The 56,431-nt window shown below is 71.9% G+C and carries 45 protein-coding genes, 1 pseudogene and 1 riboswitch (2 of these 47 cut by a window edge); of the genes and pseudogenes, 23 read left to right on the forward strand and 23 right to left on the reverse strand.

Features of this window, described 5'->3' with window-relative positions; genetic code table 11:
* Positions 1-79, reverse strand: the 5' portion of a protein-coding gene (gene cysN, locus EIM48_RS02720) for a sulfate adenylyltransferase subunit CysN (protein ID WP_050992141.1). It extends 1,892 nt beyond the left edge of the window; only the first 79 of its 1,971 coding nucleotides appear in the window; it begins with the start codon at positions 77-79; its stop codon lies beyond the left edge, outside the window.
* The gene (gene cysD / locus EIM48_RS02725; protein WP_028914575.1) at positions 79-990 is read right to left on the reverse strand and encodes a sulfate adenylyltransferase subunit CysD; all 912 of its coding nucleotides are present in this window, start codon (positions 988-990) and stop codon (positions 79-81) included. The genes cysN and cysD overlap by 1 nt, the downstream gene beginning before the upstream one ends.
* Before the next feature lie 230 nt (positions 991-1,220).
* Between cysD and EIM48_RS02730 the strand changes: the two genes are divergently transcribed.
* The 3 genes from EIM48_RS02730 (at position 1,221) to EIM48_RS02740 (ending at position 5,642) form a co-directional block, all read left to right on the forward strand.
* Positions 1,221-3,077, forward strand: coding sequence for an assimilatory sulfite reductase (NADPH) flavoprotein subunit (locus EIM48_RS02730; protein ID WP_019397948.1), 1,857 nt, complete (start codon positions 1,221-1,223; stop codon positions 3,075-3,077).
* 70 nt (positions 3,078-3,147) lie between these two features.
* Positions 3,148-4,869, forward strand: a complete 1,722-nt coding sequence (cysI, locus tag EIM48_RS02735) for an assimilatory sulfite reductase (NADPH) hemoprotein subunit (RefSeq protein ID WP_125111028.1) — start codon at positions 3,148-3,150, stop codon at positions 4,867-4,869.
* 32 nt (positions 4,870-4,901) lie between these two features.
* Complete coding sequence (locus EIM48_RS02740) at positions 4,902-5,642, forward strand: phosphoadenylyl-sulfate reductase (protein WP_019397950.1); 741 nt, start codon at positions 4,902-4,904, stop codon at positions 5,640-5,642.
* A 25-nt stretch (positions 5,643-5,667) separates the two neighbouring features.
* Here the strand turns inward: EIM48_RS02740 and EIM48_RS02745 are convergent, their stop codons facing one another.
* On the reverse strand, positions 5,668-6,051 hold the full coding sequence (locus EIM48_RS02745; protein ID WP_125111029.1) for a DUF6165 family protein: 384 nt from the start codon (positions 6,049-6,051) through the stop codon (positions 5,668-5,670).
* Positions 6,052-6,213: 162 nt separating this feature from the next.
* Here EIM48_RS02745 and EIM48_RS02750 point away from each other — a divergent pair, with 162 nt between their 5' ends.
* Positions 6,214-6,435 (forward strand): hypothetical protein, encoded by a 222-nt coding sequence (locus EIM48_RS02750; protein WP_125111030.1) that lies wholly within the window; start codon positions 6,214-6,216, stop codon positions 6,433-6,435.
* A 59-nt stretch (positions 6,436-6,494) separates the two neighbouring features.
* Here EIM48_RS02750 and EIM48_RS02755 read toward each other — a convergent pair whose 3' ends face one another.
* Entirely contained in the window at positions 6,495-7,478 is a 984-nt protein-coding gene (locus EIM48_RS02755) for a LysR family transcriptional regulator (protein WP_019397953.1), read from the reverse strand.
* A gap of 206 nt (positions 7,479-7,684) precedes the next feature.
* On the opposite strand from EIM48_RS02755, the pseudogene cobA reads away from it, so the two are divergent.
* Both cobA and cysK read left to right on the forward strand, forming a co-directional pair.
* Positions 7,685-8,467 (forward strand): annotated as a pseudogene (gene cobA, locus EIM48_RS02760) (uroporphyrinogen-III C-methyltransferase); the annotation flags it as partial.
* 31 nt (positions 8,468-8,498) lie between these two features.
* Entirely contained in the window at positions 8,499-9,458 is a 960-nt protein-coding gene (cysK, locus tag EIM48_RS02765) for a cysteine synthase A (RefSeq protein WP_019397955.1), read from the forward strand.
* Positions 9,459-9,530: 72 nt separating this feature from the next.
* Here the strand turns inward: cysK and EIM48_RS02770 are convergent, their stop codons facing one another.
* The gene (locus tag EIM48_RS02770; protein WP_125111032.1) at positions 9,531-11,042 is read right to left on the reverse strand and encodes an acetyl-CoA hydrolase/transferase family protein; all 1,512 of its coding nucleotides are present in this window, start codon (positions 11,040-11,042) and stop codon (positions 9,531-9,533) included.
* A gap of 314 nt (positions 11,043-11,356) precedes the next feature.
* Here EIM48_RS02770 and ppa point away from each other — a divergent pair, with 314 nt between their 5' ends.
* Positions 11,357-11,896, forward strand: coding sequence for an inorganic diphosphatase (gene ppa / locus EIM48_RS02775; RefSeq protein WP_125075870.1), 540 nt, complete (start codon positions 11,357-11,359; stop codon positions 11,894-11,896).
* A 199-nt stretch (positions 11,897-12,095) separates the two neighbouring features.
* The gene (locus EIM48_RS02780) at positions 12,096-13,205 is read left to right on the forward strand and encodes an HDOD domain-containing protein (protein WP_026010381.1); all 1,110 of its coding nucleotides are present in this window, start codon (positions 12,096-12,098) and stop codon (positions 13,203-13,205) included.
* A gap of 55 nt (positions 13,206-13,260) precedes the next feature.
* Here EIM48_RS02780 and EIM48_RS02785 read toward each other — a convergent pair whose 3' ends face one another.
* From EIM48_RS02785 to thiC, 5 genes are all read right to left on the reverse strand, one after another.
* Positions 13,261-13,851 (reverse strand): DUF4136 domain-containing protein, encoded by a 591-nt coding sequence (locus tag EIM48_RS02785; protein WP_037034283.1) that lies wholly within the window; start codon positions 13,849-13,851, stop codon positions 13,261-13,263.
* A 135-nt stretch (positions 13,852-13,986) separates the two neighbouring features.
* Positions 13,987-16,602 carry a TonB-dependent receptor gene (locus tag EIM48_RS02790; RefSeq protein WP_158675191.1) on the reverse strand — a complete coding sequence of 872 codons (2,616 nt, stop codon included), beginning with the start codon at positions 16,600-16,602 and terminating at the stop codon, positions 13,987-13,989.
* A 62-nt stretch (positions 16,603-16,664) separates the two neighbouring features.
* On the reverse strand, positions 16,665-17,567 hold the full coding sequence (locus tag EIM48_RS02795; protein WP_051403622.1) for an AraC family transcriptional regulator: 903 nt from the start codon (positions 17,565-17,567) through the stop codon (positions 16,665-16,667).
* A gap of 118 nt (positions 17,568-17,685) precedes the next feature.
* Complete coding sequence (locus EIM48_RS02800; protein WP_158675192.1) at positions 17,686-19,974, reverse strand: winged helix-turn-helix domain-containing protein; 2,289 nt, start codon at positions 19,972-19,974, stop codon at positions 17,686-17,688.
* 384 nt (positions 19,975-20,358) lie between these two features.
* Positions 20,359-22,236 carry a phosphomethylpyrimidine synthase ThiC gene (thiC, locus tag EIM48_RS02805; protein ID WP_019398180.1) on the reverse strand — a complete coding sequence of 626 codons (1,878 nt, stop codon included), beginning with the start codon at positions 22,234-22,236 and terminating at the stop codon, positions 20,359-20,361.
* 109 nt (positions 22,237-22,345) lie between these two features.
* A riboswitch (TPP riboswitch) is annotated at positions 22,346-22,453 on the reverse strand.
* 100 nt (positions 22,454-22,553) lie between these two features.
* Between thiC and EIM48_RS02810 the strand changes: the two genes are divergently transcribed.
* On the forward strand, positions 22,554-24,116 hold the full coding sequence (locus EIM48_RS02810; protein WP_125111035.1) for a BCCT family transporter: 1,563 nt from the start codon (positions 22,554-22,556) through the stop codon (positions 24,114-24,116).
* Here EIM48_RS02810 and EIM48_RS02815 read toward each other — a convergent pair.
* The 3 genes from EIM48_RS02815 to ilvD form a co-directional block, all read right to left on the reverse strand.
* Positions 24,101-25,933, reverse strand: a complete 1,833-nt coding sequence (locus EIM48_RS02815) for a methyl-accepting chemotaxis protein (RefSeq protein ID WP_019398178.1) — start codon at positions 25,931-25,933, stop codon at positions 24,101-24,103. The two genes, EIM48_RS02810 and EIM48_RS02815, sit on opposite strands and share 16 nt — an antisense overlap.
* Before the next feature lie 92 nt (positions 25,934-26,025).
* Positions 26,026-27,363 (reverse strand): cellulase family glycosylhydrolase, encoded by a 1,338-nt coding sequence (locus EIM48_RS02820; protein WP_026010431.1) that lies wholly within the window; start codon positions 27,361-27,363, stop codon positions 26,026-26,028.
* Positions 27,364-27,478: 115 nt separating this feature from the next.
* Positions 27,479-29,317: a dihydroxy-acid dehydratase gene (ilvD, locus tag EIM48_RS02825; RefSeq protein ID WP_125075864.1), complete on the reverse strand. Its 1,839-nt coding sequence runs from the start codon at positions 29,315-29,317 to the stop codon at positions 27,479-27,481.
* A gap of 463 nt (positions 29,318-29,780) precedes the next feature.
* Between ilvD and ilvC the strand changes: the two genes are divergently transcribed.
* The 9 genes from ilvC to EIM48_RS02875 all read left to right on the forward strand — a co-directional run bounded on the left by ilvC (position 29,781) and on the right by EIM48_RS02875 (position 39,684).
* The gene (gene ilvC / locus EIM48_RS02835) at positions 29,781-30,788 is read left to right on the forward strand and encodes a ketol-acid reductoisomerase (RefSeq protein WP_028914565.1); all 1,008 of its coding nucleotides are present in this window, start codon (positions 29,781-29,783) and stop codon (positions 30,786-30,788) included.
* Entirely contained in the window at positions 30,785-32,515 is a 1,731-nt protein-coding gene (gene ilvG, locus EIM48_RS02840) for an acetolactate synthase 2 catalytic subunit (protein WP_028914564.1), read from the forward strand. Before ilvC ends, ilvG begins: the two co-directional genes overlap by 4 nt.
* Positions 32,499-32,783, forward strand: coding sequence for an ACT domain-containing protein (locus tag EIM48_RS02845; RefSeq protein ID WP_028914563.1), 285 nt, complete (start codon positions 32,499-32,501; stop codon positions 32,781-32,783). Before ilvG ends, EIM48_RS02845 begins: the two co-directional genes overlap by 17 nt.
* Positions 32,784-32,873: 90 nt before the next feature.
* Entirely contained in the window at positions 32,874-34,025 is a 1,152-nt protein-coding gene (locus tag EIM48_RS02850) for a threonine dehydratase (RefSeq protein ID WP_028914562.1), read from the forward strand.
* Entirely contained in the window at positions 34,022-35,596 is a 1,575-nt protein-coding gene (locus tag EIM48_RS02855) for a 2-isopropylmalate synthase (protein WP_125075861.1), read from the forward strand. The genes EIM48_RS02850 and EIM48_RS02855 overlap by 4 nt, the downstream gene beginning before the upstream one ends.
* 103 nt (positions 35,597-35,699) lie before the next feature.
* On the forward strand, positions 35,700-35,912 hold the full coding sequence (locus tag EIM48_RS02860) for a hypothetical protein (RefSeq protein ID WP_125075860.1): 213 nt from the start codon (positions 35,700-35,702) through the stop codon (positions 35,910-35,912).
* A 49-nt stretch (positions 35,913-35,961) separates the two neighbouring features.
* Positions 35,962-37,020: a 3-isopropylmalate dehydrogenase gene (gene leuB / locus EIM48_RS02865; RefSeq protein ID WP_125075859.1), complete on the forward strand. Its 1,059-nt coding sequence runs from the start codon at positions 35,962-35,964 to the stop codon at positions 37,018-37,020.
* A 29-nt stretch (positions 37,021-37,049) separates the two neighbouring features.
* The gene (gene gdhA, locus EIM48_RS02870; RefSeq protein WP_125111036.1) at positions 37,050-38,390 is read left to right on the forward strand and encodes an NADP-specific glutamate dehydrogenase; all 1,341 of its coding nucleotides are present in this window, start codon (positions 37,050-37,052) and stop codon (positions 38,388-38,390) included.
* 208 nt (positions 38,391-38,598) lie between these two features.
* A complete protein-coding gene (locus EIM48_RS02875) occupies positions 38,599-39,684 on the forward strand; it encodes a serine hydrolase (protein ID WP_125111037.1) in 1,086 nt (361 codons plus the stop codon).
* A 51-nt stretch (positions 39,685-39,735) separates the two neighbouring features.
* Here EIM48_RS02875 and leuD read toward each other — a convergent pair whose 3' ends face one another.
* Together leuD and leuC are read right to left on the reverse strand one after the other, a co-directional pair.
* Complete coding sequence (gene leuD / locus EIM48_RS02880; protein ID WP_125111038.1) at positions 39,736-40,380, reverse strand: 3-isopropylmalate dehydratase small subunit; 645 nt, start codon at positions 40,378-40,380, stop codon at positions 39,736-39,738.
* 11 nt (positions 40,381-40,391) lie between these two features.
* Complete coding sequence (leuC, locus tag EIM48_RS02885; RefSeq protein WP_019399658.1) at positions 40,392-41,819, reverse strand: 3-isopropylmalate dehydratase large subunit; 1,428 nt, start codon at positions 41,817-41,819, stop codon at positions 40,392-40,394.
* 133 nt (positions 41,820-41,952) lie between these two features.
* Here leuC and EIM48_RS02890 point away from each other — a divergent pair, with 133 nt between their 5' ends.
* Positions 41,953-42,819, forward strand: a complete 867-nt coding sequence (locus tag EIM48_RS02890) for a LysR family transcriptional regulator (RefSeq protein ID WP_019399657.1) — start codon at positions 41,953-41,955, stop codon at positions 42,817-42,819.
* Positions 42,820-42,980: 161 nt separating this feature from the next.
* On the opposite strand, the gene EIM48_RS02895 is transcribed toward EIM48_RS02890, so the two are convergent.
* Both EIM48_RS02895 and EIM48_RS02900 read right to left on the reverse strand, forming a co-directional pair.
* Positions 42,981-46,145 (reverse strand): efflux RND transporter permease subunit, encoded by a 3,165-nt coding sequence (locus EIM48_RS02895; RefSeq protein WP_125111039.1) that lies wholly within the window; start codon positions 46,143-46,145, stop codon positions 42,981-42,983.
* 3 nt (positions 46,146-46,148) lie between these two features.
* Positions 46,149-47,267 (reverse strand): efflux RND transporter periplasmic adaptor subunit, encoded by a 1,119-nt coding sequence (locus EIM48_RS02900; RefSeq protein ID WP_037034279.1) that lies wholly within the window; start codon positions 47,265-47,267, stop codon positions 46,149-46,151.
* A gap of 85 nt (positions 47,268-47,352) precedes the next feature.
* On the opposite strand from EIM48_RS02900, the gene EIM48_RS02905 reads away from it, so the two are divergent.
* The 3 genes from EIM48_RS02905 (at position 47,353) to EIM48_RS02915 (ending at position 50,272) form a co-directional block, all read left to right on the forward strand.
* Complete coding sequence (locus EIM48_RS02905; RefSeq protein WP_019399654.1) at positions 47,353-48,009, forward strand: TetR/AcrR family transcriptional regulator; 657 nt, start codon at positions 47,353-47,355, stop codon at positions 48,007-48,009.
* Between the two features lie 138 nt (positions 48,010-48,147).
* Positions 48,148-48,810 (forward strand): protein-L-isoaspartate O-methyltransferase, encoded by a 663-nt coding sequence (locus tag EIM48_RS02910; RefSeq protein WP_019399653.1) that lies wholly within the window; start codon positions 48,148-48,150, stop codon positions 48,808-48,810.
* A 94-nt stretch (positions 48,811-48,904) separates the two neighbouring features.
* Entirely contained in the window at positions 48,905-50,272 is a 1,368-nt protein-coding gene (locus tag EIM48_RS02915) for a TolC family outer membrane protein (RefSeq protein WP_125111040.1), read from the forward strand.
* A gap of 68 nt (positions 50,273-50,340) precedes the next feature.
* Here the strand turns inward: EIM48_RS02915 and waaA are convergent, their stop codons facing one another.
* Positions 50,341-51,666, reverse strand: a complete 1,326-nt coding sequence (waaA, locus tag EIM48_RS02920) for a lipid IV(A) 3-deoxy-D-manno-octulosonic acid transferase (protein ID WP_028914553.1) — start codon at positions 51,664-51,666, stop codon at positions 50,341-50,343.
* Positions 51,667-51,725: 59 nt separating this feature from the next.
* Between waaA and EIM48_RS02925 the strand changes: the two genes are divergently transcribed.
* The gene (locus EIM48_RS02925) at positions 51,726-52,679 is read left to right on the forward strand and encodes an LpxL/LpxP family Kdo(2)-lipid IV(A) lauroyl/palmitoleoyl acyltransferase (RefSeq protein ID WP_125075855.1); all 954 of its coding nucleotides are present in this window, start codon (positions 51,726-51,728) and stop codon (positions 52,677-52,679) included.
* Positions 52,680-52,693: 14 nt separating this feature from the next.
* Here the strand turns inward: EIM48_RS02925 and EIM48_RS02930 are convergent, their stop codons facing one another.
* The 5 genes from EIM48_RS02930 to EIM48_RS02950 all read right to left on the reverse strand — a co-directional run.
* On the reverse strand, positions 52,694-54,019 hold the full coding sequence (locus EIM48_RS02930; RefSeq protein WP_028914551.1) for an O-antigen ligase family protein: 1,326 nt from the start codon (positions 54,017-54,019) through the stop codon (positions 52,694-52,696).
* Positions 54,000-55,112, reverse strand: coding sequence for a glycosyltransferase (locus EIM48_RS02935; protein WP_028914550.1), 1,113 nt, complete (start codon positions 55,110-55,112; stop codon positions 54,000-54,002). The genes EIM48_RS02930 and EIM48_RS02935 overlap by 20 nt, the downstream gene beginning before the upstream one ends.
* Positions 55,113-55,140: 28 nt before the next feature.
* The gene (locus EIM48_RS02940) at positions 55,141-55,338 is read right to left on the reverse strand and encodes a zinc-finger domain-containing protein (RefSeq protein ID WP_019399647.1); all 198 of its coding nucleotides are present in this window, start codon (positions 55,336-55,338) and stop codon (positions 55,141-55,143) included.
* Positions 55,339-55,446: 108 nt separating this feature from the next.
* A complete protein-coding gene (locus EIM48_RS02945) occupies positions 55,447-56,136 on the reverse strand; it encodes a YceI family protein (RefSeq protein WP_232207938.1) in 690 nt (229 codons plus the stop codon).
* Positions 56,069-56,431, reverse strand: partial view of a malonic semialdehyde reductase gene (locus tag EIM48_RS02950; RefSeq protein WP_026010733.1) — the 3' portion only. Its footprint extends 225 nt past the window's final position; 363 of the gene's 588 nt are visible here — the last part of the coding sequence; its start codon lies off the right edge, out of view; it ends in the stop codon at positions 56,069-56,071. The genes EIM48_RS02945 and EIM48_RS02950 overlap by 68 nt, the downstream gene beginning before the upstream one ends.

Genomic DNA, 56,431 nt, shown 5'->3' on the forward strand with positions numbered 1-56,431 from the left:
ATTCGTGATTGGAAGAAGCAACGGCGGTGGCCTGCGCCTTCGAATCACCAATCACGAATGACGAATCACTGCTGCCCATCAAAAATACCCCTCGAGCTTCTTCTTCTCCATCGACGAGGACGGGTCGTGGTCGATCACCCGGCCCTGGCGCTCGGAGGTGGTGGCCACCAGCATCTCGGCGATGATCGCCTCCAGGCTGTCGGCTTCCGATTCGATCGCGCCGGTCAGCGGGTAGCAGCCGAGGGTGCGGAAGCGGACCTTGCGCATCCGCGGCACCTCGCCCGGCCGCAGCGGCAGGCGCTCGTCGTCGACCATGATCAGCGCGCCGTCGCGCTCGACCACCGGGCGCTCGGCGGCGAAGTACAGCGGCACCACCGGGATCTTCTCGCGGTAGATGTAGAGCCACACGTCCAGCTCGGTCCAGTTGGACAGCGGGAACACGCGCACGCTCTCGCCGCTGCGCACGCGCGCGTTGTACAGGTTCCACAGCTCCGGGCGCTGGCGCTTGGGGTCCCAGCGGTGGTGCTCGTTGCGGAACGAGAACACCCGTTCCTTGGCCCGCGACTTCTCCTCGTCGCGGCGCGCTCCGCCGATGGCAGCGTCGAACTTCCACTTCTCCAGCGCCTGCTTCAGGCCCTGGGTCTTCATCACTTCGGTGTGCACGCTGGCGCCGTGGCTGACCGGGCCGATGTCCTGGGCGATGCCCTCGGGATTGACGTGCACCCGCAGTTCCACGCCGGTCTCGGCCGCGCGGCGGTCGCGGAAGGCGATCATCTCGCGGAACTTCCAGCGCGTGTCCACGTGCAGCAGCGGGATCGGCGGGATCGCCGGGGCGAACGCCTTCAGCAGCAGGTGCAGCAGCACCGAACTGTCCTTGCCCACCGAGTACAGCAGCACCGGGTTGCGGAACTCGGCCGCCACCTCGCGCAGGATGTGGATGCTCTCCGCCTCCAGGCGGTCGAGGTGGGACAGGCGGTGGGAAAGGCTCATCTGCGACCTGGGGAATGGGGCCGCGGCAGGCGTTGCCGGGGCGCTTCGCAGTACCGGCCCGCATGGAACGGGGGGCGTGCGATGGAGCCGCAGTATCCGCACGCGGGCCCGCGCAGATGAAATAAGCGGCGAGCATAAGCCAATAACCACAAGCCGTTTCAATAGCGGGACCGGGCTTCCTACCATCGGACTCCCGTCGAGTTGCGACTGCGTCCACAAGGCCCCTGCCAATGACCGCTGCGTCCCCCGCCTTTCCGCCCGGTCCGCTCGACGAGGACCGCAAGGTCCTGCTGGCGCGGCTGGTGGAAGGCCTGGATGCGCCCGCGCTGTGGTGGCTGTCCGGCTACACCGCCGGCCTGGCCCAGGGCCACGGCGCGCCGCAACTGGCGGTGCTGCCCGGCGGCGGCGCGGCCGCGGCCCCGCAGTCCGGCCAGCGCCTGACCGTGCTCTACGGCAGCCAGACCGGCAATGCCCGGCGCGAGGCGGAGAAGCTGGCCACCGCCGCGGAAGCGGCCGGCCTGGCGGTGCGCCTGGTGCGCGCCGACGCCTACCCCACCCGCGAGCTGGCCAGCGAGCGCCTGCTGTACATCGTCATCAGCACCCAGGGCGAGGGCGATCCGCCGGACGACGCGATTGGTTTCACCGAGTTCCTTTCCGGCAAGCGCGCGCCGAAGCTGCCGGAGCTGAAGTACGCGGTGCTGGGCCTGGGCGATACCAGCTACGCCGATTTCTGCGGCATCGCGCGCAAGCTGGACGCGCGCCTGGCCGAACTGGGCGCGCAGCGCATCCACGACCTGGGCCAGGCCGACCTGGACATCGACAGCGTCGCCGCGCCCTGGCGTGAAGCGGCCCTGGCCAAGGCCGGCGAACTGCTGCGGGCCGCCGCGCCTGCGTCCGGCGCGCACCTGGCTACGGTCACCCCGCTGCGGCCGGCCGCGGCCGGCTGGTCGCACGAGCGCCCGTTCCCGGCCGAGGTGCTGGCCAACCAGCGCATCACCGGGCGCGAGTTCCGCGCGGTCGGTTTCCGCAAGTACGGGCCGGTGGAGAAGGACGTCCGCCACATCGAGCTGTCGCTGGAAGGCTCCGGCCTGGCCTACGAACCCGGCGATGCGCTGGGCATCCGCCACCGCAATCCCGAACCCCTGGTGGCCTCCGTGCTGGAGGCCGCCCGCCTGGACGGTAACGCTGCCGTCACCATCGAAGGGGAGACTCTGCCCCTGCACGAGTGGCTGGCCACCCGGCGCGAGCTGACCCGGCTGTCGCGACCGTTCCTGGCCGCGCATGCCGAGCGCTCCGGCTCCGCGTCGCTGCGACAGCTACTCGACCCGACCCAGCCTGCCGGCCTGGCGGCGCTGCTTGCGGACCACCAGCTGGTGGACGTGCTGCGTCGCTGGCCGGCGGATTGGGACCACCAGGCCCTGGTGGCCGCGCTGCGGCCACAGGCCCAACGCCTGTACTCCATCGCCTCCAGCCGCAAGCGCGTCGGCGAGGAAGCGCACCTGACCGTGGACGCGCTGCGCTACCACGCCCACGGCCACGACCACCTCGGCGCCGCCAGCGCCTTCCTGGCTGCGCTGGAGGAAGGCGCGCAGGTACCGGTGTACGTGGAGCCGAACGAGCGCTTCCGGGTCCCGGCCGATGCCAGCCGCGACATCATCATGATCGGCCCGGGCACCGGCGTGGCCCCGTTCCGCGGCTTCGTCCAGGAGCGCGCCGAGACCGGCGCCAGCGGCCGCAACTGGCTGTTCTTCGGCGCCCAGCACTTCAACACCGGTTTCCTTTACCAGGTCGAGTGGCAGGAAGCCCTGCAGCGCAAGGAACTGCATCGCCTCGACCTGGCCTTCTCCCGCGACCAGCCCGCCAAGGTCTACGTGCAGGACCGGCTCCGCGAGCGCGGCGCCGAGCTGTACGCCTGGCTGCAGGACGGCGCGCACCTGTACGTTTGCGGCGCGATCGCCATGGGCAAGGACGTGCATGCGGCGCTGCTGGACGTGGTTGCCGCGCACAACGGCGGCGACCGCGAAGCGGCGGCCGAATACCTCACCACGCTGCAAGCCGAAGGGCGCTACGCCCGCGACGTCTACTGACCCGATCCGGTTCAACGGAAACACGTCCCCCAATCCCGAATCACCAATCACCAATCACCAATCACTTTCCATGAGCCACCCCTCCGTCGAAGACATCAAGATCAACAGCCGCGGCCTGCGGGGCACGCTGCTGGAGGGACTGGCCGACCCGGTCAGCGGCTCGCTGTCGTTCGAGGACCAGCGCCTGGTCAAGTTCCACGGCACCTACCAGCAGGACGACCGCGACATCCGCGACGAGCGCCGCCGCCAGAAGCTGGAACCGGCGCACCAGTTCATGATCCGGATCCGCGCCCCGGGCGGGGTCTTCACCCCGGAGCAGTGGCTCAAGCTCGACGCCATCGCCACCCGCTTCGCCAACCACTCGCTGCGCATCACCACCCGCCAGACCTTCCAGTTCCACGGCGTGGTCAAGCGCGAGCTGAAGGCGACCATGCAGGCCATCAACGCCGCCGCGCTGGACACCATCTCCGCCTGCGGCGACGTCAACCGCAACGTGCTCGGCTGCAGCAACCCGCTGCTGTCCGGCCTGCACGCGCAGGTGCACGAGTGGGCGCAGAAGCTGTCGCTGGAGTTCCTGCCGAAGACCCGCGCCTACTACGAGATCTGGCTGGACCAGGAGAAGCTGGCCGACAGCGGGCAGGAGGAAGAGCCCCTGTACGGCAAGGCCTTCCTGCCGCGCAAGTTCAAGATGGCCGTGGCGGTGCCGCCGGTGAACGACGTGGACGTGTTCGCCAACGACTTCGGCCTGATCGCCATCGACGACGGCGCCGGCGGCCTGGCCGGCTTCAACGTCACCATCGGTGGCGGCATGGGCGCCAGCCACGGCGATCCGAAGACCTATCCGCGCCTGGGCAACGTGATCGGCTTCGTCGCCCCGGAGCAGGCGATCGACATCGCCCGCGCCGCGCTGGTGGTGCAGCGCGACCTGGGCGACCGCGTGGAGCGCAAGCACGCGCGCTTCAAGTACACCATCGACGACCACGGCCTGGACGCGATCGTCGCGCGCATGCAGGAACTTGCCGGGTTCCGCCTGCAGCCGGCGCGGCCGTTCCGCTTCGAGCACAACGGCGACCGCTTCGGCTGGATCGAGGGCGAGGACGGGCGTTGGCACCTGACCCTGTCGGTCCCGTCGGGGCGCATCGCCGACCGCCCCGGCGCGCCGCACCTGACCGGCCTGCGCGAGATCGCCAACGTGCACCGCGGCCAGTTCCGCCTGACCGCCAACCAGAACCTGATCATCGCCAACGTGCCGGCCAGCGAGCGCAAGCGGATCGACGCCCTGGTGCGCGACCACGGCCTGGACCTGGAGAACCGCGCCCCGACCGCACTGCAGCGCACGGCCATGGCCTGCGTCGCCCTGCCCACTTGCGCCCTGGCCATGGCCGAGGCCGAACGCTACCTGCCCGACTTCGCCGCCAGGCTGCAGCCGGTGCTGGAGAAGCACGGCCTGGCCGACGCGCCGATCCTGCTGCGCATCTCCGGCTGCCCCAACGGCTGCTCGCGCCCCTACCTGGGCGAGATCGCCCTGGTCGGCAAGGCCCCGGGCCGCTACAACCTGATGCTCGGCGCCGACCACCGCGGCCAGCGGCTCAACACCCTCTACCGCGAGAACATCACCGAGGCGCAGATCCTCGAGGCGCTGGAACCGCTACTGGCGCGCTATGCCGCCGAGCGCCAGCCGGAGGAGCGCTTCGGCGACTTCCTGCACCGCGCCGGGCTGGTCGCCCTGCCGTCCTATCCCACCCACGTCCAGGTCGGGCCCGCCGAAGCGGCCGTGCCCGTCCCCGCCTGAGCCATGCCGCATCCGCACCGGAGCGCCCCCCCATGAGCACCAATGCCGTTCCCGACCAAGCCGCCAACAGCGCCGATGCCAGCCCGGTGCTGGACCTCGACGCGCTGAACCCCAGGCTGGAAGCGATGGACGCCGAGGCCCGCGTGGCCTGGGCGCTCGAACACGGCCCGGCCAACCACGTGCTGTCCTCCAGCTTCGGTGCCCAGGCCGCGGTCGCCCTGCACATGCTCACCGCGCAGAAGCCGGACATCCCGGTGATCCTGGTCGACACCGGCTACCTGTTCCCGGAGACCTACCGCTTCGCCGACGAGCTGGCCGAACGGCTGAAGCTCAACCTCAAGGTGTACCGTCCGCTGATCAGCCGCGCCTGGATGGAAGCGCGCCACGGCCGCCTGTGGGAGCAGGGCGTGGAAGGCCTGGACAACTACAACCAGCTGCGCAAGGTCGAGCCCATGCGCCGCGCCCTGGACGAGCTACAGGCCGGCACCTGGTTCACCGGCCTGCGCCGCAGCCAGTCGGCCAGCCGCGCCAACACGCCGATCCTGCAGTGGCGCGGCAACCGCCTGAAGGTCAGCCCGATCGCCGACTGGAGCGACCGCGACGTGTGGCAGTACCTGAAGAAGCACGACCTGCCCTACCACCCGCTGTGGCACGAGGGCTACGTTTCCATCGGCGACTTCCACACCACCCGCCGCTGGGAGCCGGGCATGAAGGACGAGGACACCCGCTTCTTCGGCCTCAAGCGCGAGTGCGGGATCCACGAGGACATCTGAGGGTTGGCGAGCGGGCCGGAAAACCTCAGCGGTACTGCTTTTCCTCGACGAACTGCGAACCGGCCAGGCGGTTGATCTCATTCTTGTAGCCGACGCGCTCGCCATTGCGCGCGGCCACCGCGCGCGCCAGTTCGATGAATTCGGCGCCAAAGTCCTGGGCCGCTTCCTTGGCGCGCAGCGCGTCCTGCACGTCCCACATGCGCTCGTTGACGCCGCGCAGCCTGGCCTTGAGCGCGGCCAGCTCGGCCGAGCCGCCTTCCAGCGGCTGCCACAGCGGCCGCAGGCCCTCCAGCTCGCGCACCACGTTGGCGCGCTTGTCCGGGTCGGCGATGCGCTCGGCCTTGATCTCCAGGATCGTGATCTTGTCGACGAGCTCCCCGACCGAAACGGGGACCATGATGGTGTTCATGCGGCTTCTGCTGGCGGTGGGGTGGCCAGTTTACCGGAGGGCCGCAGCGGGCCGCGTGGCAGGCGCCCCGGAAAAACCTGCGGACACTGCCGCCCGGGCACGACACGGCATCCACCGGCGCCGGCGCAGACTGCCGGCGACCTGGATACCCGCGGAGGCGACATGGCACGCGAGCACGGCGGGAAAGGCATTTCCTTCACGACCGGCATCGCCCTGGGCATCGCCATCGGCGCGGCGATCGGCGTGGCGATGGACAACGTGGCGCTGGGCATCGGGCCGGGCATCGCCATCGGCATCGCCCTGTCGCTGGCCACTTCGGGCAAGCGCACCAGACCCGGGGACGAAGCCGGAACCAGCAGGAACCGCGACGACGGGAGGTCCTGATCGCCGGCCTGTGGCTGCCGGCCCTGCATCACCAGACGCCATTGCCCTGAGGGCGCGGCTCAGCTGGTGATCGTCTGGGTCAGGGATTCCCAGGTCGGCGGCGGCGGCCAGTCGGGCTCCTGGTTGCCGTCCAGCACCCGGCGCAGGTCGCGCTTGTCGATCTGCGGCGCCAGTACGTGCACCAGCTCCAGCGCGTAGTCGCGCAACACCCGCTCGCGCGGCAGCACCGCCCAGGCGATGCACTCGCTGACCTCCGGCGGCGCCGGCCAGCCGCGCAGGTCTGTATCGCCGGTGCTCACCGCCATTTCCGCCAGCAGGCCCACGCCCAGCCCGGCGCGCACGTAGGTCTTGATCAGGTCCGCGTCCAGCGCGGTCAGCGCGAGGTTCGGCTCCAGGCCCACCGAGTGGAAGGCGCGCTGCAGCGAGGATTCCGGGCGCACCGAGGATTCATAGCTGATCAGCGGGTACTTCGACAGCTCGTGGATGTCGGGCGCGCGCCCGGCGCGGTCCAGCGGATGCCCGCGCGGCACCAGCGCCAGCCGGCGCCAGCGGTACAGCGGCACCGCCACCCCGCCCTGCGGCTCGCTGCCGGCGGTGCTGACCACGGCCATGTCGGCATCGCCCTGCGACAGTAGGTCCAGGGCCACGCCTTCGGCCGACTGCTGCAGGTGCACGCTCACCTGCGGGAAGTCGCGCTTGATCCGCGCGATCGCCGGCGGCAGCACGAAGCGCGACTGGGTGTGCGTGGTGATGATGGTCAGCTGGCCCTGGTTGTCGCGGCGCTGGTTGGCGGCGTAGGCGCGGATGTTGGCGGTCTCGGCCAGGATCACCCGCGCCCGCTCCAGCACCTCGGCGCCGGCCGGGGTGATCGATTCCAGGCTGCGGCCCTTGCGCACGAACAGCAGGAAGCCCAGCTCGTCCTCCAGCTGCTTGAGCTGTTTGGACAGGCCCGGCTGGGTGGCATGCACGCGCGCCGCGGCCAGGGTGATGTTCAGCCCGGCGTCGGCAATGGCGACCAGATAGCGCAGCTGGGTGAGCGTCATGGCGCGGTACCGGCGATGGCATGGCGGGGTGTTGCGGACTGTAGGGCAATCCGCGCCCCAGCCTTATAACCCGAACGCATGAGCTTTGCCCGGCAAGTTATTTCCGCCGGTCATGAGGCGGGCGTACGGTCGGCTTCCCTTCCTGCGACCGTACAGCCGTGAGCCTGTCGCCCACCGCCGCACCGTCTTCCGGCTCCCCCCTGGAACTGGCCCCGGGCAGCGTCGCCCTGGTCGGTGCCGGGCCCGGCGATCCGGGACTGCTGACCCTGCACGCCCTGCGCGCGCTGGAAGCCGCCGAGGTGCTGCTGCACGACCGCCTGGTCGGCGCCGGGGTGCTGGCCCTGGCCAATCCGCAGGCGCTGCGGGTGGAGGTCGGCAAGTCCGCCGGCAACCACAGCATGCCGCAGGAGGAGATCCACGCCCTGATGCTGCACCACGCCCGCGCCGGCCGCCGCGTGGTCCGGCTCAAGGGCGGCGACCCCTTCGTGTTCGGGCGCGGCGGCGAGGAGCTGGAATTCCTGCGTGCGCACGGCATCCCCTACCAGGTGGTGCCGGGCATCACCGCGGCGGTCGCCTGCGCGGCCTATGCCGGCATTCCCCTGACCCACCGCGACCACGCCCAGTCCCTGCGCCTGGTCACCGCGCACTGCCGCGACTCGGCCGACACCCTGGACTGGGAGGCGCTGGCCCAGGAGCGCCAGACCCTGGCCGTGTACATGGGCGTGGCCGCGCTGGAGCAGTTGCAGCAGCGCCTGCTCGCCGCCGGGCGCGACCCGGCCACGCCGTTCGCCCTGGTGGAAAACGGTTCGCGCCCGGAGCAACGGGTGGTCGCCGGCACCCTGGCCGACCTGGCGCAGACCGCGCGCGCGCATGCGGTGTCTTCACCGGCCCTGCTGATCCTCGGCGAGGTGGCCGCGCTGGCCGCCCGCCTGCACTGGTTCGGCGCCCCGCCGCGGGGCGCGCCCGCGGCGCTGGCGCGCGCCGCCTGATTTCCATCCCGTCACGACAACGGAACTTCACATGGCCATCTACGACAGCATCCTCGACACCATCGGCCGCACTCCGGTCGTCCGCCTCAACCGCATCGCCCCGGAGGGCATCGAGCTGTACGCCAAGGTCGAGGCCTTCAACCCGGCCGGCTCGGTCAAGGACCGCCTGGCCCTGGCCATCGTGCTCGACGCCGAGGCCAAGGGACTGCTCAAGCCGGGCGACACCATCGTCGAGGCGACCTCCGGCAACACCGGCGTGGCGCTGGCGGCGGTGGCCGCGGCGCGCGGCTACAAGTTCGTGGCCACGATGGTGGAGACCTTCTCGGTCGAGCGCCGCAAGCTGATCCGCGCCTACGGCGGCAAGGTGATCCTGACCCCGGCGGCCGAGCGCGGCAGCGGCATGGTGCGCAAGGCCGAGGAGCTGGCGAAGAAGCACGGCTGGTTCCTGGCGCGCCAGTTCGAGAACCCGGCCAACCCGGCCTACCACCGCCAGACCACCGCCGCCGAGATCCTGCGCGACTTCGCCGGCCGCCGCCTCGACCACTTCGTCAGCGGCTGGGGCACCGGCGGCACCCTGACCGGCGTGGGCGAGGTGCTGCGCGTGGCCCGCCCGGAGGTGAAGATCACCGCCGCCGAGCCGGCCAACGCCTCGCTGCTGGCCGGCGGCGAGTGGAAGCCGCACAAGGTGCAGGGCTGGACCCCGGACTTCGTCCCCTCGGTGCTCAACCGCGACGTGGCCGACCGCATCCTCGGCGTGACCGACGACGAGGCCATCGCCACCGCGCGCCGCCTGGCCGCCGAGGAAGGCATCTTCGTCGGCATCTCCGCCGGCGCCACCGTGGCCGCCGCGCTGAAGGTGGCGGCCGAGGCCCCGGCCGGCTCGGTGCTGCTGGCCATGCTGCCGGATACCGGCGAACGCTACTTCTCCACCCCGCTGTTCGAGGGCGTCAACGAAGGCTCGGACGACGAGTGGCTGGAGTCGCTGGGCTGATCCGGCCGCACCGGCAGGGACGAAGAAGGGCGGCCACTGGCCGCCCTTCTTCGTCTGCCACCGCGAAGGCCGTCAGGCCTTCATCGTCCCCGTCTCCAGGTAGCGCTGGTGCCAGGACAGTGCCTCGGCCAGCAGGTGCGGGGTATGCCGGCCCTTGCTGTCGCGCAGGGCGCTGTCGTAGTAGTCCTGCAGCATCGGCCGGTAGTCCGGGTGCGCGCAGTTGTCGATGATCGCCCGCGCGCGCTGCTTGGGCGACAGCCCGCGCAGATCGGCCAGGCCCTGCTCGCTGACCAGCACCGCCACGTCGTGCTCGGTGTGGTCGACGTGGCTGACCATCGGCACGAAGGCCGAGATCGCGCCGTTCTTGGCCGTGCTCGGGCTCAGGAAGCAGGACATGAAGCCGTTGCGGGCGAAGTCGCCGGAGCCGCCGATGCCGTTGATGATGCTGGTGCCGCAGACGTGGGTGGAGTTCACGTTGCCGTAGAGGTCGGCCTCGACCATGCCGTTCATGCCGATCACGCCCAGGCGGCGCACCAGCTCGGCGTGGTTGGAGATCTCCTGCGGGCGCAGCACGATCTTCTCGCGGTACAGGTCGATGTTGCGCGCGAACTCCTCCACGCCCTCGGGACTGAGCGAGAACGAGGTGGCCGAGGCCATGTCGATCGTGCCGTTGCCGATCAGGTCGAGCATGCCGTCCTGGATCACCTCGGTGAACGCGGTCAGGCCACGGAATCCGCCGTCGTGCAGGCCGGCCAGCACCGCGTTGGCGATGTTGCCCACGCCCGACTGCAGTGGCAGCAGGTGCTCGCCCAGGCGCCCGGCGCGGATCTCGTGGCGGAAGAACTCCACCAGGTGGCCGGCGATGGCGCGGGAGACGTCGTCGATCGGGGCGAAGCGGCCGATGCGGTCCGGCGCGTCGCTCTCCACCACCGCCACGACCTTGTCCAGGTCGACCTTGAGGTAGGGCTCGCCGATGCGGTCGCCCGGGTGGGTCAGCGGGATCGGCTTGCGCTGCGGCGGCTTGGCGGTGCCGTAGTAGATGTCGTGCATTCCCTCCATGCCGCGCGGCTGGCGGTGGTTGACCTCGATGATCACCTTGTCGGCCAGGTCCAGCCAGGTCTTGTTGTTGCCCACCGAGGTCGAGGGCACCAGGCGGCCGTCGGGCAGGATCGCGGTGACCTCGACGATGGCCAGGTCGATGCGGCCGAGGAAACCGAACAGCGCATGCTGGGCGACGTGGCCCAGGTGCACGTCCATGTACTCGATCTGGCCGCCGTTGATGCGGCCACGCAGTTCCGGATCGGACTGGTACGGCAGGCGGAACTCGATGCCGCCGGCGCGCGCCAGCACGCCGTCCAGTTCCGGCGCTGTCGACGCGCCGGTGAGGATGCGGATGGCGAAGGATTCGCCGCGCTCGTGCGCCGCCTCGATGCGCGCGGCCAGCGCCTGGGGCACGGCCTTGGGATAGCCGGCGCCGGTGAAGCCACTCATGCCCACGGCCATGCCGGGCTGGATCAGGGCAGCGGCCTGCTCCGCCGACATGAGCCTGGAAGCCAGGCCGGCGTGGGCAATACGCTCGTTCATGATGCAGGGGGTCCAACGTCGGGGGGGGGAGAATCGCCCGATTCTACCGGTCCCGGGCCCCCGGCCTGCCGCCGCGGCCGCGGCGCGCCCATGCGCTTTTCGGCTAATTGCACCGCGGCCCCGGCTGTGCGCACCGGGGATTTGCGTGATGCGCGGCACGCCCCGGGCCGTGCCTGGCCGCGCGGGAGCCCGCCGCGGCGCCCCGCCTCCGGGCCGCGCCCGCCCCGGAGGGCCCTGCCATCGTGCGTTGTGCAATGCAATACCGCAGCGCGTAAAATGGCCGGATTCACCCAACCGATGGAATGGAGTCACTGATGGGCCTCGACCAGGTCAATTCCGGACGCAACCCGCCCGAGGAAATCAACGTCGTCATCGAGATCCCGAAGGACTCCGAGCCGGTCAAGTACGAGGTGGACAAGGAAAGCGGCGCGATCTTCGTCGACCGCATCCTCTCCACCCCGATGCGCTACCCGTGCAACTACGGCTACGTGCCCAACACCCTGTGCGGCGACGGCGACCCGGCCGACGTGCTGGTGGTGCTGCCGCTGCCGCTGGTCCCGGGCTCGGTGGTGCGCTGCCGCCCGGTGGGCGTGCTGAAGATGAGCGACGAGGCCGGCGGCGACGAGAAGATCCTGGCCGTGCCGGTGCCCAAGGTGTTCGCCGGCTACGCCCACGTGGAGAACATCAACCAGGTCTCCAGCCACTGGCTGGAGCGCATCGGCCACTTCTTCGAGCACTACAAGGACCTGGAGAAGGGCAAGTGGGTCAAGGTCGAGGGTTGGGGCGACGCCGAGGAGGCCCGCCGCATCCTGGTCGAGTCGATGGAACGCGCCAAGGCCAAGGGCGAGGCCTGATCGCCACCGGGTGCGGCACGGCCGCACCCATCGCGCGCCGGCGGTCCGCCGGCGCCGCCGGACCGCCAAATGCGGCACACTTCCCGGCAGTGCCGTGCCCGGGGTGCCGGCAGTCCTGAAGATTCCTGCGCGGTTATCCGCTACCGTGCAGGGGCGGGCCCCGGCACGCCCTGGCTGGACGATCTTCGTGGAGGAATGAGTGCGCATCCTGTTCGTCGGTGACGACGTCGTGTTTCCTGCCGACCTCGTGGAACTGGTCGGTGACATGGGAGAGGACTGGGATGTCCACCGTTGCCCGGATGGCGGCTCGGCCATGGCCCACGTGGCCGCGGTCGAGGTCGACGTGGTCCTGGTGCCGCCGGCGCTGCCGGACATGCCGCCGGCCACCCTGCTCGGCCAGGTCCGTACCCTGAGGCCCTCCACCTCGCGCATGGCGGTGATCGAGAACTCGGCCACCCCGCCGGCGCGCATCATCGGCCTGGCCCACCGCTTCCTGCCCGCCCCCGTGGCCCCCGAGTTGCTGCTGGAATCCATCGGCAGCCTGGAGGAGCTGCGCGAGCTGGTCGACAACCCGCAGCTGCGCGACGGCATCGGCCGGGTCGAGCAGCTGCCCTCGCCGCCGCAGCTGTACCTGCGCCTGATGCACGCGCTGGAGAACGACGAGGACACCAGCGCCGCCGACATCGCCGCCCTGGTCGCGGCCGACCCGGCGATCGCGGCCAAGGTGCTGCAGCTGTGCAACTCAGCGTTCTTCTCCTCCGGGCGCACCGTGACCGACCTGCGCGCCGCGGTGACCCGGCTGGGCATCGCCACCCTGCGCGACCTGGTCCTGGCCAGCGAGGTGTTCGCCCTGCCGGCCCCGGCCGGGGTGGACCGCGCGGCGCTGCAGCAGCGCGCGCTGGTGGCCTCGCGCCTGGCCAAGCGCATGCTCCCCGAATCCAGCGCCGAGCTGGGCGCCACCGCCGCCCTGCTGGCCGACATCGGCCTGCTGCTGCCCGGCGTGCGCGACGAGCGCGAGCCGGCCGCCGCCGGCGACGCGCGCCCCGGCCATACCGAGGCCGGCGCCTACCTGCTGGGCCTGTGGGGCCTGCCGATGCCGATCATCGAGGCGGTGGCGTTCCACCGCACGCCGTCGCGCTCGTCCAGCCGCAGCTTCTGGGTCACCGGCGCCACCCACGTGGCCATGGCCCTGGCCTCCGGCGAGGAGCCGGACCTGGAGTACCTGCAGCGCTGCAACGTGCTGCCGCGCCTGGAGGAGTGGCGCGCACAGGCGGACCTGCTGCTGGACTCGGCCGCGGTCGGCGCCTGAGGCGCGGCGGCCGCGGCATGCAACCGGCGCGGGCACATCCGCCCGCGCCGCCGCGTCAGCGCGGCGCGGCCCGGTACGGGTAGCGGGCGAAGATCTGGGCCACGGCCGAGTCGATCCGCGCGTCGCGCTCGGCCGGCGTGCTGCGGCTGCTGGCCTGGCCTACCGCCACCCCGGTCCACACCAGCCGGTTTTGGCGCGCGTCCACCAGGTCCACGTTGAGCGTGCCTTCGGTGTAGCGGCGCACGCTGGTGCGCTCGCGCCAGTACGGCACCGCCACGTAGCTGCGGGCGCGGTAGCTGTAGTAGTAGTCGTAGTCCACCTCGGGGATGGTGCTGACGTCGGTGCGTTCCTGCAGGTAGGCGTTGAGGTTCACCCACAGGTCCGGGTCGCGCTCGTCGTAGACGTAGCCGCGCGCCTCCAGCTGCGCGCGTGCGGCCTGGCGGATGCGGTTGCTGGTGGGGGTGGAATAGCCGCGCGACTCGATCGCCAGCGGCGAATAGAAGGCGAAGCTGCGGTAGCGGCCGAAGTCGGCCGAAGGATCGGCCTCGCTGCTGATCCGCGGGCCGCTGGCACAGGCCGCCAGCAGCAGCATGGCCGCGGCCGCCAGCACGGCGGCGGCGCGGGGGATACGGAGGAAGCGGACCATGGCGTGCTCCTGCGTCCCCCGGGAGGGAGGACCTGGCGCCGGATGATCCGCGCCGGCCCGTGAACGCGGCGCCAGCGCGCGCCGAAAAAAAGACGGGGAGGCCTTGCGGCCTCCCCGTCCCTCCCCCTGCAGGCCTCAGAACTTCTGCGAGACGCGGAAGTACACGGTGCGCCCGTAGGCGTCGTAGAGGTGGAAGTTCCAGGGCTGGTTGTCGTAGCCGACCAGCTCCGGGTAGCGGTCGCCGGCGTTGTTCACGCCCAGGCTCAGGCTGCCGTTCCACGGCGCGTTCCAGGTCAGGTTGAGGTCGTGGGTGGTGTAGCTGCCCACGCGCACGCCCGGACCGCTGGTGATGAAGCCGTAGGGCGGGACCTCGCCCGGGTTCTGCTGGCTGCCGATGTAGTTGATGTTCCAGGCGAGGTTGAAGTCGCCGCGGCTCCAGGCGTTGCGCCAGGTGGCGCGCAGCTTCGGCTGCGTGACCCAGCCCAGCGGATCCTTGCGGGTGTCACCGTCGACCACGGTGTACTCCAGCACCCGCGCCACCTGCAGCCAGCTGTCCACGCGGCCCCAGGCGAGGTTGCCGGAGGCACGCAGGTTCAGGTCCAGGCCGCGGGTATCCAGCTTGCCCTCGTTGACGAAGGCGGTCTGGATCTCGCTGATGGAACCGTTGCTGCGGCGCTTGACCCAGGTGTGCTCCGGCAACGGCTGGCCGGCGTTGTCCAGGCCGACCAGCTCGCGGAAGGAGATCAGGCGGATGCGGTCGTCGATCTGGATCCGGTAGTAGTCCAGGGTCAGGTTGAACCAGTCCAGCGGATCCCAGGCCAGGCCGACGCTGAACTGCCGCGAGTGCTCCGACAGCAGGTCCGGGTTGCCGGTCTGGTAGGAATCGACCTGGTAGGCGACCTCCTCCTCGTTCTCCGGGCCGTCGGCGATGTTGTCGCCGTTGGCGTCGCCGCCGCACAGCACCGGCGAGAAGCCGGTGGCCACGCAGGTGCGGTAGTCGGAGATCGGCTCGGCGCTGAACGCGCGCTGGCTGTGCACGTAGGGCAGCGCCGGGGCGCGGAAGCCCTCGCCCACCGAGGCGCGCAGGGTCAGGTTGTCCAGCGGCTGCCAGCGCAGCGACAGCTTCGGCGAGACGTCGCTGCCGTAGTCGTCGTAGCGGTCGTAGCGCGCGGCCAGGGTGAAGTCGAAGTCCTGCGCCACCGGCAGGTACCACTCGGCGTAGGCCGCGCTGACCTTGCGCCGGCCGCCGGCGGTGTTGCCGGCCGAGCCGGCCACCGCGCCGGACTCCGACAGCGCGTCGTAGACGTCGGCGTAGTCCTCCCGGCGGTGCTCCACGCCCAACGCCACCGCCGAGGTGCCGCCTGCCATCTGGAACAGGTCCAGCGCCGCGCTGGCGAACATCTCGTCGACGTTGAACTTGCCCTGGCGGTTGGTGGTGACGGTGAAGCCCTTGACCACGTCCGGGTCGGCGAACGGATCGGCGACGTTGTAGCTGCCGTCGGCGGCGGCCTTCTCCGCCAGCGGGGTGACGATGTAGCCGCGGCCGATGTCGGAGGAGCTGGCGCGGCTGGTGCGCAGGCCGAAGTCCAGGGTCAGGCGCTCGCTGGCCATCCAGCTGGCGCCCAGCTGCACGTCGACGGTGTCGTTGTCGATGAAGTTGTCGCGGTTGCCGGCCGCGGCGTAGCGGTGGTAGATGAACGCGCCCAGGCCGTCGCCCTTGACCGGGTCGTTGGGGCTGCCCTCCTCCACGTACAGCACGCCCGGGGTCGGGGCGAAGCGGCCGAAGCTGCTGGCCTTGCTGTAGCTCAGCGCGGCATTGACGCTGAAGCTGGGGCTGACGTCGTACTGGCCGCGGGCGAAGAGGGCCTTGTTGCGGACCGAGGCGTCGCTGGCGGCCACGGCGTTGTAGTCGTAGGCGCAGGTGTCGCCGTTCATCCAGAAGCCGTCGCTGTTGCAGGCGAAGCCCGGCAGCGCGCCGCCGTACTCGCCTTCCTCGCCCGGCGCGTCCGGGTCCTCGATGTAGTAGTTGTTGCCGTAGCCGGAGCCGCCGCGGACGTCGCCGCCGATCTGGTCGCGGCTGAAGACGATGCCGCGCGCGTTGTACGAGGCGCCCATCAGCAGGCTGCCGCGCTCGGAGCTGGTGCCGAACAGCAGCGAGGCCTCCTCGGTGTCGCCGCCGCGCACCGCCGGGTTGCCGCGGCCGTAGCGCACCTCGCCACCCTCGAAGTCCTTGCGCAGGATGATGTTGACCACGCCGCCGATGGCGTCGGAGCCGTACAGCGCCGAGGCGCCGTCGGACAGGATCTCGATCCGTTCCACCGCCGCCAGCGGGATGGTGTTGAGGTCGGCCGCGGTGCCGGTGCTCGGCGCGTACGGCGCGCGGCGGCCGTCGACCAGCACCAGGGTGCGGTCGGCGCCGATGCCGCGCATGTCCACCTCCGACACCGCCTGGGCGCTGCTGCCCGAGCGCGGGCGGAAGCTGCCGAACGCGGCGAAGGAGCTGTCGCGCAGCAGCTCGGCCACCGAGATGTCGCCGCTGGCGTCGATCGTGGCGCGGTCGATCACGGTGACCGGGACCGCGCCCTCGATGTCGGCGCGCTTGAGGCGCGAGCCGGTGACGGTGACCCGGTCCAGGGTCTGTGCCTCGCCGGCGGGGCCTTCCTGTGCGGCGACGCCGCTGGCGGCCAGGGCGCAGGCGATGCCCAGCGGCAGCGCCGCCAGCCGCGATGCGGCGCGTGGATGGTGTTTCATGGGTGTTCTCCGGTCCGTTAGGGGTTTGCGAAAACGCAGCAAGACGTTACGGAGCCACGCGCTCATCCCGCTTGGCCGTGCATGTCGACCGGGTTTGCCAGGGCTGCCGCCACGCTCCCCCCATGGAGACGGTAGATCGACGGCGGCACGCCGAACTGCGCGCGGAACGCGCGCGAGAAGCTGCAGTTGTTCTCGAAGCCGCACGCGGCGCCGACCTCGCCCACCGCCATCCGCCCCTCCAGCAGCAGGCGCGCGGCGCGCTGCAGGCGCAGGCGCGCCGAGGCCGCCTGCGGGGTCTCCCCGTACACCGCGCGGAACGCGCGGATGAAGTACCAGACCGACATGCTGGCGCGATCGGCCATCTGCAGCGTGGTCAGGGCGCGCTCGGGGTGCCCCTCCAGGTAAAGCATCACCCGCTGCATGCGCGCGAACACCTGGCGGCGGCGGTGCAGGGTGCGGCCGGGGCAGCGCTCCACCAGCGCGCTGCAGTCGTCCTGCAGGTCGGCCAGCGCGCGCAGCAGGCGGCCGAGCAGGACCGAGGCGTCAGCCGGGTGCAGCCCGGGACGCAGCAGCCGGCGCCACAGCGACAGCACGCCGCGGCGCGCGCGCGGCGGCGCCTCGCCGCGCCCGGGATACATCGGCGCATAGGCCGACTGCTGCAGCCGCGCCTGCAGGCCGGCGGAAAGCACCAGGCCCAGCACCAGCGCGCGGCTGCCGCTGCGCACCACCGGCATCGACTCGCGGTCCAGGTAGATCCAGTGCCCGGCGCCCAGGGCGAAGCGGCCCTCCTGGCTTTCCAGCTCGGCGCTGCCGCGCACGACCAGCCAGATGCTGGCCGCGCCGGCCTGCAGCGCGAGGCCCGCGCCGCGCGCCAGGGTCGCCAGCGTGGGCCGCTCGTGCGCGCCGGGCGGCCAGTGCAGCTCCTGCAGCTGTCCGCGGTCGCCCGACAGTGTCCTGATCCTCATGGCCGTGTCTCCTTGCGGGGGAACTGGCCACCTGTTTGCCGGAGCGCCGCGCGCGTTGCAGGAAACGCCGCTGAAATCTTCCTGATATTTGTCTTTCGGCCGGCCTCGCCCTTTCGGATCAGCGGCTTGCGCCGCGCCGCAGCGAGGCCAGCGAGGCCAGGCCCACGTCCATGTCGTCCTCCAGCGGCAGCGCCAGGAAGGCACGGCGCCCGGCCTCGTCGACACTGGCCGAACCGGAGGCCACCGCGTGGGTGTGCGACAGGCAGCGCGGACGCGCCGCTCCGGCGCCGATCTCGGTCCAGCCGGTGGCGCAGCCCGGCGCCGGCGCGGTGGAGAAGATCCGCCCGCCGGCAACCAGCCATTCGCGGTACTGCTCAGGCACCGGCGCATCCATGCCGACCTGCACCACCCGCTGCAACGCCGGGTCGGCGCACCACAGCCCGCTGCGCGTGGTGCGGCTGAAGCAGACGCGGTCCTGCCGGTGGTCGTAGCGGGCCAGGGCGACGTCGTCGAGGCTGGCCAGTTCGCGCCACTCCGGCAGCTGGTACAGGACCAGCCGGGTACTGCCGCCGCTGCCGTCGACGCCGACCAGCAGCTGGTCCGGCCTGCCGGTCCAGGCGGCGAAGGCGGGCACGCCCGGCACCGGCAGCACGCGCACGGTGTCGAAGCCGACCTCGACCTGGTACAGGCGGTCGCCGCCGCTGCCGGTGGCACCGATCACCAGCAGGCGGCTGCCATCCGGCGACCACACCGGCGGGTTGCGCGGCACCGGCACGATGCCCGGCACCGCGCGCAGGGTCTGCGGGTGCTCCAGCTCGCCGATCCACAGCTGCGCGGCCAGGCTGCGGTCGGACACGAAGGCCAGGGTCGAGCCGTCGGGCGATACCGCAGGCATCAGGTCCACGCCGCTGGAGGCGAACACCGGTTCGCCCGGCTGCGTGCCGTCGCCGGCCGCCTCCAGGTCGAAGGCGTACAGGCCGCTGCGGAAGCGGTAGATGCCGAACACCATCGTCCACGCATCGGCGGCCACTTCCGGGAACACCGGGTTGCCGCGCGGGGGCGACGGCAGTTCGGTGATCGAACCGTCCGCCAGCGCCAGCCGGTACAGGCGCGCCTCCTCCTTGACCAGGCTGAAGACCAGGCCGCTGCCGTCGGGCAGCCAGTCCCAGCCGCGGATGTCGCCGCGCAGGCGGGTCAGCTGCCGCGGCGGACCGCCGGCCGCGGGCATCAGCCACAGGTCGCCCAACGAGGTGCCGCGGCGGAAACCCAGCCAGGCGCCGTCGGGCGAGAACCGCGGCAGGGTATCCAGGCCGTCGGCCGGATAGGCCAGCGCCTCCCAGCGCCCGCTGCCCAGGTCCAGGCGCCGCAGCGGCGCCGACTGCCCGCTGCTGCGGCGGCGCCCGCCCATCACCAGGGCACGGCCGTCCGGGCTCCAGTCGAAGGCGGCGTAATCCTCGCCCTCGCAGCGGCCGACTTCGCGCTCGCCGCCGCCGGCGGCCGCGACCACCATCAGCCGGCAGCCGTCGCCGCCGGTGCGCACGAAGGCGATGCGGCGCCCGTCGCGCGACCATGCCGGCAGGTCGTCGGCCTCGCCGTGGCCGGGGAAGGTCAGCTGGCGCGAACTGCCGTCGCCGGCCGGCTGCAGGTACAGCGTGCGCGGGCCGCCGGCGCGGACCGGGCGCGCGTAGGCGACCTCGCTCCCGTCCGGCGACAGCGCCGGCCCCTGCTCGGGCAGCGCGGTCGCGGCGATGGCCTGGTACTGCAGCGGCGGTGCGCCGGCCGCCACGTCGGCGGCATCGTTGGCGCGCGTGCGCGGATTCAGCAGTTGCCACGCGCCGGCGCCGAAGGCTAGCACCAGCAACAGGGACAAGGCCGGCCACCAGGACGCGATGCGCCGGCGCGGCGCGCGTGCGGGCGCGCCCGTGCCGGCGGCCGCTGCAGGCGCCTGCTCCTGTGGCGCCGGCCGCGGCTGGATCGGCGCCGGCACCGCGGGCGCCGGTGCCGCCGGCACTGCGGCCGGTTCCGGCGTGGCGGCCGGTTCGATCCAGCAGCACGGCACCACCAGGCGGTAGCCGGCCTTGGCAATGGTCTCGATGTACGGCGGCGCCTCGCCGCGGCCGCCGAACGCACGCCGCAGCTGCGCCACCGCCTGGGTGAGCACGTCGTCGGTGGGCAGGGTGTCAGGCCAGACCCGCTCCAGCAGCTGTTCGCGGCTGACCACGCGGCCGCCGGCCTCGACCAGCGCCAGCAGGACCTGCAAGGCCTTGAGCGTCAGCCGCCGCGGTTCCTCCGCGCCCGGCCGCGACACCACCCTGCGGTCGACGTCGACCTCGCACTCCCCCACGCGCAACAGCCTGCCGGCCGCTTCCGCGGCCCGTTTGCGCGCCTCGCTCTCCGCCGCACCCATGCGACTCCCATGTATCCAGTGCCCCGGGGCGCTTCGCCCCGCCGTGCCACGACCGCCGGCCGGCGCAACCGGCCTGGCGCCTGCCCCATGCAGGCGGGCGATCCGGCAATGCAGGCACACTAGCCACGGCCCCGGGCAGCGCCATGTGTCTTTGGTACGGGTGACCGAAGTCCGGTCAGCTGCCGGTCGGGAAACGGGCAGGCGCGGCGCGCCATCGCGGCAAGCGCGGCAAAGCCGCCCGGCCATCGCCGGCTAACACCCCCGGGACGGCGATGGGGACACTGGCGCACGCCGCGGTCGACGTCGTTCCGCGGCATGGCGCCAGCAGCGCCTTGCCTGGTCGCGGTGCCAGGGGGAGGGGCCGCGACCAGGCCCTTTTGCGCGCTATCCGGCGCGGTAGACCTCCGCGCCCTGCTCGCGGAACTCGGCCGCCTTGCCGGCCATGCCCGCCTCCAGCGCCGCCCGCTCGTCCAGCCCGTGCTCGGCCGCGTAGTCGCGCACGTCCTGGGTGATCTTCATCGAGCAGAAGTGGGGCCCGCACATGGAGCAGAAGTGCGCCAGCTTGTGCGCCTCCTTGGGCAGGGTCTCGTCGTGGAACTCGCGCGCCTTCTCCGGATCCAGGCCGAGGTGGAACTGGTCCTCCCAGCGGAACTCGAAGCGTGCCTTGGACAGGGCGTTGTCGCGTACCTGCGCGCCGGGATGGCCCTTGGCCAGGTCGGCCGCGTGCGCGGCGATCTTGTAGGCCATGATGCCGTCGCGCACGTCCTGGCGGTTGGGCAGGCCCAGGTGCTCCTTCGGCGTGACGTAGCAGAGCATGGCCGTGCCGTACCAGCCGATCATCGCCGCGCCGATCGCCGAGGTGATGTGGTCGTAGCCCGGGGCGATGTCGGTGGTCAGCGGCCCGAGCGTGTAGAACGGCGCCTCGCCGCACTCGCGCAGCTGCTTGTCCATGTTCTCCTTGATCAGCTGCATCGGCACGTGGCCGGGGCCCTCGATCATGGTCTGCACGTCGTGCTTCCAGGCGATCTTCGTCAGCTCGCCCAGGGTCTCCAGCTCGCCGAACTGGGCCGCGTCGTTGGCGTCGGCGATGCAGCCCGGGCGCAGGCCGTCGCCCAGGGAGAAGGCCACGTCGTAGGCCTTCATGATTTCGCAGATTTCCTCGAAGTGGGTGTAGAGGAAATTCTCCCTGTGGTGCGCCAGGCACCACTTGGCCATGATCGAGCCGCCGCGGGAAACGATGCCGGTCACGCGCCTGGCCGTGAGCGGCACGTAGCGCAACAGAACGCCGGCGTGGATGGTGAAGTAGTCCACGCCCTGCTCGGCCTGCTCGATGAGCGTGTCGCGGAAGATCTCCCAGGTCAGCTCCTCGGCGCGGCCGTCGACCTTTTCCAGTGCCTGGTAGATCGGCACCGTGCCGATCGGCACCGGCGAGTTGCGGATGATCCACTCGCGGGTCTCGTGGATGTGCTTGCCGGTGGACAGGTCCATCACCGTGTCCCCGCCCCAGCGGATCGCCCACACCATCTTCTCCACCTCCTCGGCGATGCCCGAGGACACGGCGGAGTTGCCGATGTTGGCGTTGATCTTGGTCAGGAAGTTGCGGCCGATGATCATCGGCTCGCTCTCGGGGTGGTTGATGTTGCACGGGAGGATGGCGCGGCCGCGGGCGATCTCGTCGCGCACGAACTCCGGGGTGATCACCTCGGGGATGCTGGCGCCGAAACCCTGGCCCGGATGCTGGGCACGCAGCGCCGCGTCGCGCACCGCCTCCAGGCGCTGGTTCTCGCGGATGGCGACGAACTCCATCTCCGGGGTGATGATCCCGCGCCGCGCGTAATGCATCTGGGTGACGTTGGCGCCGGCCTTCGCCCGGCGCGGCAGGCGGCGCCCGGGGAAGCGCACTGCGTCCAGCTTCGGGTCGTGCTCGCGCGCGCGGCCGAACTCGGAGGTCAGCGCCGGCAGCTCCTCGGTGTCGCCGCGTTCGGCGATCCACTGCGCGCGCAGCGGCGGCAGGCCCGCGGCCAGGTCGATCCGCGCCTCCGGGTCGGTGTACGGGCCGGAGGTGTCGTACACCGTCACCGGCGGGTTGTCCTCGCCGCCGAACACGGTGGGGGTGCGGGTCAGCGCGATCTCGCGCATCGGCACGCGGATGTCCGGGCGCGAACCTTCGACGTGGATCTTGCGCGAGCCGGGGATCGGCCGGGTGACGGAGCCGGAAAGCTGGGCGGTCTGCTGGAGCAGGGAGGCGGGGATGGCGTTCATGCGTTGTGTCCGTCCGTTCAGGGGATAACCGCACCGGGGTGCGGGACGGGACGACGGACCACGCATGCGCGGCACCGCCGCCCGAAGCGGGCGGACACAGGACGGACGGAGCCCGTCCTGCGAAGCTTCCCTACGCCGGTATCAGCCGGATCAGGTTCCAAGGGACTGTCTCAACCGCGCGCCCCAACCGGCGCCCGCGGTACCCCCGCTTCGGCGCCGATTACACCACAGACCGCGCGCGCTTGCCGCAGGCCGCCGCGACGGGCCGCCAACGGGGCCGTTGCTAGACTGTGCGCCTCCACGCCACCGGAGCCGACATGGTCTTCCGCATCTCCTTCTTGCTGATCGCGCTGCTTGCGGCGGCAGCAGGCCTGGCGCCGTCGCGCTTCGCCGCGATGGTGGACGCGCTGCTCGGGGGCATGCTCGCCAACACCGGCTGGCTCTACCTGCTGGTCGTGTTCGCCACCCTGCTGTTCATGCTGTACCTGGCCTTCGGCAGCCTGGGCGAGCTGCGCATTGGCGGCGAGGACGCCGAACCGCAGTTCGCGGTGGGCAGCTGGCTGGCGATGCTGTTCGCGGCCGGCATGGGCATCGGCCTGGTGTTCTGGGGCGCGGCCGAGCCGCTGTCGCACTATTTCAATCCGCCCGAGGCGCTGGAACCGGCGAGCATGCCGGCCGCGCGCGCGGCCATGCGCTATTCGTTCTTCCACTGGGGCCTGCACCCGTGGGCGATCTATGCCCTGGTCGGCCTGGCGATGGCCTGGTTCCAGTACAACCGGCGTGGCCGCGGCCAGCTCAGCGATCTCCTGCAGCCGGTGCTGGGCCGCCACCACCGCGGCTGGGCCGGACGCTGCGTGGACATCGCCGCGGTGGTGGCCACTGCGATCGGCGTGGCCACCACCCTGGGCTTCGGCGCGCTGCAGATCGTCGCCGGCCTGCGCACGGTGTTCGGCACGCCCACCGGTACCGGGATGCAGCTGGCGGTGATCGGCATGGCCTTCGTGCTGTACATGGTCTCCAGCCTCAGCGGGGTGGAGCGCGGCATCAAGTGGCTGTCCAGCGCCAACCTCGCGCTGGCGGGCCTGTTGCTGCTGGCGGTGCTGGCCCTGGGGCCGACCGCGTTCCTGTTCGACGTGTTCACCAATGCCCTGGGCGGCTACCTGGACAACCTGGTCGGCATGAGCCTGCGCATGTCGCCGTTCTCCGGCAGCGCCTGGGTGAGCGAGTGGACGATCTTCTACTGGGCCTGGTGGATCTCGTGGGCGCCGTTCGTGGGCACCTTCATCGCGCGCGTGTCCTACGGCCGCACCATCCGCGAGTTCGTGGTCGGCACGGTGCTGGCGCCCAGCCTGCTGGGCTTCGCCTGGTTCGCGGTGTTCGGCGGCCTGGCGCTGTGGCAGCAGCTGTTCGTGGCCGACCTGCAGCCGGTGCTGGAAAGCGGGTACGAGAACGTGCTGTTCGCCCTGTTCGGGCACCTGCCCGGCAGCACCGCCCTGAGCGCGGTGGCGGTGGCGCTGCTGGTGGTGTTCTTTGTCACCTCGGCCGATTCGGCGGTGCTGGTGCTGGCCAGCATGTCCAGCGACAAGGCCGGCGACCCGCCGCCGCTGCGGCGGATCGCCTGGGGCGTGGCGATCGCGGTGGTGGCCGCGGCCCTGCTGCTGGCCGGCGGCCTGGATGCGCTGCAGGGCCTGGTGACGATCTCGGCGCTGCCGTTCGCGCTGTTGCTGGTGCTGGTGATCCTGGCCATGCAGCGCACGCTCGCGCATGCACGCAAGGTGCGCCGCCGCCGCGCGCAGATGCTGCGCCACGCGCTGGAGCACTGGGTCTATGGGCCGCACCGCACCCGCGGCCCGGCGCCGCCGCCCTACTCCAGCGAGTAGCCGATGCGGAACCCGCCCCAGTGGCGGCCATCCACGTACACCGGCACCGACAGGTCGAACATGATCTGGCCGGTGTCGCGGCGGTAGACCTGCAGCCGGTACGGGTCGGTGTGCGCGCCCACGCTGCGGCCGACGCGGTCGCCGAAGATGCGCTTGGTGCGGTTGCCGACCAGGTCCTTCTCGCGGTCGCCGGTCAGAGGCTGGCAATAGCGCTGGTTGTGGGTGGGCACGTAGCCGTCGGGGTTGGCGCTGATCGCGAACACGATCCACGGCTCGGCGTTGGCCACCGGCTCCTGCAGCGGCGGCAGGATGCGGTCGCACAGCGCGTCGAACGGGGTGCGGTACTTGGGCGGGTCGATCCCGGGGATCTGCTTGTACTCGCGCGAGAACAGCGCCTCGGCACCGATCCGGCCCTCGGCCACCGCCGCGGCCAGGGCCATGCCGATGCGGCGCGCGCCGGCCTCGGCCAGTTCGCGCACGCGCGCATGCCTCGGCACCTGCATCGGGTCCGGCGGCAGCCGGAACAGGCCGACGCAGTCGTGCAGGGTGGCCACGCCCTGGCCCAGCGCCTCGCTCAGTTCGGCCACGTGCGCGGCGTGCTGCAGGTTGCTGTGGCCCAGTTCCACCACCTGCTCCACCGCGCGGTCGATCGCCAGCACCTCCTCGCCCTGCGAGGCGATGCGCCGCGCCACCGATTCCATCGCCGCGCCGGCGCCCTGCAGGGACTGGCCGATGCCGGCCAGCATCTCCCCGGTATGGCGCGCCGACTCGGCGCTCTCGCCCAGCGCCTCGACCGTGCCGCCGACGATGGCGCGCACGTCGCGCGCGGCACTGGCGGCGCGCTCGGCCAGGCGCCGGATCTCGCTGGCGACCACGGCGAAGCCGCGCCCGGCCTCGCCGGCATGCGCGGCCTCGATCCCGGCGTTGATCGACAGGATGTTGGTCTGGAACGCGACCGAGTCGATCACCTCGATCACCTCGCCGGCGCGCGCCGCGCGTTCCTCCACCTGGCGCATCGCCGCGGCCAGGGCGCGCGCGGCCTCGCCGCCGCGCCGCGCGTCCTCGTCGGCGCGCACCGCCGCGGCGCGCACCTGCTCCAGTTCGCCGCGCACGTCGTCCAGGTCCTGGCGCAGCCGGCTGGTGGCCGCCAGCACCTGTTCCAGGGCCTCGGCCTGGGCGCGGGTCTGCGCCGCCAGCTCGTCGTTCTCGCCGACCACCTTGGGCACGTCCGCGGCCAGCTGCACCGACAGCGCCACCGCCTGGCGCACCGCCTCGGCGAGGTTGCCGAAGCCGGCGGCCAGGCGCCGCCCGGCCTCGCTCGCGGCCTGCGCAGGCGGCAGCTGCAGGGCCAGGTCGCAGCGGGCCAGGGCCTCGTTGACCGCCGCCAGCAGCTCGCGCGGCTGTTCGGCCCCGGCCAGCCGCTGCGCCAGCGGGGCCAGCAACGGATGGGTGACCGCCCCGCCGCCGGCGGCCATGCCGGCGGCCTCGCGCAGCAGCGTGGCGGTTTCGGCGTGCGGCAGCGAGGCGATCCAGCCCTCGCCATCGGCCTGGTAGCGCAGGCGCCGCGCAGGATCGTCGCCGGGCGCGGCCCACACCCCGGCGCCATCGGCCAGGTCGCCGCGCTGCAGGCCCCATAGCGGGCCTGCGGCCGGCACCGGCAGGGCGGTGTCCTCCAGCCCCAGCAGGTCCCGGGCGGTGCGGTTGGCGGCCACGATGCGGAGCCCGTCGTCCAGGCGCAGCAATGCAACCGGCGCATCGGGCAGCGCAGGCGCGCTGGCCTGCGTGTCCTGCTGCGTCGGCGACTCGATCGTCGACATGATTCCCCTCCTCTCCCTGTCCCGGATATCGGCCGCCGAGCGCAAGGCCTGAAGGCGGAAAGCACGGCGCCGCCGGCCCGGCCTGAACCAGTTCAGGGGAGCGCGCGCAACTGGCGTGCGTGGGCGGAGACGATTTCCAGGGTCGAACGGTCGCTGTCGAACAGGGAGAACAGGCCCTGCGCTTCCTGCGGCGGGTCGCCGGTGAACGGATCGCCTTCCTTCCACATCCAGTCCGGGTTGGAGGTGCGGCCGCGGCCGCCCCAGGCCCAGAAGTTGGAACCGGCAATCGGCGCCCCGGCGCGCGCATGCTGCAGCAGGCGCGCGTACACCGCCTGGTAGAAGCGGTCGCGTGCGGCCACCGGCGCGGCCGGGTCGTAGGAACCCTTGTCGCGGTTGAGGCCGAACTCCGACAGCACGATCGGCTTGCCCAGCCTGGCCGCCATTTCCACGTGGCGGTCGATGTACTCCAGCGACGCCTGCAGCCCGGCTTCCAGCCGCGCCGCCGGGTCGTGGTGGTCGATCCAGCCCCAGTTCGACGGCCACAGGTGGAACGTCAGGTAGTCGATGTGCGGCGAGGCATGCGCGATCAGGTAGTAGTCGTCCTCGCCCAGCGAACCCATGCGGCCCTCGCTGCCGGTGCTCACCAGTTGCCTGGGCGCCAGCTGGCGGATGAAGGCGGCGGTATCGTCCAGCCAGGCGCGGTAGGCCTGGAAATTGGCCGCTCCGGCGGCGTCGCTGCCCGGGCGCGGCTCGTTGGCCAGCTGCCAGGACATCACCGTTGGATCCTCGGCGTAGGCGATGCCGTTGACGCTGTTGCGGCGGGTGACGACGGTGCGGATCGCGTCGCGGTAGGCGGCCTGCGCCTCGGGCATGGCGTAGAAGCGCGCCGAATTCTGCATGAAGCCGTTCCAGTCGCCGGTCTCGTCCGGATCGAACACCGGTTCGCCGCTGAACCAGGACACGTATTGCGACATGCCGCCGGACCACTGCCAGAAGTTGTTGAGGTACAGCACCGCCTTCATGTCGCGCTTGCGCATCTCGTCCAGCAGCACGTCCAGGCCCTCCAGCAGGCGCTGGTCGTACTCGCCGGGTGCGACCATGAAGGCCGGGCGCACGCCGCGCCTGAAGCCGCTGGCCTCGCTCATCGCCAGCACGCGCAGGTTGTCGATGCCGGCGGCCTTGAGCTGGTCCAGCTCGGCGCGCAGCCGCTCGCGGTCGCCCACCCCATCGGGGGCGCCGAGGTAGGCGCCGTACCAGAAGTTGGCACCGGCAAAGCGGTAGGGCTTGCCGTCGAGCACGAAGCCGGTCCCGTCGACGCGCACGAAACCGGACGCTGCGGCCGGCGCCGGCAGGCACTGCAGTACCGCCAAAAGCACCGCGGCGGCGAACGCGAAGCGGCGGCCTGGCCGAGGTAACGATATCCCACGCATGCACTGCCCTCCTGGCTTGGGAAGGCGCATTAGACCCGGAACGGACGCGGCAGGCATGCTGCGGCCGCACAAGGCGCGCCCGCGCCGGCACCGCCGGGCGGGCGCGTCCGAAGGCTCACCCCTCCAGCAGCTCGCGGTTGCGCACCGCGCCCTTGTCGGCGCTGGTGGCCAGCAGGGCATAGGCCTTCAGTGCGGTGCTGACCTTGCGCGCGCGCGGCTGCGCCGGGCGCCAGCCCTGCGCGTCCTGCTCGGCCCGGCGGCGCGCCAGTTCGGCCTCGTCCACCAGCAGCTGGATGCTGCGCGCGGGAATGTCGATGCGGATGCGGTCGCCGTCGCGCACCAGGCCGATGGTGCCGCCGGCCGCGGCCTCCGGCGAGGCATGGCCGATCGACAGGCCCGAGGTGCCGCCGGAGAAACGGCCGTCGGTCAGCAGCGCGCACTTCTTGCCCAGGCCCTTGGACTTCAGGTAGCTGGTCGGATAGAGCATCTCCTGCATGCCCGGGCCGCCCTTGGGCCCTTCGTAGCGGATCACCACCACCTCGCCCGCCTGCACCTCGTCACCGAGGATGCCCTTCACCGCCGCGTCCTGGCTCTCGTACACCCGCGCCGGGCCCTCGAACACCAGGATGGACTCGTCCACGCCCGCGGTCTTCACCACGCAGCCGTCGGCGGCGAGGTTGCCGTAAAGCACCGCCAGTCCGCCCTCGCTGGAGTAGGCGTGCTGCAGGTCGCGGATGCAGCCTTCGCTGCGGTCCAGGTCCAGCGACGGCCAGCGGGTGTCCTGGCTGAAGGCGACCTGGGTGGGGATCCCGGCCGGGCCGGCGCGGTAGAAGGTGTGCACGGCCTCATCGCTGGTGCGGGCCACGTCCCAGCGCTCGATCGCCTCGCCCAGGCTGGGCGCATGCACGGTCGGCACGTCGGTATGCACCAGTCCGCCGCGCGCCAGCTCGCCGAGGATGGCCATGATGCCGCCGGCGCGGTGCACGTCCTCGATGTGGTACTTCTGCGTGTTCGGCGCGACCTTGCACAGCTGCGGCACCTTGCGCGAGAGGCGGTCGATGTCGCGCAGGGTGAACGGCACCCCGGCCTCCTGCGCCGCGGCCAGCAGGTGCAGGATGGTGTTGGTCGAACCGCCCATGGCGATGTCCAGCGCCATCGCGTTCTCGAACGCCTCGAAAGTGGCGATGCCGCGCGGCAGCGCGCGCCCGTCGCCGCCGCCATACCAGCGGTGGCACAGCTCCACCGCGGTCACGCCGGCGCGCTTGAACAGGGCCTCGCGATCGGCATGGGTGGCGACCACGGTGCCGTTGCCCGGCAACGACAGGCCCAGCGCCTCGGTCAGGCAGTTCATCGAGTTGGCGGTGAACATGCCCGAGCACGAACCGCAGGTCGGGCAGGCGCTGCGCTCCACCGCCGCCACCTGTTCGTCGGTGGCGTTGGGATCGGCGGCCATCACCATCGCGTCGATCAGGTCCAGCTTGTGGTCGGCCAGGCGGGTCTTGCCCGCCTCCATCGGCCCGCCGGACACGAACACGGTGGGGATGTTGAGCCGCAGCGCGGCCATCAGCATGCCCGGGGTGATCTTGTCGCAGTTGGAGATGCACACCAGCGCGTCGGCGCAGTGCGCGTTGACCATGTACTCCACCGCGTCGGCGATCAGTTCGCGGCTGGGCAGCGAATAGAGCATGCCGTCGTGGCCCATGGCGATGCCGTCGTCGACGGCGATCGTGTTGAACTCCTTGGCCACGCCACCCACGCGCTCGATCTCGCGCGCCACCAGCTGGCCGAGGTCCTTGAGGTGGACGTGGCCGGGCACGAACTGGGTGAACGAGTTGGCGATGGCGACGATCGGCTTGTGGAAGTCGCCATCCTTCATCCCGGTGGCGCGCCACAGGGCGCGGGCACCGGCCATGTTGCGGCCGTGGGTGGAGGTGCGGGAGCGGTATTCGGGCATGGCTGTACGGGTGCTGGCGAAGGCGGGCGCGCATGCGCGGCGGGGTTGCCGGATGCGGACGGAGCGCGCGGGAGGTGCAACCGATTGTGATGCGTTTCCACGGTTGCATCTGCAACAGTAAAACGGCCACGGAAGGCGCTTGACAAGCCTGGAATCGGCGTGCTTTCCTGCGACCCATGCTGCATCGCCACACGACCACCGACGCCGACCTGCACGCAGCCGCGAACGCCGCGGTGTCGGTCCTCGTCCTCGTCCTTATTAGCTCGCCAACAGGTGCGGGACGAGCCGGCGTGTAGGCAACAGAAAGACGCCAGACCCTCAAAACCCCGCACCGGAAGGCGCGGGGTTTTTTGTTTCCACCTTGCACAAGGTTCCGTCCGGAAAGTTCTCAGCAGAAACGATCTCGTTCCGGCAAATTCCCAGGCTTCGCCTTCCCATCCACGCAACCGCACAGGACCACGCCATGACCAGCAGCACCTCCACCAAGATCGCGATCGTCGGCTACGGCAGCCAGGGCCGCGCGCACGCGCTGAACCTGCGCGATTCCGGCTTCGACGTGACCGTGGGCCTGCGCCCGGGCGGTCCGACCGAGGCCAAGGCCCAGGCGGACGGTTTCGTGGTCAAGAGCCCGGCCGAGGCGGTGAAGGACGCCGACCTGGTCGCCGTGCTGGTCCCGGACATGGTCCAGAAGAAGCTCTACGAGGAAGTCCTGCGCGACAACCTCAAGCAGGGCGCGGTGCTGCTGTTCGCCCACGGCCTGAACGTGCACTTCGGCATGATCACCCCGCGCGAGGACCTGGACGTGGTCCTGGTCGCGCCCAAGGGCCCGGGCGCCCTGGTCCGCCGCGAGTACGAGATCGGCCGCGGCGTGCCGTGCATCTATGCGGTGTACCAGGACAAGTCGGGCAAGGCCGAGGAATACGCCCTGGCCTACGCCGGCGGCCTGGGCGGCGCCCGCGCCAACCTGATCAAGACCACCTTCAAGGAAGAGACCGAGACCGACCTGTTCGGCGAGCAGGCCGTGCTGTGCGGCGGCGCCTCGTCCCTGGTGCAGGCCGGCTTCGAGACCCTGGTCGAGGCCGGCTACCAGCCGGAGATCGCCTACTACGAAGTCCTGCACGAGCTGAAGCTGATCGTCGACCTGTTCTACGAAGGCGGCATCACCCGCATGCTCGAGTTCATCTCCGAGACCGCCCAGTACGGCGACTTCGTCTCCGGCCCGCGGGTGATCGACGCCTCGGTCAAGGCGCGCATGAAGGAAGTGCTGAAGGACATCCAGGACGGCACCTTCGTGCGCAACTGGCAGGCCGAGTACGACGCCGGCCTGCCGAACTACAGGAAGTTCCAGCAGGCCGACAAGGACCATCCGATCGAGAAGGTCGGCCGCGAACTGCGCGCCAAGATGGTGTGGCTGCAGGGCAGCGCCCAGCCCGCCGAAGAACAAACCGCCAAGAAGACCGCCGCCGCATGAACGCCAACACCCCCACAGCGACGGCGGCCGGGCTGCGCAATGGCGCAGCCTGGGTCGCGCACGCGCTGGAGGCCGAGGGGGTCGACACCATCTTCGGCTATCCGGGCGGCGCGATCATGCCGTTCTACGACGCCCTGGTGGATTCGGGGCTGCGCCACATCCTGGTCCGCCACGAGCAGGGAGCGGCCCTGGCGGCCAACGGTTACGCCCGCGCCTCCGGCAAGGTCGGCGTATGCGTGGCCACCTCCGGGCCCGGCGCCTCGAACCTGGTCACCGGCATCGCCGACGCGATGCTGGATTCGGTGCCGATGGTGTGCCTGACCGGCCAGGTGCCGACGTCGCTGCTGGGGACCGACGCGTTCCAGGAGCTGGACGTGTTCGGCATGACCATGCCGATCGTCAAGCACAGCTTCCTGGTGCGCAGCGTGGACGAGCTGCCGCACGTGATGGCCGAGGCCTTCCGCATCGCCCGCGAAGGCCGCCCGGGCCCGGTCCTGGTCGACCTGCCCAAGGACGTCCAGGTCGGCGCCGCCACCCACCTGCCGGCGCACGTGCCGGCCCCGGTGCAGGCACCGCCCCCGCCGCCGGATGCGGCCCTGGCCGAGGCCATCGCTGCGATCGCCGCGGCCGAAAAGCCGGTGATCTACGGCGGTGGCGGCATCGGCATCTGCGATGCGGTGGACGAGTTCCGCCAGTTCGTCGAGGCCACCGGCATCCCGACCGTGCTGACCCTGCGCGGCCTGGGCGCCCTGCCCGGCAACCACCCGCAGTTCCTGGGCATGCTGGGCATGCACGGCACCCGCGCCGCCAACATCGCGGTGCAGGAGTGCGACCTGCTGGTGGTGGTTGGCGCCCGCTTCGACGACCGCGCCACCGGCAAGCTGTCCGAGTTCGCGCCGTTCGCGCGGGTGGTCCACCTGGACGCGGATGCCTACGAGATCTCCAAGCTGCGCACCGCCGACATCGCCCTGCCCGGCGACCTGGCCGCGGGCCTGCGCGCCCTGGCCGCGGCGCGCAGCACCGCCGGCGAATGGCGCCAGCGCTGCACCGCCCTGCGCGAGAAACATGCCCCGCGCTACGACGCACCCGGCACCGACATCTACGCCCCGGCGCTGCTGAAGCGGGTCAGCGAACTGTGCCCGGACGCGATCATCACCGCCGACGTGGGCCAGCACCAGATGTGGGTGGCGCAGCACTGCCGCTTCAGCCATCCGCGCAACCACCTGACCTCCGGCGCGCTGGGCACCATGGGCTTCGGCCTGCCGGCGGCGATGGGCGCGCAGTTCGCCTTCCCCGACCGCCCGGTGGTCCTGGTCAACGGCGACGGCGGCTTCATGATGAACGTGCAGGAGCTGGTCACCATCGCCCGCTGCAAGCTGCCGGTGAAGATCATCCTGCTGGACAACAGCGCCCTGGGCATGGTCCGGCAGTGGCAGGAACTGTTCTTCGACAAGCGCTACAGCGAGATCGACCTGTCCGACAACCCGGACTTCGCCGCCCTGGCCCAGGTGTGCGGCATCCCGGCCTCGCGCATCGAGCAGCGCTCGCAGATCGAGGACGCACTGGCGGCGCTGCTGTCGGCGCCCGGCCCGGGCCTGCTGCACGTGAAGATCGACGCCAGGGCCAACGTCTGGCCGCTGGTCCCCGCCGGGCAGGCCAACAGCCACATGCTGGACGCCAACCCCAACGAACAGAAGGCAGAGTCAGCTCATGCACTACCGGCTTGACCTGGTGCTGAAGCCCGTGGAGGGCGCGCTGGTGCGCGTGATCGGCATGACCGAGCGCCGCGGCTTCGCGCCGCGCGCGATCCAGGGCTTCCCCGACGCCGCCGACGGGCGCTGGCGCCTGCAGATGGTGGTCAACAGCGGCGGGCGCACGGCCGAGACCCTGCGCCGCCAGCTGCAGAAGGTGTACGACTGCGAATCGGTGCAGATCTCGCCGGTCGACGGCCCGCTGCCCGGCGAAGCCGGCGCCGGCCACGGAGGCGCGCCATGAACGCGCGCGCAGCCGCCCGTTCCGCCGTCGCCCCCGTGGAGGCGACGGTGCGGAGGTGCCTTCTCGGAAATCGCACGGAGCGCCGCGGCGATGCCTGATACCGGCCGCACCAGCGCAGGAGAAGCGGACGTCGGCGACGTCGGCGTGGCCGACGTACTGGCCGCGCAGTCGCGCCTGCGCCGGTTCCTGCCGGTGACGCCGATGCACCACGCCGAGCGCTTCGGGGTGATGCTCAAGCTGGAGAACCTGCAGCGCACCGGCTCCTACAAGGTGCGCGGCGCGCTCAACGCGATGCTGGCCGCGCGCGAGCGCGGCGACGACCGCCCGGTGATCTGCGCCTCCGCCGGCAACCACGCCCAGGGCGTGGCCTGGGCCGCCTACCGCCTTGGCGTGCAGGCGATCACGGTGATGCCGCACGGCGCGCCGCAGACCAAGATCGCCGGCGTCACCCACTGGGGCGCCACCGTGCGCCAGCACGGCGACAGCTACGACGAGGCCTACGCCTTCGCCCGGCAGCTGGCCGAGCAGTACGGCTACCGCTTCCTGTCCGCGTTCGACGACCCGGACGTGATCGCCGGCCAGGGCACGATCGGGATCGAGATCGCGCCGCACGCCCCGGACGTGGTGATCGTGCCGATCGGCGGCGGCGGGCTGGCCTCCGGCGTGGCCCTGGCGCTGAAGTCGCAGGGCGTGCGCGTGGTCGGCGCCCAGGTCGAGGGCGTGGATTCCATGGCCCGCGCGATCCGCGGCGACCTGCGCGAGATCGACCCCGCCAGGTCGCTGGCCGACGGCGTCCGGGTGAAGGTGCCCGGGTTCCTGACCCGGCGCCTGTGCGCGCGCCTGCTGGACGACGTGGTGATCGTGCGCGAGGCCGAACTGCGCGAGACCCTGGTCCGGCTGGCGCTGGAAGAGAACCTGATCGCCGAGGGCGCCGGTGCCCTGGCCCTGGCCGCCGGCCGCCGCGTGGCCGGGCGTCGCAAGTGCGCCGTGGTCTCCGGCGGCAACATCGACGCGGCCACCCTCGCCCAGCTGCTGTCCGAGGTCCGCCCGCGGCCGCCGCGCAAGCCGCGCCGGCGCAGCCGCGGCCCGGAACCGGCCGCCGCCGCGGGGGATGGTGCGGCGCGCAAACCGATCCCCGTGGCAAAGCGCCGCCCAGCCGCTAACCTGTCCCCCACCACCACCGTTTCCGTCCCAATGGCGCCCATCGCGCCGCAGCCCGTCGAAGAGGAGTTCACCTGGTGAACGCGCAACAGTCCCAAGCCCAAACCCAGGTCTCCCAGGCCCGCATCCGGGTGTTCGATACCACCCTGCGCGACGGCGAGCAGTCCCCCGGCTGCAGCATGACCCCGCCGCAGAAGCTGGTCATGGCCCGCGCACTGGCCGAACTGGGTGCGGACGTGATCGAGACCGGCTTCCCGGCCAGCTCGCAGTCCGACCGCGAGGCCATGGCCCTGATCGGCCGCGAGATCCGCGAGCCGGTGCTGGCCGTGCTCTCGCGCTGCCTGCAGGCGGACATCGACACCTCCCTGCGCGCGCTGGAGGCCGCCGCGCGCCCGCGCCTGCACGTGTTCCTGTCCACCAGCCCGCTGCACCGCGAGCACAAGCTGCGCATGAGCCGCCAGCAGGTGCTGGACCGGGTGGTCGAGAGCATCCGCTACGCCAAGGGCCACATCGACGACATCGAGTTCTCCACCGAGGACGGCACCCGCACCGAGGAGGACTTCCTGCACGAGGTCGTGGCCGCGGCGATCGAGGCCGGCGCCACCACCATCAACATCCCCGACACGGTCGGCTTCACCACCCCGGAGGAGATCCGCGGCATCTTCCAGCGCCTGATCGCGCAGGTGCCGGGCGCTGACAAGGTCATCTTCAGCGCGCACTGCCACAACGACCTGGGCCTGGCCGTGGCCAACACCCTGGCCGCGATCGAGGGCGGCGCGCGCCAGGTCGAGTGCACCGTCAATGGCATCGGCGAGCGCGCCGGCAATTGCGCGCTGGAGGAGATCGTGATGGCGCTGAAGGTGCGCAACGCGTTCTTCGAGGCCGACACCGGCATCGACACCCGCCGCCTGGTGCCGACCTCGCAGCTGCTGCAGCGCCTGATCGGCATGCCGGTCCAGCGCAACAAGGCGGTGGTCGGCAGCAATGCCTTCGCCCACGAGTCGGGCATCCACCAGCACGGCATGCTGCGCCACCGCGGCACCTACGAGATCATGCGCCCGCAGGACGTGGGCTGGCCGGACACCCAGATGGTGCTGGGCCGCCACAGCGGCCGCGCCGCGGTCGAGCAGCGCCTGCGCGCGCTGGGCTACTACCTGGAGGAGACGGAGCTGGACCTGGTGTTCGCCGACTTCAAGGCGCTGTGCGAGCAGCAGCGCGTGGTCACCGACGCCGACCTGCAGGCGCTGATGCAGGACACCGGCGACGGCGAGGGCTACCGCCTGGCCTCGATGACGGTCAGCGACGCCGGCCAGCGCGCCAGCGCCACCGTCGAGCTGTCCGACCCGGATGGCCGCCGCGTGGCCGAGACCGCCGAGGGCGACGGCCCGGTGGACGCGCTGTTCGCCGCGCTGTCGGCCGCCACCGGCGTGCAGCTGAGCCTGGAGAGCTACCAGGTGCACAGCGTCGGCCTGGGCACCGATGCCCGCGGCGAAGCCAGCCTCAGCGTGCGCCACGGCGAGGACGAATACGAAGGCACCGGCACCAGCCGCGACATCATCGAGGCCAGCGCGCTGGCCTGGCTGGACGTGGCCAACCGCCTGCTGCGCCAGCGCCGTGCCGCGGGGAACAGCGAGCAGCTGGCCACCGCCTGAACCGATGCAGACCCGGCCGGCCGCCGGTGGGGAGCCGGCGGCCGGCCTCCATTCCACAGACCGCCGACCGGCGCTCCCCGTTCCGGTCGCCGAGGAACGTTCCATGCCCATCCCCGAAAGCAACCCGGCCGCCGCGCTGAGCTTCGACGCTGCCGTCAACCGTGCCCTGGCGCGCCGCCGCGCCGACATCCCGCTGCCGCCGCGCCCCGACGCGTCCGAGTGGGACGGCCCGGTGCGCCCGCAGGCAGCCGCGGCCGGGCCCGCCCGCGATCCGGCGCCCGCGCCGGCCGAAGCCGAAACCGAAGCCGCCGGCTGAGCCGCGCCCGGCCACGCGCATCCCACCTTCCCCGTTGCGAGGCACCCCCATGCACGCGAACATCGTCGTACTGCCCGGCGACGGCATCGGCCCGGAGATCGTCTCCGCCACCCTGCCGGTGCTGGAGGCGGTCGCCGCCCGCCATGGCCACAGCTTCTCCTTCCAGGAGCACGACATCGGCGGCATCGCCATCGACCGCCACGGCGAACCGCTGCCGGCATCCACCCTGGAGGCGGCGAAGAACGCCGACGCGGTCCTGCTCGGCGCGGTCGGCGGCCCGAAGTGGTCCGATCCCAACGCCAAGGTGCGGCCGGAGCAGGGCCTGCTGGCGATCCGCAAGGGCCTGGGCCTGTTCGCCAACCTGCGCCCGGTGCGCCCGCACGCGGCGGCGCTGGGCGCCTCGCCGATCAAGTCCGAACTGCTGGAAGGCGTGGACATCGTGGTGGTGCGCGAGCTGACCGGCGGCATCTACTTCGGCGACAAGACCCGCAGCGCCACCGACGCCAGCGACCTGTGCCGCTACACCGTGGCCGAGATCGAGCGCGTGGTGCGCAGCGCAGCGGCGCTGGCGCGCAGCCGCCGCGGCCACCTCACCTCGGTGGACAAGGCCAACGTGCTGGAGACCTCGCGCCTGTGGCGCGACGTGGCCGCGCGCGTGGTGCGGGAGGAGTTCCCGGACGTGACCCTGGAGCACCAGCTGGTCGACTCCATGGCCATGCACCTGCTGTCGCGGCCGCGCGCCTACGACGTGATCGTCACCGAGAACATGTTCGGCGACATCCTCACCGACGAGGCCTCGATGCTGGCCGGCTCGCTGGGCCTGCTGGCTTCGGCGTCGCTGGGCGACGGGAAGGCCGGGATCTATGAACCGATCCACGGCTCGGCGCCGGACATCGCGGGCAAGGGCATCGCCAATCCCTACGCCACCATCCTCAGCGCGGCCATGCTGCTGCGCCACTCGCTGGGCCTGGAGGCCGAGGCCGCCGCGGTGGAGGCGGCGGTGTCGTCCGCGCTGGACGACCGCGTGTTCACCGCGGACCTCGCGCCGGCGGGCCAGGCCGTCGACACCACCCGGGCCGCGCAGGCCGTGATCGAGCGCCTGCGCTGAGCAGCCGCCCCAGGCAAAGGAGACAAGCCATGCCAGGTTCCAGGGAAGAGTTCCTCGAGCGGGTACAGCGCCGCGATCCGGGCCAGCCGGAATTCCTGCAGGCGGTCAAGGAAGTCACCGCCAGCCTGTGGCCGTTCCTCGAGCGCAACCCGCAGTACGCGCGCGACGGCCTGCTGGAACGGCTGGTCGAGCCGGAGCGGGTGATCCAGTTCCGCGTGTCCTGGGTCGACGACCGGGGCCAGGTGCAGGTCAACCGTGCCTGGCGCGTGCAGCACAGTTCGGCGATCGGCCCGTACAAGGGCGGCATGCGCTTCCATCCCACGGTGAACCTGTCGATCCTGAAGTTCCTGGCCTTCGAGCAGACCTTCAAGAACGCGCTCACCACCCTGCCCATGGGCGGCGGCAAGGGCGGCTCGGACTTCGACCCCAAGGGCAAGAGCGACGGCGAGGTGATGCGCTTCTGCCAGGCGCTGATGCTGGAGCTCTACCGGCACCTGGGCCCGGACACCGACGTGCCGGCCGGCGACATCGGCGTTGGCGCGCGCGAGGTCGGCTACATGGCCGGCATGATGAAGAAGCTGTCCAACCAGGCCGGCTGCGTGTTCACCGGCAAGGGCCTGGCCTACGGCGGCAGCCTGATGCGCCCGGAGGCCACCGGCTACGGCACCGTCTACTTCGTCGAGCAGATGCTGCACCACGCCCACCGCGAGACCCAGGGCGCGCGGGTGCTGGTCTCCGGCTCGGGCAACGTCGCCCAGTACGCGGCGGTGAAGGCCACCGACCTGGGCGGCAAGGTGCTGACCTTCAGCGATTCCGGCGGCACGCTCTACGCGCGCGACGGCTTCGACATGGAGGCGATCGAGGCGGTGATGGATCTGAAGAACGTGCGCCGGGGACGCCTGGCGGAACTGGACGGGGACCGGCGCTTCGAATACCTGCCCGGCAAGCGCCCCTGGCACATCCCGGCCGAGATCGCCCTGCCCTGCGCCACCCAGAACGAGCTGGACGGCGAGGACGCGCGCACCCTGGTGAAGAACGGCGTCATCTGCGTGGCCGAGGGCGCGAACATGCCCTCGACCCTGGAGGCGGTGGACGTGTTCCTGGAGTCCGGCACCCTGTACGCGCCGGGCAAGGCCTCAAACGCCGGCGGCGTGGCCACCTCGGGCCTGGAGATGAGCCAGAACGCGCTGCGCCTGTCCTGGCACCACGCCGAGGTGGACGAGCGCCTGCACGCGATCATGAAGGACATCCACGGCAACTGCGTGCGCCACGGCAAGCGCAAGGACGGCACGGTCAACTACGTGGACGGCGCCAACATCAGCGGCTTCGTGAAGGTGGCCGACGCGATGCTGGCGCAGGGCGTGTACTGAGGCGCCCGCGGCGCGGGCGCCGCCCCGCCGCGGAAGGTCTGCACGCCGCATCGCGCCAGCGCGGCGCGGCGTGGCGGCCACCAGGGCCCATGCCTGGCGCCGCCCTTGCCGGCTTCCGTCGGCGTTTCCGCCGCTTCGTCGCATCGCCCCTGCTGCGCGCGCGGGGCGCGTGCCAGGCTCCCGGCACCCTTGCCGCCGGAGACCTGCCATGCGCCTGCCCTTGCTCGCCACGCTCCTGCTCCTCCTGCTTCCCGCCACCGTGCCGGCGAAGCCGCCGGCCTGGCGGCTGGAACCCGCCGCGGACCACGGCATCGATCCGGCCGCGCTGGCCGGGATGGAACGTGCCATCGCGGCCGGCGAGTTCGGCCAGGTCACCAGCGTGCTGGTCGCCCGCGACGGCGTGCTGGTCTACGAGCGCTATTTCGACGAGGGTGGCGCGGAGGCGCGCCGCGACACGCGCTCGGCGACCAAGACCGTCGCCGGCATGTTGGCCGGCATCGCCCAGGCCGAGGGCCGGATGCGGGCCGACGCGCCGGTGCTGCCGCTGCTGCGGCGCCCGCCTCCGGCCAATCCGGATCCACGCAAGGACGCGATCACCGCGGTCGACCTGATGACCATGTCCTCGCTGCTGGAGTGCGACGACTGGAACCAGTGGTCGCGCGGCAACGAGGAACGCATGTACCTGGTCGAGGACTGGGTCGGGTTCTACCTGGACCTGCCGATCCAGGGCTTCCCGGCGTGGATGGAGCGGCCGGAAGACTCGCCATACGGACGCAGCTTCCGCTACTGCACCGCCGGCGTGACCACGCTCGGCGCCGCGATCCAGGCCGCCGTCGGCCGCCCCCTGCAGGACTATGCCCGCGCCAGGCTGTTCGACCCGCTGGGCATCGAGGCGCCGGCCTGGCAGTTCTCGCCGCTGGGCCTGGCCCAGGCCGGCGGCGGCCTTGCCCTGCGCAGCCGCGACCTGCTCGCGCTGGGCGAGCTGTACCGCCGCGGCGGCGAATGGAACGGCCGCCAGCTGGTGCCGGCGGCATGGGTGGCCGAATCCACCCGGCCGCATGCGCGCATCGAGGACGGCATCGACTACTGCTACCTGTGGTGGCTGCACCACGACACCAGCGAGGGCCGCACGTTCGATTCGTTCGCGATGAACGGCACCGGCGGCAACACGGTGCGGGTGTTCCCCGCGCAGCGCCTGGTCGTGGTCGTCACCACGACCAACTACGGCAAGCCCGACGCGCCGCGACTGACCTTCCGCCTGCTGACCGGCAAGCTGCTGCCGGCGGTCAGGTGACCGCCCACGGCCGCGGGAGCGCGGCGCGGGCAAGCCGCGCCGCATCCTGGATCAGGCGGCGCCGAACAGCCAGGGCTGGGCGGCGCGGTGGCGTGCCTCGAAGGCGGCGATCGCGTCCTTCTCCTGCAGGGTCAGGCCGATATCGTCCAGGCCGTTGAGCAGGCAGTGCTTGCGGAAGGCGTCCACCTCGAAGCGGTGCTGCACGCCATCGGGGCGGGTGACCGTCTGCGCCGCCAGGTCCACGGTCAGGGTGTAGCCCTCGCGGGCTTCGCACTGGCGGAACAGCTCGTCGACCTCGGCGTCGGACAGCACGATCGGCAGCAGGCCGTTCTTGAAGCTGTTGTTGTAGAAGATGTCGGCGAAGCTGGGCGCGATGATCGCGCGGAAGCCATACTCGTCCAGCGCCCACGGCGCGTGCTCGCGCGAGGAGCCGCAGCCGAAGTTCTCGCGCGCCAGCAGCACGCTGGCGCCCTGGTAGCGCGGGAAGTTGAGCACGAAGTCCGGGTTGATCGGCCGCGTGCTGCAGTCCTGCCCCGGCTGGCCCACGTCCAGGTAGCGCCACTCGTCGAACAGGTTCGGGCCGAAGCCGGTGCGCTTGATCGACTTGAGGAACTGCTTGGGGATGATCTGGTCGGTGTCGACGTTGGCGCGGTCCAGCGGGGCGACCAGGCCGGTGTGGGTGGTGAAGGCTTTCATTGGCGGTTTCCTCAGGCCTGGACCAGTTCGCGCACATCGACGAAGTGGCCGGCCACCGCGGCGGCGGCGGCCATCGCCGGGCTCACCAGGTGGGTGCGGCCACCGGCGCCCTGGCGGCCCTCGAAGTTGCGGTTGGAGGTGGAGGCGCAGTGCTCGCCGGCGCCCAGCCTGTCGGGATTCATCGCCAGGCACATCGAGCAGCCCGGCTCGCGCCACTCGAAGCCAGCCTCGATGAACACCTTGTCCAGGCCCTCGGCCTCGGCCTGGGCCTTGACCAGGCCCGAGCCCGGCACCACCAGCGCCTGCTTGATCGTCGGCGCCACCTTGCGCCCGCGCGCCACCGCGGCGGCCGCGCGCAGGTCCTCGATCCGCGAGTTGGTGCACGAACCGATGAACACGCGGTCCAGCCGGATCGAGGTGATCGGCTGGTTGGGTTGCAGGCCCATGTACTTCAGGGCGCGCACGATCGAATCGCGCTTCACCGGATCGGGTTCGCGTTCCGGATCCGGCACCGTCGCGTCCACCGGCACCACCATCTCCGGCGAGGTGCCCCAGCTGACCTGCGGCTTGATGTCCTCGGCGCGCAGCTCGACCACGGTGTCGAAGTGCGCGTCCGGGTCGGAGACCAGGGTACGCCACAACGCCACCGCCGCGTCCCACTGCCCGCCCCTGGGCGCGAACGGGCGGCCCTTCACGTATTCGATGGTCTTCTCGTCCACCGCGACCATGCCCACCCGCGCGCCGGCCTCGATGGCCATGTTGCAGATGGTCATGCGGCCTTCCATCGACAGTTCGCGGATCGCGCTGCCGGCGAACTCCAGGGCGTGGCCGTTGCCGCCGGCGGTGCCGATCCGGCCGATCACCGCCAGCACGATGTCCTTGGCGGTCACGCCCGGGCCCAGCTTGCCTTCGACCCGGACCTGCATGTTCTTCATCTTCTTGGCCACCAGGCACTGGGTGGCCAGCACGTGCTCGACCTCGGAGGTGCCGATGCCGTGCGCCAATGCTCCAAAAGCACCATGCGTGGAGGTGTGCGAGTCGCCGCAGACCACGGTCATGCCCGGCAGGGTCGCGCCCTGCTCCGGACCGACCACGTGGACGATGCCCTGGCGGGCATCGTCCATGCGGAACTCGAGGATGCCGAAATCGGCGCAGTTCTCGTCCAGGGTCTGCACCTGCAGCCGCGACACCGGGTCGGCGATGGCCTGCAGGCCGCCGGCGCGCTCGGCCCGGGTGGTGGGCACGTTGTGGTCGGGCGTGGCGATGTTGGCGTCCACCCGCCACGGCTTGCGGCCGGCGAGGCGGAGCCCCTCGAACGCCTGCGGCGAGGTCACCTCGTGCAGGATGTGGCGGTCGATGTAGATCAGCGAGGAGCCGTCGTCGCGGCGGCTTACCTCGTGCATTTCCCACAGCTTGTCGTAAAGGGTCTTGCCGGCCATTCCCTCTGTTCCTCTGGCGGTGGCGGGCGCGCGGCCCGCCGGGCTTGGGGAAATCCTGCCGCCTTGCCATCGATAACTCAAATGCATATTTTTCATCCGGTAGATTCCTGCCAGGAATCAATCCGGAGCCGCGATGGACTGGGGCAGCCTGTCGGCATTCGTCGCCGTCGCCGAGCGCGGCGGCTTTTCCGCCGCCGCCGAGCAGCTGCACCTGACCCAGCCTGCAGTAAGCAAGCGCATCGCCCAGCTGGAGCAGGACCTGGAGGTGCGCCTGTTCGACCGCCTCGGCCGCCAGGTGGTGCTGACCGAGGCCGGGCGCCTGCTGCTGCCGCGGGCGCGGCAGATGCTGGCCGAGGCCGATGCGGCGCGGCGCGCGTTGCAGGACCTGGGCCAGGACATCGGCGGCCGCCTGAGCCTGGCCACCAGCCACCACGTCGGCCTGCACCGGCTGCCGGCCCTGCTGCGCCGCTTTACCGCGCTGCACCCGCGGGTGGCGCTGGACATCCGCTTCATGGATTCGGAGCAGGCCTATGCCCAGGTGCTGGGCGGCGACGTGGAGCTGGCGGTGACCACGCTGGGGCCGACCGAGGCACCGCTGCTGGCGACGCCGGTATGGGACGACCCGCTGCGCTTCGTGGTGGCGCCGGACCATCCGCTGGCGCGGATGGCGAAGGTGGGCCTGGCCGACATCGCCGCGCATCCGGCGGTCCTGCCGGATCCGGGCACCTTCACCCACCGCATCGTCGCCCAGGCCTTTGCCCGCCGCGGCCTGTCGCTGCAGCTGCGCCTGACCACCAATTACATGGAGACCATCAAGATGCTGGTCTCGGTGGGCCTGGCCTGGGGCGCGCTGCCGCTGACCATGCTCGACGCGCAGGTGCAGGTGCTGCCGGTCCAGGGCGTGCAGCTTTCACGGCAACTCGGGTATGTCGTGCATGGCGGCCGCACGCTGTCGCGGGCGGCGCAGGCGTTCATCGCGCTGCTGCGTGGGGATTCGTGATTGGTGATTGGTGATTGGTGATTGGCCGGGACGATGGCGCTGGCCGACGGGTAAGCGAAGCGCACCCGGGTTCCCCTCTTCCGAGGGGAGTGGGGCTTCGTGCGGGTGTGCCCGGGGCGTAGCCGAAGCAGCGGCATTGCTCCGGCTACACCGTCCCGCCGTCAGGCTGTTGCCTCTTCCGGCCTGACCCGGAACCAGGCCGCGTACAGCGCCGGCAGGAACAGCAGGGTCAGCGCGGTGGCCACGATCAGGCCGCCCATGATCGCCACCGCCATCGAGCCGTAGAACGCGCTGCGCGACAGCGGGATCATCGCCAGCACCGCGGTGAGCGCGGTCAGCACGATCGGGCGGAAGCGGCGCACCGTGGCGTCGACGATCGCGTGCCAGCGGTCGTGGCCGGCGGCGATGTCCTGCTCGATCTGGTCGACCAGGATCACCGAGTTGCGCATCACCATGCCGGCCAGCGCGATCGTGCCGAGCAGGGCCACGAAGCCGAACGGCATGCGGAACAGCAGCAGGAACCAGGTGGCGCCGATCAGGCCCAGCGGCGCGGTCACCAGCACCATCAGCGTGCGCGAGAAGCTGCGCAGCTGCACCATCAGCAGGGTGGTGACCACGAACAGGAACAGCGGCATGCCGGCCTTGATCGAGTTCTGGCCGCGCGCCGAGTCCTCCACCGAACCGCCCACCTGCAGCAGGTAGCCGGCCGGCATCGAGGCGCGGATCTCCTCCAGGGTCGGATCGATCTGCGCGGTGACCGCCGCCGGCAGCAGCTCGTCGCCGATGTCCGCGCGCACGGTGATCGTCGGCAGCCGGTCGCGGTGCCAGATGATCCCCTCCTCGAAGGTCTGGCGGATGCGCGCCACCTGCGACAGCGCCACGTTGCCGCCGTCGCCGGTGGGGATGGCCAGGCTGCCCAGCAGTTCCAGCTGCTCGCGGTCGCCGGCGCCGCCACGCAGCATGATCCCGACCAGCTCGTTGCCCTCGCGGAAGGTGCTGGCGGTGTAGCCGGACAGCTGCGCGCTGAGGAACTGCGCCAGCTGGGCGCTGTTGACGCCCAGCGCGCGGGCGCGGTCCTGGTCGATTTCCAGGCGCACCACCTTGCTCGGCTCGTCCCAGTCCAGGTTGACGTTGGTGGTGTGCGGGTTGGCGCGCACCTTCTCCGCGACCTTGCGCGCGATCGCGCGCACCTGGTCGATGTGCTCGCCGGAAACGCGGAACTGCACCGGGTAGCCCACCGGCGGGCCGTTCTCCAGCCGGGTCACGCGCATCTGCAGCTCCGGGAACTGCGGCGCCACCTCGCGCAGCAGCCAGTTGCGCAGTTCCTCGCGCGCCTGGATGTCGCGTGCCAGGACCACGAACTGGCTGAAGTTGGTCGCCGGCAGCTGCTGGTCCAGCGGCAGGTAGAAGCGCGGCGAGCCGGTGCCGACGTAGGCCACATAGTTGCGCACGTCCTCGCGCTGCTGCAGCAGCGCCTCCAGTTTCTTCGCCTGCGCCTCGGTGGCGCGCAGCGACGCGCCCTCGGCCAGTTCCAGGTCCACCATCAGCTCCGGCCGGGTCGAATCCGGGAAGAACTGCTGCGGCACGAAGCGGAACATCGCCAGCGACAGCACGAACAGGCCGACGGTGGCGCCGATCACCCACCAGCGCCGGCGCAGGCAGGCATCGAGCAGGCGGCGGAAGCGCTGGTAGAACGGGCGCTGGTACGGGTCGTGGTGGTGGCCGTCGAGCGGCGCCGGGGCCAGCAGGGCGGCGTACTGCGGCCAGCGGTCGGCCAGCCGCTCGCGGAAGGCACGCCGGCGCGCGGCCAGGCTGCCCGGCTTCGGCGGCCGGGGATGCGCCAGGTCCGGCAGCATCTTGTCGCCCAGGTAGGGGATGAACAGCACCGCGGCGATCCACGACACCAGCAGGGCGATGGTCACCACCTGGAACAGCGAGCGGGTGTACTCGCCGGTGCTGGAGGCGGCGGTGGCGATCGGCAGGAAGCCGGCCGCGGTGATCAGGGTGCCGGTGAGCATCGGGAACGCGGTCGATTCCCAGGCGAAGCTGGCCGCGCGCAGGCGGTCGAAGCCCTGCTCCATCTTGATGGCCATCATCTCCACCGCGATGATCGCGTCGTCCACCAGCAGGCCCAGCGCCAGCACCAGCGCGCCCAGCGAGATCTTGTGCAGGCCGATGCCGAAGTAGTTCATCACCGCGAAGGTCATCGCCAGCACCAGCGGGATCGAGACCGCCACCACCAGGCCGGTGCGGAATCCCAGCGAGAAGAAGCTGACCAGCAGCACGATGGTCACCGCCTCGGCCAGCACGCGCACGAACTCGCCCACCGAGTCGCGCACCGCCTCCGGCTGGTCGGAGACCTTGCGCAGCTGCACGCCCGCCGGCAGCTGCTCCTGCAGCCGCGCGAACTCGGCCTCCAGCGCCTCGCCCAGGCGCAGGATGTGGCCGCCGTCGCGCATGGCCACGGCGATGCCGATCGCGTCCTGGCCCATGAAGCGCATGCGCGGCGCGGCCGGATCGGCGAAACCGCGGGTCACCGTGGCCACGTCCTGCAGGCGGATGGTGCGGCCGTTGGCGCGGATCGGGAACGCGCGGATCTCCTCCAGGGTGCGGAACGGGCCATCCACCCGCAGCTGCACGCGCTCGGAGGCGGTCTCGTAGAACCCGGCCGGCACCACCGCGTTCTGTCCTTCCAGCGCCTGCTGCACCGCCTGCAGCGGGATGCCCAGGGTGGCCAGGCGCGCGTTGTCGATCTCGATCCAGACCTTCTCGTCCTGCAGGCCGATCAGCTCGACCTTGCCCACGTCCGCCACCCGCTGCAGTTCCAGCTGGATGCGGTCGGCGTAGTCCTTGAGGATGGCGTAGTCGAAGCCCTCGCCGGTGAGGGCGTAGATGTTGCCGAAGGTGTCGCCGAACTCGTCGTTGAAGAACGGCCCGACCACCCCGTCCGGGAGCGTGGCGCGGATGTCGCCGACCTTCTTGCGTACCTGGTAGAACAGCTCGGGGATGTCCTTCGAGCGCATCGAGTCGCGGGCCATGAAGATCACCTGCGACTCGCCCGGGCGCGAGTACGAGCGCACGAACTCGTACTTGCCGGTGTTCATCACCGCCTTCTCGATCCGCTCGGTGACCTGCAGCGAGACCTCCTCGGCGGTGGCGCCCGGCCACAGCGTGCGCACCACCATGGCCTTGAAGGTGAACGGTGGGTCCTCGCTCTGGCCCAGGCGCAGGTAGGACCAGGTGCCGATCACCGCCAGGGCGATCATCGCGTACAGCACCAGGCCGCGGTTGTGCAGCGCCCACTCGGAAAGGTTGAAGCGGCGCATGGCTCAGTCCGCCTTCGGCCGCACGGCGGCGGCCACCGGCCGGTTGCCGCGGTCCACCGCGAGCACCGCCTCGCCCTCGCGCAGCAGGTGGCCGCCGGCGGCGACCACCCAGTCGTCGGCGCGCAGCTCGCCGCGGACCTCCACCGTCTCGGTGCCCAGCGGCCCGTGCTCGACCGGCACGCTGGCGACCTTGCCCTCGCGCACCACCCACACCGCCGGCTTGCCGTCGGCGCCCTGCTGCAGCGCCGCCAGCGGCACCCGCAGGCCGGCGCCGGCCGCGCCGTGGCCGAGGAACACGCGCGCGCTCTGGCCCAGCACCACGTCGCCGGCCACCGCATCGTCCAGGGCCACGCGCACGGCGTAACTGCGGGTCAGCGGATCGGCCGCCGGGGCCAGTTCGCGGATCCGCGCCGGCAGGCGCTGGCCGGGGCGGCTCCACAGCTCGACCTCGGCCGGATCGCCGACCTTGAACTGGCCGATGCGGTCCTCCGGCAGGTCGATCGCCACCTCGCGGCCACCGTCGGCGGCCAGGGTGAACACGGTCTGCCCGGCCGCCACCACCTGGCCGACCTCGGCCTGGCGGCTGGCGATCACCCCGGCGTGCGGCGCGCGCAGGGTGGCATAGGCGGCCTGGTTGCGGGTCACCTCCCACTGCGCGCGGGCGGCATCGACCTGCCCGGCCGCGGCCTTGTACGCCGCCTCCTGGGCCTCGTAGGCCGAGCGGCTCACCAGCTGCTGCTCGACCAGCTTCGCGTAGCGGTCCAGGTCGCCCTTCGCCCGCGCCAGCTCGGCCTCAGCCGCCGCCAGCTGCGCCCGCGCGGCCTGCGCCTGCAGCGCCTGGTCGCCCGGATCCAGCTCGGCCAGCACCTGGCCTTCGGCCACCCGCGCACCGGCGTCCACCCGCCGCGCCACCAGCTCGCCACCGATGCGGAACGCCAGCGGGCTTTCCTCGCGCGCCCGCACCTCGCCGGGGAAGGCCAGCCCCGCAGCTTCGCCGGCCGCCTGTGGCTGCACCACCCAGACCGGGCGCGCCTTCTCCGGCGCCTCCGCGCCATTGCCGCACCCCGCGAGGGCGACCACCACGAGGGCTGCCGCTACGCCACGCCTGACCCGTCCCTGCATCGCCACGACTCCGTCCCGTAGGTGGAAAATAGTGAACCGGCCGGTATGGTATAAATAGAAAACCAACTAGTCTAGTATTGCCTGCATGACCCGCCCGACCACGCCCGCCAGCGCCGCCGCGCCCGCCCGCAATCCGGGCCCCGGCCGCCCCAAGGACCTGGCCAAGCGCGCCGCGATCCTGGAAGCAGCCAAGCGCATGTTCCTCGAACAGGGCTACCAGGGCGTGAGCATGGACCAGATCGCCGCCGCCGCCGGCGTGTCCAAGCTGACCGTCTACAGCCACTTCGGCGACAAGGAGACCCTGTTCTCCGAGGCGATCGCCGCCAAGTGCCGCGAGGTGCTGCCGGACGAGCTGTTCGTGAACCCGCCCGAGGGCCCGCTGCGCGAGCAGCTGCTGGCCATCGGCCACGCCTTCTTCGCCCTGATCAGCAGTGAGGAGGCGCTCCGCATCCACCGCATGATGACCGCCGGCGCCGGCGAGGACGCCCTGCGCCACCTGTTCTGGAACGCCGGCCCGCGGCGGGTGCAGGATGCCTTCGCCCAGTTCCTGCAGGCCCGGGTGGACGAGGGCCTGCTGCGGATCGGGGACGTGCCGCTGGCCGCCTCGCAGTTCTTCTGCCTGCTCAAGGGCGAGCTGTACTCGAAGATGGCCTGCGGCCTGTGCGGCACGCCCGCGCCGGCCGACCTGCAGCGGCACCTGCGGGCCACGGTGGATTTCTTCCTGCGCGCCTATGCGGCCTGAACCGCGTCCCGCAGGGCCGGTGGTCGCGGTGACTTCCGGCACTGAACGCCGCCGCCCGGGCGCGGCGATCCTTCCAGCGCCGGCACGGGCCGCCGCGGTAGTAGAATGCCCGGCCTCCCGCGCCTTGTGATAGCAGCCATGACGATCGATTACGCCCTTGCCCGCGAACTGATGGTGGAACAGCAGGTCCGCCCTTGGGAGGTCCTGGACGCCGCCGTGCTCGAGGTGATCGGCCGCCTGCCGCGCGAGGCGTTCGTGCCGGAGGCGCAGCGCGCGCTGGCCTACGCCGACATCGAGCTGCCGCTGGGCCACGGCGTGCGCATGATGAAGCCGGTGGTCGAGGGCCGCATGCTCCAGGCCCTGGCCCTGCAGCCGGGCGACAGCGTGCTGGAAGTGGGCACCGGCAGCGGCTACGTCACCGCCTGCCTGGGCGAGCTGGCGCGCGAGGTGGTGAGCATCGAGATCCAGCCGGAACTGGCCGCCGCCGCGCGCAGGCACCTGGACGCTGCCCGCCTGGGCACCAACGTCCGCATCGAGACCGCCGACGCCCTGCAGTACGCGCCGACCCGCCAGTTCGACGCGGTCTGCGTGACCGCCGCGGTGGACACGGTCCCGACCCGGTTCCTGGAGTGGCTGCGCCCGGGCGGCCGCCTGTTCGTGGTCCGTGGCCGCGCGCCGGTGATGGAAGCCGTGCTGCTGCGCCACACCGGCGATGTCAACGCGCCGGCCGTTGAATCGTTGTTCGAGACCGAGCTCGAGTACCTGCGCGGCGCCGAGCCGGCCCCGCAGTTCAGTTTCTGACCGCAATGCCCCGCGGGGCAGCGGTCGGATCCCGATATCCCCACGACGGCCCGGGCATGGACCCGGGCCCAACATGAAGATAAGGAAGCCGCTGATGATCCGCCGTTCCCTCGCCCTGGCCCTGGCGGCCGCACTGGCCCCCGCCTCCGCCGGCGCCGCCGACCTGCTGCAGACCTACGAGATGGCCCGCAACGGCGACCCCACGCTGGCGATCGCCGAATCGAACACGCTGATCACCAAGGAAGGCCGGGTCCAGGCGCGCGCGGCGCTGCTGCCGCAGGTCAACGGCTCCGCCAGCCTCACCCGCTCGCGTACCGAGCGCGATGGCCGTCCCGGCACCATCGAAAGGACCTCCCGCAGCTACGGCCTGCGCGCGTCGCAGACGCTGTTCAACTGGGGCGACTTCTCCACCCTGCGCGCCGAGCGCACGCTCAGCGCCGCCGCCGACCAGGACCTGGCCGCCGCCGGCGACGACCTGATGGTGCGCACCGCCGCCGCCTACTTCGACGTGCTGGTGGCGATCGAGTCCCTGGCCGCCGCCGAGACCAACGAGGCCGCCGCCAAGCGCCAGTTCGACTACGCCGACAAGCGCCTGGAAGTGGGCCTGGCCCCGATCACCGACGTGCACGAGGCCCGCGCCCAGTACGACGAGGCCCGCGCCAACACCATCCTCGCCCGCAACGCCCTGCAGGACGCCTACCAGGCGCTGGCCGAGCTGACCGGGCAGTCGGTGCGCGACCTGCGCGCCCTGCCGGCCGACTTCCGTCCGGAGCTGCCGAGCCTGCGCAGCGACGCCGACGCCTGGGTGGCCGCCGCAATCGAGCGCAATCCCAGCCTGCGCTCGGCCGAGCTGCGTGCCCAGGCCGCGGACCAGAGCGTGGAAACCGCCCGTGCCGGCCACTACCCCACCCTGGCGCTCAACGCCGACTGGGGCAAGGACGCGGCCTGGGGCGACATCGACAACCTCACCGGCGCTGGCAACGGCGAAAGCACCGGCAGCAGCATCGGCATCACCCTGAACGTGCCGATCTTCTCCGGCGGCGCGACCCAGTCGCGCGTGCGCCAGGCGATCGCCCAGCGCGACATCGCCCAGGACCAGTACGAGCAGCAGCGCCGCGCCCTGGACCGCAACACCCGCAACCTGTACCAGGCCCTGGTCGCCGGCGTGAGCGAGGTCGAGGCCCGCCGCCTGGCCGTGGTCTCGGCGCAGAGTGCCTACGAGGCCTCGCAGGTCGGCCTGGAAGTCGGCACCCGCACCGTGCTGGACGTGGTCCAGAACCAGCGCACCCTGTTCCAGGCCCAGGTCGAGTACGCCCGCGCCAAGTACAACTTCCTGCTCAACCGCCTGCTGCTGTCGCAGGCCACCGGCGAGCTGGACGTGGACGCGCTGCGCCAGGTCAATGCCCTGCTGACCGTCGACGCCGAGGCCCAGCTGCAGGATCCGTCGGTCCTGCGCCAGTAAGCCGCGGCACCGGCACCGGAATGGAGAAGGCCGCCCACGGGGCGGCCTTCTTCGTTTCCGGCTTCCGCTCAGTCCTCGACCGGATCCGGCGCCGGCAGGTCCGGCGCGATCAGCTCCAGGGTGTTGCGCAGCGCCCCGCGGCCCTGGTCGACCAGGGCGCGGCCGGCCTCGACCATGGCCTGGCGCAGCGGGGCGTCGCCCAGCAGCGCCTCCAGCGCGTCGCCGACCTCCTGCAGGTCGCGGCCCACGCGCAGCGCCCCGGCCTCGTCCAGGCGCCGCGAGATCTCGGCGAAATTGTGCAGGTGCGGGCCGGTGACCACCGCCGTGCCCACCGCCGCCGGCTCCAGCAGGTTGTGCCCGCCGACCGGCTGCAGGCTGCCGCCGACGAAGGCCACGTCGGCGCAGGCGTAGAACGCCATCAGCTCGCCCAGGGTATCGACCACGAACACGTCGTCCCCGGCCGCCGGCCAGCCGCCGGCGCTGCGCGTGCCCACCTGCCAGCCCGCCGCCTCGGCCGCGGCGCGTACCCGCCCGAAGCGCTCCGGGTGGCGCGGCGCCCACAGCAGCAGCAGGTCCGGCCAGCGCGCACGCAGGCGCCGGTGCAGGGCCAGCACGTCCTCCTCCTCGCCCTCGTGGGTGCTGGCCGCGATCCACACCGGGCGCTTGCGGCCGAGCGCGTCCTCGAACGCCGCGCGCAACGCCTCCAGGCCGTCGGGCACCTCCACGTCGTACTTGAGGTTGCCCAGCACCCGCACCTGGTCGGGACGCGCGCCCAGCACCTGGAAGCGGCGCGCATCGGCGTCGGACTGCGCGGCCACGCAGCGCACCGTGCGCAGGGCGCGGCCCAGCAGCGGCCGCAGCAGGCGGTAGCCGCGCAGGGAACGGGCCGACAGGCGCGCGTTGAGCACGTACACCGGGATGCCGTGGTCGCGGCAGCCGAACAGCATGTTCGGCCACAGCTCGGTTTCCATGATCAGTGCCAGGGTCGGGCGGAAGTGCTGCAGGAAGCGGTCCACGCTGCCGGGCAGGTCGTAGGGCAGGTACACGTGGTCCACCCGCCCGCCCCACAGCGCGCGCACCCGCTGCGAGCCGGTGGGCGTGATCGTGGTGACCACCCAGCGGGTGCCCTTGCCCTGGCGCAGCAGGGCGTTGACCAGCGGCGCGGCGGCGTTGACCTCGCCCACCGACACCGCGTGCAGCCACACGCACGGGCGGCCCTGCTCGGTGCTGTAGGCGCCGTAGCGCTCGTCCCAGCGGCGGAAGTACTCGCGCACGCGGAAGCCGCGCGAGATCAGGTGGTACAGGGTGAAGGGCGACAGCAGGTACAGCGCCAGCGAGTAGAGCCAGCGCACCAGGCGTTCGCCCGGTTCCTTGGGCGGAAACGGAGTCGGCATCGGCGCAGGATAGCCGAGCCGGCGACGGCCGGTTGCCGGCCAAGGCTTAGAATCTGCGCATGAGCGCCGCAGACACGCCCCCTCCCCGCCCTTCCTTCGCCCCGCGCAACTGGCCGATGTGGCTGGCCCTGGGGATCATGGTCGCCGCCGCGCGCCTGCCCTGGCTGTGGCAGCGCGCGATCGGCCGCGGGGTGGGCTGGCTGGCCTGGCACCTGGCCCGCGAGCGCCGCCGCGCCGCCGAGGTCAACCTCGCCCTGTGCTTCCCGCAGCAGACGCCGCAATGGCGCGCGCGCCTGGCGCGCGACAGCTTCGACGCGCTGGGCGTTGGCCTGTTCGAGTTCGCGCGCGCCTGGTGGGGTTCGCTGGCGCCGATCGAGCGCGACGTCCGGATCGAGGGTCTGGAGCACCTGCGCGAACTGCAGGCCCAGGGCCGCGGCGTGCTGCTGGTTTCCGGCCACTTCATGACCCTGGAGATGTGCGGGCGGCTGCTGTGCGGGCAGGTGCCGCTGGCCGGCATGTACCGCCGCCACCGCAACCCGGTGATGGAGTGGGCGGTCAAGCGCGGCCGCCTGCGCTATGCGGTGGCGATGTTCGCCAACAGCGACCTGCGCGGCGCGGTGCGCCACCTCAAGCGCGGCGGGATGCTGTGGTACGCGCCGGACCAGGACATGCGCGGCAAGGACTCGGTGTTCGCGCCGTTCTTCGGCATGCCGGCCTCGACCATCACCGCCACCCACCAGCTGGCGCGGGTCACCGGCTGCGCGGTGGCGCCGTTCTTCCACCGCCGCGAGGGCGGCCGCTACATCCTGCGCGTGGCCCCGCCGCTGGCGGACTTCCCCAGCGAGGACGCGGTCGCCGACACCGCCCGGGTCAACGCCGCGATCGAGGCCATGGTGCGCGAGGCGCCGGCGCAGTACCTGTGGATCCACCGCCGCTTCAAGCGCCAGCCGCAGGGCCGCAGCAACTACTACGAGCGCGGCCGCGGCCTGCCCGCGCCGCCACCGGCCGCCTGAGGCCGGCCCGGAGCTCAGGCGCGCGCCGCCGGCGCGTCGCCGCGGGCATGCAGCAGCCCGGCGTAGAGCCCGGCCAGCAGCATCAGCACCCCGCCCCAGAAGGTGGAATAGAACGCCAGGTGGGTGTTGAGCGGGAACACGGTCGCCGCCAGCGCCAGCAATGCCGGGGCCGCGCGCCGGCGCGCCGCGGGCCCGGCGCGGCACCAGCCGCGCCACGCCGCCCAGGCCCCGCCCAGCCAGGCCAGCAGGCCCAGCACGCCGGTCTCGCTCAGCAGTTCCAGCACCAGCTGGTGCGCGTGCAGCGCCTCGCCGCCGCCCCACAGGGTCTCCTGCGCCGGCGCCGGATCGCAGCCTGCCCAGGCCCGGCGGAAGCCGCGCACGCCCACGCCGTTCAGCGGATGCTCGCGTGCCATGCATAGCGCGCCCCGCCAGATCCGCCCACGTCCGGACAAGGCGCCGTCGATCCCGCCGGCATCGGCCTGCAGCGCCAGCGCAGTGCGCGCCACCCGCTGCTGCAGCGGCGGCGAGGCCAGGTACAGCGCCACCAGCGCCAGCAGCGCGGCAGCTCCGAAGCCGGCCAGCCGCGCCGGCCCCAGCACCCGCCAGCCCGTGGCCAGCAATACCAGCGCCAACGTCAGCCAGGCCGCACGCGCGCCGCCGAGGACGACGGCCAGGCCCAGCACCGCCGCGGCCAGGCACCAGCCCCACGCCCGCCCGCGCGCCGCCGCCGGGGCGAGGACGAATGGCGCCAGGCTGGCCAGCACCAGGCCCAGCTTGGGATTGCAGTCACCAAACACGCCGTTGACCCGGTCCCAGGCCTGCACCTCGGCAACCGGACACAGCGGCCCGCCGCCGGCCAGCGCCTTCAGCGCGTCCAGGGCGAGGAACAGCGGACTGGCCCCGGCCAGCGCCTGCAGCAGCGCATCGACGCTCCAGGCCAGCGCCAGCAGCGCCAGCCCACCCAGCACCACCCCGCGCCCGCGCGGTTCGCGCACGGCAATGGCGACGCCCCACAGCAGCGGCAGGTAGCGCAGGTCGGCCAGGGTTTCCTTCCAGGCCCGGGCCCGGTCCAGCGCGTCCGCGGCCGACAGCAGCTCCGGCAGCCAGTAGGCGCCGAACAGCAGGCCCGCCAGCACGAACGCGCCGCGCTGCAGCGGCAACGGCCGGCGCCGCAGCGCGCACCAGGCCAGCTGCACGGCCACCGCCAGCGCCCCCAGCGACAGCACCGCCTCGGCCGGCCCCGGTAGCGGCCACAGCGCCACCGCCAGCAGCACCCAGGCCGGCGTCCAGGCGAACGCGCGGCCAGGCGCGGGAGCGTGCTCAGCCGGCCAGTTCCGCATACAGGTCCAGGGTGGCCTGCTGCATGGCCTGCAGGGTGAAGGGGACGGCCACCGGCGCGGGCGGCTCGCGCAACAGCCGGGCTGCGGCCGCGGCCAGCGCATCGCTGTCGAACGGCGGCACCGCGCCGGCCGGCTGCAGCGCCTGCAGCAGTTCGCCCACCCCGCCATGGGCCCAGCCCAGCACCGGGCGGCCCACCGCCAGCGCTTCCACCACGGTACGGCCGAAGGCCTCGGGCTTGCGCGACAGCTGCAGCACCAGGTCGCTGGCCGCGTACGCGGTGGCAATGGCCGCGGTGGGTGCAGTGAACAGCACCGCATCGGCCACGCCCAGCTGCGCGGCCAAGGCCTCCAGTTCGGCGATATAGGCCTCGCGCCCGGGTTCGCGCGCGCCCGGCAGCCACAGCCGTGCCTGCGGCTGGCCACCGGCACGCAGGGCGGCCAGCAGCCGCAGGGCGTCGGCATGGCCCTTCAGGCGCGTGCCGCGCCCGGGCAGCAGCAGCAAGGGGGCGGCCCCGGCCAGGGCCGGGTGCTCCGCCGCCACCGCGGCGCGGGCAGCGGGATCGGGCAAGGGCCGCGGCGGAAACTGCGCCGGATCGATGCCGCGCTCGATCACCCGCAGCCGGCCCGGATCGGTGTCCGGGTAATGCCGCAGCACGTAGTCGCGCACCGTGCGCGAGACACAGACCACGCGCTCGCCGCTGGCCATGACCGCGCTGTAGCGCCCGGGCGAATTGAGTCCGTGCACGGTGGTGACCCAGTGCGGGCGGCGCGCGGCCGGCAGCCCGGCCAGGGCCATCCGTCCCAGCCAGGCCGGCAGGCGCGAGCGCGCGTGGACGATGTCCACGCCCTGGTCCAGGAACAACCGGCGCAGGGCCGGGACATGGCGCAGCACGGCCGGCGACTTGCGGCCGATGGCCAGTTCGACGTGCTCTGCCCCGCCGGCGCGCAGCTGCGGCACCAGGCGGCCGCCGGCGGAGACGACGATGGCGCGGTGGCCGCCGGCGGCCAGGGCCGCGGCGATCTCGAGGGTGGAACGTTCGACGCCGCCGGATTCCAGCGCCGGCAGCAGCTGGACCACGGTCAGGCGGCGCATCGGCGGCGCGGCCGGGATGCGGCGGGCGTCAGTCGACCAGCTGGTAGACGGCCGAGCAGTACGGGCACTTGGCCTCGCCGTTCGGCTCGTCCTGGATCGGCAGGTACACGCGCGGGTGCGAGTTCCACAGCGCCATTTCCGGCGTCGGGCAGCTCAGCGGCAGGTCCGCGCGGTGCACGGTGTAACGCTTCTCGGCATTGGCGGGCGCGGCGGCGGTGGTGTTCATGGCGTGTAGCTCGGATCGGCAGGAAGCGCGTGGATTCTACCAGCGCGCGGGCCACCGCGGCCCGGGTCGCGGCGGTGCCGGCCCGCGCGGGGCCGGCACCGGCGGGCCTCACTTGGCCTTGGCGTGGGCCTCGGTGGTGATGCGCAGGGTCACCTCGTCGCCGACGTTGGGCACGTAGGCGCCCACGCCGAACTCGCTGCGCAGGATGGTGGCGGTGGCGTCGAAGCCGATCGCCGGGGCCTTGAGCATCGGATGGTCGGCGGCCTTGTTGAAGGTCACGTCCAGCACCACCGGGCGGGTGATGTCCTTGATGGTCAGCTCGCCGGTGACCTTGAGCTTGCCCTCGCCGGCGGGCTCGACCTTGGTGCTCCTGAACTTCGCGGTCGGGTACTTCTCGGCGTCGAAGAAGTCGGCGCTGCGCAGGTGCTCGTTGAACTTGCTGCTGAAGGCCTCCAGGCCGGACAGCGGCAAGGTCACCTCCACGCTGGAGGCGGACACGTTGTCGGCGTCGTACACCAGGGTGCCCTGGACGTCGCCGAAGTTGGCGAACGGATGCGAGAAGCCGAAGTGGCTCCACTGCGCCAGCACGTTGGTGTGGGTCGGATCGAGGTTGTAGGTCACCGGGGCGGCGGAGGCGGCACCGGCGAAGGCGGCCAGGGCGACGGCGAGCAGGATCTTGCGCATGGTGGAACTCCTTGTGGTTTGCCGTGACGACTGCGGGGGCGACGCCTCAGACGATGCGCGCGGCTTCGTCGAAGGACAGTCGCGGGGAACGCGGGAACAGGCTGGCCGGGTCACCGTAGCCGAGGTTGACCAGGATTTCCGAGCGGATGTTGGTGCCGGCGAAGAACGCCTCGTCGACCTTGGCCGGGTCGAAGCCGGTCATCGGGCCGGCGTCCAGGCCCAGCGCGCGCGCGGCCAGGATCAGGTAGCCGGCCTGCAGCGACATGTTCAGCAGCGAGGGCTTGTCGCGGCCCTCGCGCGGGCCGTCGAACCAGGCCTTGGCGTCGGCGTGCGGGAACAGGTAGGGCAGCTTCTCGTGGAAATCCAGGTCGCGGCCGACGATCACCGTCACCGGCGCGGACATGGTCTT

It is taken from the genome of Pseudoxanthomonas sp. SGNA-20 (genome assembly GCF_003931635.1).
Lineage (GTDB): Bacteria > Pseudomonadota > Gammaproteobacteria > Xanthomonadales > Xanthomonadaceae > Pseudoxanthomonas.

Bases quoted from the DNA above. Each gene is read 5' to 3' on its own strand.
- EIM48_RS02935 (WP_028914550.1), bottom strand. From the start codon at position 55,112: ATGCGCCGCCTGACCGTGGTCCAGCTGCTGCCGGCGCTGGAATCCGGC.
- EIM48_RS02755 (WP_019397953.1), bottom strand. From the start codon at position 7,478: ATGACGCTCACCCAGCTGCGCTATCTGGTCGCCATTGCCGACGCCGGG.
- EIM48_RS02845 (WP_028914563.1), top strand. From the start codon at position 32,499: ATGCACTACCGGCTTGACCTGGTGCTGAAGCCCGTGGAGGGCGCGCTG.
- ppa (WP_125075870.1), top strand. From the start codon at position 11,357: ATGGGCCTCGACCAGGTCAATTCCGGACGCAACCCGCCCGAGGAAATC.
- thiC (WP_019398180.1), bottom strand. From the start codon at position 22,236: ATGAACGCCATCCCCGCCTCCCTGCTCCAGCAGACCGCCCAGCTTTCC.
- EIM48_RS02785 (WP_037034283.1), bottom strand. From the start codon at position 13,851: ATGGTCCGCTTCCTCCGTATCCCCCGCGCCGCCGCCGTGCTGGCGGCC.
- EIM48_RS02915 (WP_125111040.1), top strand. From the start codon at position 48,905: ATGATCCGCCGTTCCCTCGCCCTGGCCCTGGCGGCCGCACTGGCCCCC.
- leuB (WP_125075859.1), top strand. From the start codon at position 35,962: ATGCACGCGAACATCGTCGTACTGCCCGGCGACGGCATCGGCCCGGAG.
- ilvD (WP_125075864.1), bottom strand. From the start codon at position 29,317: ATGCCCGAATACCGCTCCCGCACCTCCACCCACGGCCGCAACATGGCC.
- ilvG (WP_028914564.1), top strand. From the start codon at position 30,785: ATGAACGCCAACACCCCCACAGCGACGGCGGCCGGGCTGCGCAATGGC.
- EIM48_RS02790 (WP_158675191.1), bottom strand. From the start codon at position 16,602: ATGAAACACCATCCACGCGCCGCATCGCGGCTGGCGGCGCTGCCGCTG.
- EIM48_RS02850 (WP_028914562.1), top strand. From the start codon at position 32,874: ATGCCTGATACCGGCCGCACCAGCGCAGGAGAAGCGGACGTCGGCGAC.
- EIM48_RS02905 (WP_019399654.1), top strand. From the start codon at position 47,353: ATGACCCGCCCGACCACGCCCGCCAGCGCCGCCGCGCCCGCCCGCAAT.
- EIM48_RS02910 (WP_019399653.1), top strand. From the start codon at position 48,148: ATGACGATCGATTACGCCCTTGCCCGCGAACTGATGGTGGAACAGCAG.
- EIM48_RS02900 (WP_037034279.1), bottom strand. From the start codon at position 47,267: ATGCAGGGACGGGTCAGGCGTGGCGTAGCGGCAGCCCTCGTGGTGGTC.
- EIM48_RS02875 (WP_125111037.1), top strand. From the start codon at position 38,599: ATGCGCCTGCCCTTGCTCGCCACGCTCCTGCTCCTCCTGCTTCCCGCC.
- EIM48_RS02810 (WP_125111035.1), top strand. From the start codon at position 22,554: ATGGTCTTCCGCATCTCCTTCTTGCTGATCGCGCTGCTTGCGGCGGCA.
- leuD (WP_125111038.1), bottom strand. From the start codon at position 40,380: ATGAAAGCCTTCACCACCCACACCGGCCTGGTCGCCCCGCTGGACCGC.
- EIM48_RS02895 (WP_125111039.1), bottom strand. From the start codon at position 46,145: ATGCGCCGCTTCAACCTTTCCGAGTGGGCGCTGCACAACCGCGGCCTG.
- EIM48_RS02925 (WP_125075855.1), top strand. From the start codon at position 51,726: ATGAGCGCCGCAGACACGCCCCCTCCCCGCCCTTCCTTCGCCCCGCGC.
- EIM48_RS02815 (WP_019398178.1), bottom strand. From the start codon at position 25,933: ATGTCGACGATCGAGTCGCCGACGCAGCAGGACACGCAGGCCAGCGCG.
- EIM48_RS02730 (WP_019397948.1), top strand. From the start codon at position 1,221: ATGACCGCTGCGTCCCCCGCCTTTCCGCCCGGTCCGCTCGACGAGGAC.
- EIM48_RS02890 (WP_019399657.1), top strand. From the start codon at position 41,953: ATGGACTGGGGCAGCCTGTCGGCATTCGTCGCCGTCGCCGAGCGCGGC.
- cysD (WP_028914575.1), bottom strand. From the start codon at position 990: ATGAGCCTTTCCCACCGCCTGTCCCACCTCGACCGCCTGGAGGCGGAG.
- EIM48_RS02800 (WP_158675192.1), bottom strand. From the start codon at position 19,974: ATGGGTGCGGCGGAGAGCGAGGCGCGCAAACGGGCCGCGGAAGCGGCC.
- ilvC (WP_028914565.1), top strand. From the start codon at position 29,781: ATGACCAGCAGCACCTCCACCAAGATCGCGATCGTCGGCTACGGCAGC.
- EIM48_RS02940 (WP_019399647.1), bottom strand. From the start codon at position 55,338: ATGAACACCACCGCCGCCGCGCCCGCCAATGCCGAGAAGCGTTACACC.
- EIM48_RS02795 (WP_051403622.1), bottom strand. From the start codon at position 17,567: ATGAGGATCAGGACACTGTCGGGCGACCGCGGACAGCTGCAGGAGCTG.
- EIM48_RS02770 (WP_125111032.1), bottom strand. From the start codon at position 11,042: ATGAACGAGCGTATTGCCCACGCCGGCCTGGCTTCCAGGCTCATGTCG.
- EIM48_RS02930 (WP_028914551.1), bottom strand. From the start codon at position 54,019: ATGCGGAACTGGCCGGCTGAGCACGCTCCCGCGCCTGGCCGCGCGTTC.
- cysK (WP_019397955.1), top strand. From the start codon at position 8,499: ATGGCCATCTACGACAGCATCCTCGACACCATCGGCCGCACTCCGGTC.
- leuC (WP_019399658.1), bottom strand. From the start codon at position 41,819: ATGGCCGGCAAGACCCTTTACGACAAGCTGTGGGAAATGCACGAGGTA.
- cysI (WP_125111028.1), top strand. From the start codon at position 3,148: ATGAGCCACCCCTCCGTCGAAGACATCAAGATCAACAGCCGCGGCCTG.
- gdhA (WP_125111036.1), top strand. From the start codon at position 37,050: ATGCCAGGTTCCAGGGAAGAGTTCCTCGAGCGGGTACAGCGCCGCGAT.
- EIM48_RS02745 (WP_125111029.1), bottom strand. From the start codon at position 6,051: ATGAACACCATCATGGTCCCCGTTTCGGTCGGGGAGCTCGTCGACAAG.
- EIM48_RS02820 (WP_026010431.1), bottom strand. From the start codon at position 27,363: ATGCGTGGGATATCGTTACCTCGGCCAGGCCGCCGCTTCGCGTTCGCC.
- EIM48_RS02860 (WP_125075860.1), top strand. From the start codon at position 35,700: ATGCCCATCCCCGAAAGCAACCCGGCCGCCGCGCTGAGCTTCGACGCT.
- EIM48_RS02740 (WP_019397950.1), top strand. From the start codon at position 4,902: ATGAGCACCAATGCCGTTCCCGACCAAGCCGCCAACAGCGCCGATGCC.
- waaA (WP_028914553.1), bottom strand. From the start codon at position 51,666: ATGCCGACTCCGTTTCCGCCCAAGGAACCGGGCGAACGCCTGGTGCGC.
- EIM48_RS02750 (WP_125111030.1), top strand. From the start codon at position 6,214: ATGGCACGCGAGCACGGCGGGAAAGGCATTTCCTTCACGACCGGCATC.